The organism is Psychrobacter sp. NPDC078409 (assembly GCF_050268505.1).
Lineage (GTDB): Bacteria > Pseudomonadota > Gammaproteobacteria > Pseudomonadales > Moraxellaceae > Psychrobacter.
Map to the genome: position 1 here is coordinate 115,343 of NZ_JBNNGW010000005.1, position 55,440 is coordinate 170,782.

Sequence of the window (55,440 nt, forward strand, 5' to 3'; positions counted from 1 at the left end):
GTGTAATGGTAGTTTAACGCATAGCTATATGTAATCAATAACTTTATTTCAGTCTGGATTAGACTAATAAGTGTTTTATTCTTTTTCTGTCGATACGAGAGTAGGACTGGGCTCTTCTTTGATTAGAATCTTCGCCAAAAACAAACCAAGCTCAAACAACAACCACATCGGAATCGCTAGCATGAGCATCGATACGCCATCTGGCGGCGTGACAACGGCAGCCACAGCAAAACAGCCTACAATGATATAACGACGTTTCTCTTCTAAGCTCTGAATGGAGACAATACCTGCCAATATCAATAGCAAAGTAACAACTGGAATCTCAAAGGTTAAGCCGAATACCATAAATAATTTCAAGGAAAAACTGAGATAGCTGTCGATATCCGTCATGGGTAGTACGTTTTGCGGGGCAAACATGATAAAGAATTTTAAGACCCCTTTGAGCACAATAAAATAGGAAAAAGCCACACCAGCATAAAACAGAAATATAGAAGATAGCAGCACTGGAATAGCGATTTTCTTTTCTTTCTTATACAGACCGGGCGCTACAAATGACCAAATTTGATAAAGGATGTAGGGCATTGCCAAAAATGCGGCTACAAATACGGTCAGACGTATCGGCGCCATAAAGTTTGACGTGATATCGGTGGCAATCATGGTTGAGTTGGCGGGTAACTGCGCAACTAATGGATCAGATAACAAGTTGTATAGCTCGCGCGAATAGCCGACCAAACCTAAAAATATTATCAGTACCGCCACACATATTTTGATCAAATGCCGACGCAGCTCAATCAAATGCTCGGTAATAGGCATATCAGCCAAAGGGCTTAAAACATCATCTGATTTTTTATCTTGAGTGGTATTGGTCGTTGCTGCAGCACCTTGATTAAGGGTGTTTTGATCGATAGCTTCTTGATCAATAACATCTTGGTCAGTAATGGCAGAAACAGCGATTTTCTCTTGACGACTTTTTTTGCGCTTGAATAATGGCATCAATCAGTCTCCTGCTTATGGTCAGAAGTCTGCATGTTGGCAGGACTGTTGAGTAGGGCGTCCGCTTTATAGTTTGGCACATATGGCGGCATTGGGAGCCGACGTGCTTTGTCATAAGCACCCAGTCGAAACCACATGTTTTCCCATGGACGGGTAGTGATGGTCTGAACAACTGGCGCTGCCTTGGCGTTGTCACCTATATTTGCATCGCCCACATTTGCATTATCTACATCGTCACCGCTGTGACCACGCTTAGATAATTGTCCATTTTCTAATGTATCTGGCTGCTCGTCAGAGGCATAAGCATAGTCGAATGCTTTTGGCGTAGCTGATTGCTGCTTTTGTGTGCGGTTATTTTCATCAGCTTCGTTGCCTTTGCTATTTTCAGCATTCATAGCGGTTTCAGAAGCTATCGAAGCAGGACTATGTGAGCTTTCAAAAGCTTTCATATTGCCGCGCATCTCAGCCATCTCACGCCTCATTTCAGCTTCAGTCTGACGAATTTTGGCAAGCTCTTTTTGCATTTGCTGGCGTGTCTCAGCCAAGTCAAGCTCAGCCTCTATTTCAGACTGCAATGTTGAGACTGTGCGGCGAATTTTGGCATACCATTGCCCAGCCGTGCGCGCTGCCTGTGGCAGTTTTTCTGGGCCCAGTACGATTAGGGCGATAACGCCAAAGAGAAGTAGTTCAGAAAACCCGATATCAAACATAATGGTCCGATGTCACTGTTTAGATGCTATACGTTATGCTTATCATCAACCTTTGTGGTTGAGCGCTCTTCAGTGTGTGCCGTCGCATCGTGGTCAAGAACCGCATGTTTTTTGGCATGCTCTGTATTTTCATCTTTGACAGCTTCTTTAAAGCCTTTCACAGCACCGCCCAAATCTTTACCAGCATTTCTGAGTTTTGAGGTGCCAAACACGACAACGACAACGACCAATAGTATCAGCCAATGTGTAATAGAAAAACTACCCATAATGGTATCCTTGTGACCTGGTTTTGTGACCTAGTTTTGCGACTTAGTTTTCAGTCTTTATACGCCTGCTTTGAGTTTGCAAAAAGGTCTATCTAGCAAACAAAAAGCATCGACATATAATGCGAGATAAAACAGAGCTATATTATAACCTGCACTTATTACAAATAGGTGAAAGCAACAATAATCAAATAAAATAGACGTTTATTTTTTATTTAGGCTTATCTAGCGGCTTTTTCATCGATACCGGATAACCCAAAACGTCTGCCTAGCTCGTTTAACACAGCATCCGACTCTATATCAAACCATGCCAGTCCAACCAAGGTATGGAACCAGACATCGGCGACTTCATAGATCAGCTCATGACGAGCTTCATCATAGCTTGCTTTGTCTGCAGTCTCATCACAGTTAGCAAAATCTTTGGCAGCGATAATGCTCTCTGTGCTCTCTTCACCGACTTTTTCTAATATTTTATTTAATCCTTTAGCATACAGACTGGCCACATAAGAGCTGTCGGCATCGGCTTGTTTGCGCTCTGCTAATACGCTATCAAGCTGCTGTAGTACAGAGGCTTTATCGACTTGTGCTTGAGCAGTATCAGATTGTGCTTGGGTAGTATCAGAATCAGTATTCGCACCAGTATTCGCACCAGTGTTTTCAGTTTCATGAGTATCGCTAGTAGATTCATGAGAATGATAAATATCCGCAGGCTCTTTTAATACTTTATCGACGGTTTGCCATTCAGGCGTTTGGCCTGATAAATCCAAACGCTGATAAAAGCAAGACTCACGTCCTGTATGGCAAGCAATGCCGCCAGCCTGAGTGACACTAAGCACAATCACATCTGCATCACAGTCTAGACGAATATCATGTACGGTTTGCGTATGACCTGATGACTCACCTTTGTGCCACAGTTTGGCACGTGAGCGCGAAAAATAAACCGCTGTCTGTGTTTGTGCGGTGAGCTGTAATGCTTCTGCATTCATCCACGCCATCATCAAAATACGACCTGTTTGATGATCTTGAGCAATTGCAGGAATCAAACCATCATCATTAAAAGTTACGGCAGTCAGCCAAGCAGGTAAAGTCATAATGTATTTGTCGTCTTATAGGTGGAAAGTGAAAAAAAGTGATAAGCAATTATACTACTTATGATTAAAGCGGGGAGATTATCTGGAATGCTCTGCAATATGCTGACAGCTAGCAACATCATGTCAACTAAATGCGCTATAAAGTGCAATTATGCTAAATGACAGCATATTATTTATGACAAGCGATTCTACAGTCTAAATAAATGCGGATATAGCGCTTCTTTGATCGAGTTATCAAGCTTGGTCACTTTATTGAGGTTAAAGTCGTAACCTCGAAAATGCTGGCGCGCTTTTGCTACTATTTCGCCCATGTGCATCCGCGTGACTTTTAGGATTATATTACCGCCATTATCATATATTGGCTCAACACCCACTTCAAATAACAACTCTTCTCGTACGCGGATACGGCTCACAATATCTAGCTGCAATTTATCAATAATTAAGCCTTGATGGTCTGCATTGATTTCTTTGACACCTTTAGCATATAAAAATCTTAGCCGTGCTTCGGACAATAACGCTGTCAGAGATTCGACCGTCATGTGTTGTCCTGCGTCGGCTTCCGTATGACGCACACGCATCACTGTCTCAAAAACAAACAAGTCGTCGTCAAATACTAACTCTTGTTTTGACACACTATCTCCTAGAGTGATGGCCAAAGATTGTTCTACTTATCGCGCTATATGTTGGCAACATTGTTATCGTTATAGCTATACATTACAGCCTAAATATTCATGGTGAAAAAGCGGGTTTTAATAGTGTTTATATGAAGATATAGCTCAGTCTCTACTTAAGCACAGCTTAGGCTGACATTCAATCTATTTGGAGAAAAATTAGCCGTTTTATTGGCGTTTTTAGGAGAGCCGCTATCGCTTATTTGATGCTGATTACTTGTCTATATTGTCTACTAAAACCTCGCCAAAACTTTACTTGGCAAAACAAGGCACTATCTGCTAAAATAGCGCCTCCCACCTCGAGGCAAATAGAGGTTTAGTGGTTATCTATATAACGATTATTCAGTATGACTATTTGACGACCAGGTTCTAAAACAGAAAAAGAGGCAAATCATCATGAAAGTTAAGATGAAAACCAGAAGCGGCGCAGCTAAACGCTTCAAAAAAACAGCGAATGGCTTCAAGCGTAAGCAAGCATTCAAAAGCCATATTTTGACCAAGAAATCAGCTAAGCGTATTCGCCAATTGCGTGGTCTTAAGTTGGTGCACAAGTCTGACGAAGCAGCAGTTCGTCGTATGTGCCCATACATTTAATAGCCTACCGTCATCTATCTTTGATTGAAAATATTTGACTTTGCAATCTGACAATGATGTTTGTTATTTAACGGCATCATCACTCGCTTAACAGTGATTAAAAAATCTTGGAGTAAATTATGGCCCGTGTAAAACGTGGTGTACAGGCAAATCGCCGTCACAAAAAAATCTTAAAGCGCGCAAAAGGCTACTACGGTGCCCGTTCACGTGTTTACCGCGTAGCGGTACAGGCAGTGACCAAAGCTGGTCAATATGCTTATCGTGACCGTCGCAACAAGAAACGTACTTTCCGTCGTCTTTGGATCGCACGTATCAATGCTGGTGCACGCTTAAACGGCTTAAGCTATAGCCGCTTCATCAATGGCATGAAAAAAGCAAACATCGCAATCGATCGTCGCGTTCTAGCAGACATCGCTATGCATGATGCAGCGACTTTCACAGCATTGGTCGAAAAAGCAAAAGCGGAATTGGCCTAAATATTAACCGTTCTTTAGGTATGATGCTTTTAAATAATTATTTATCAGCAATTGTCTAAATGGATAGGACTAATATTGATTAATAGTATGATATTAATAAAAGCTACCGCTGGTCGGTGGCTTTTTTTATATTAAATTATTTTAAGTGTGCTCTATATTGAACATTGTTGAGCAAAAATACGCTTATTATCGTCTAAATATTCAAGCCATTCTTATAGCCAGCCTTTATATTAATCTTTTATATAAACATAACTGGATAAATGGTTTGCAATATTTGGTCAAATCCCTACAATTAATAGTCCGTTCAAATCAGGAATAATGCGTCTTATGACTAACCCTGCTGCCACCAACGACTTGTCGGCGCTACCGACCTTGTCTTCAGAGCTTAATGAGCTTAACGAAGCTCAGCTTACCGAATTTGCAAATGCTGCTGAAGCTCTAATCCTACAAGTAAATGATGCGCGTACACTGCAAGATTTGCGTGTGCAATTGACTGGTAAAAAGAGTCCGTTAACGGGCTGGTCAAAGCAGATGGGCAAACTCGATGCTGACGACAAAAAAACCTACGGTGGCTGGTTGCATGAGGTACGTAGCCGCATTCAGCAAGCATTGACCGATCAACAGCAGCAACTAGAAGTCGCCGCGCTCAATGCCAAGCTAGAAGCAGAGAGCATTGATATTACGTTGCCTGCTCGCGGTGGTCAAAAAGGTCATCTGCATCCAGTAACGATGATTACTCAGCGTATGCAGCAGTATTTTATTCAAGCGGGTTTCAATGTTGCAACTGGCCCTGAAGTTGAGAGCGATTACTATAATTTTGAAGCATTGAATATCCCGTCGCACCATCCTGCGCGCGCGATGCACGATACATTCTATTTCGATGCGCATTATCTACTGCGTACGCATACCAGTCCTGTCCAGATTCGTACCATGGAAAAGAACGAGCCACCGATTCGCATCATTTGCCCAGGCCGTGTTTATCGTAATGACTCAGACCAAACCCACTCACCGATGTTTCATCAGCTAGAAGGCCTTATGGTCACCGAGTCGAGCACTTTTGCTGAGCTAAAAGGTCTGATCAGTGAGTTTCTAGAAGCATTTTTTGCCAAAGAGCTGACCGTACGTTTCCGTCCGTCGTTTTTCCCATTCACTGAGCCGTCTGCAGAAGTGGATATCTTAGATGACAATGGCAAATGGCTTGAAGTGATGGGCTGCGGCATGGTACATCCACAAGTATTGACCAACTGCGGTATTGATAGCGATAAATACACAGGTTTTGCTTTTGGTATGGGTATCGAGCGCTTTGCAATGCTGTATTACGGTATTGATGATTTGCGTTTGTTTTTCCAAAATGACGTGCGCTTCTTAAAGCAATTTGGCTAGAGAGTTTTTGTTGATATAAAAGTGCTCCTTGTTAATACAACAAGTTAATTTGCCAAGCTTTACTCCAACATCTTTATTATAAAATTCTGATCCGAGATATTTATGAAAATTAGCGAACAGTGGCTACGTCAATGGGTAAATCCCCAAAATACCAGCGAACAGTTAGCTGAACAGCTGACCATGGCAGGGCTTGAAATTGATGATCGTTACGCAGTTGCCCGTGCATTTAGCGGTGTGGTCATCGGTGAAGTCATCAGCGTTGAGCAGCATCCAGATGCAGACAAACTGCGTGTCACGCAGGTAAATATTGGCGATGCTGAGCCGCTACAAATTGTCTGCGGCGCGCCCAATGTGACCGTCGGTATGAAAGCACCGGTTGCTACCGTTGGTGCGGTATTGCCAAGCGATGATAAGACAGGGTTTAAGATCAAAAAAAGCAAATTACGCGGTGTTGCCTCAAACGGCATGCTATGCGGCGCCTCTGAAATTGACTTGGTCGATGATATCGATGGCTTGCTTGAATTGCCTGAAGATGCACCAGTTGGTACCGATATCCGTGAATATTTATGTCTAGATAATCAAATATTGGATATCTCTATCACCCCAAACCGTGGTGATTGCTTTAGCGTTCGCGGTATCGCTCGCGAGATTTCAGTCATCAATGACTTGCCTGTACAGTTGCCAGAGATTCCTGACAATGTAGTCGCTTCTGATAATGGTGCAACGCCCGCTGTAACCGTTGATGCGGTAGAAGCGTGCCCTCGCTATTTGTTGCAATCTATTAGCAATATCGATCGTAGTATCGACACCCCAAAATGGATGCAAGATGCATTGGTACAGTCCGGACTACGTTCACACAACTTCTTGGTCGATGTGACCAACTATGTTTTGATGGAATTGGGTCAACCACTACACGCTTTTGATGCTGATACCATCGAAGGTGATATTGTTGTGCGTTTAGCACAGCCTGATGAAACCATCACTTTACTCAACGAGCAAACGGTTACGCTAACCGGTGATGAGCTTGTGATTGCTGATGACAAAGGTGCCTTGGCACTGGCTGGTATTATGGGTGGTCAGCGTAGCAGTGTCACCGATAGTACGACCAATATCGTTGTAGAAAGTGCTTTCTTTAATCAACTGGCTATCGCTGCACGCGCACGCCGTTTTGGATTGCACACCGATGCCTCGCAGCGTTTCGAACGCGGCGTCGATTTTGAATTGCCGAAACTTGCCTTGGCACGCGCTTGTGATTTGATCACTAGTATCACTGGCGGCGAAGCAGGTCAAATAGTCACGGCCGAAAACCTCGAGCATTTGCCAGCACGCGCACCGATTACATTGCCAATCGCGAAAGTACGTGATGTTATTGGTATTGATATCGATCCATCAGAGATGGTGCGTATTTTAACCCAGCTTGGTTTTGACGTAGAGCAGCAAAGCGACGCACTAATTTGTAAGCCGCCGTCTTATCGTTTTGATATGAGTATCCGCGAAGATCTCATCGAAGAAATTGCCCGTATCTATGGTTATGACAATATTCCAAGCGTCCTGCCACATTTGCAAGTCAGCATGGATTATGACGATACTGCAGATTTGACTCATGGGATGAAGCTAGCACTGGTCGATAACGGTTATATGGAAGCGATCAGCTTTAGCTTTAGTGATGCAAAATTAGAAGCATTGCTTGATGATGAAGCGTTAGGGGAGGTGTTGGCACTGGCAAACCCTATCTCTAGTGATTTGGCGGTGATGCGTCGTACCTTACTATCAAGCCTACTGCCTTGCGTGCAATATAACTTGAATCGTCAGCAGCCACGTGTACGTTTCTTTGAAACGGGTCTTAGCTTTGTGGGACAAAGTATCAGTGATTTGGTCCAAACTCCAAGCATTGCCTTGGTCGCAGTGGGCGATGTCTGGAGCGAGCAGGCTTATCAAAATCGTGCGCTAGACTTTTATGATCTAAAACATGACATTGAACAGTTGTTACCAGCACAGATCGATAGTGCCCGTATTCGCTATGAGCGTAGTGCGCTAAGCTTCCTCCATCCAGGACAAAGCGCTGAGTTATATATCGATGATGTATATGTTGGTTGGTTGGGTCAGCTACATCCAAATACTGCTAAGCAGTTAGATCTGCCGACGACATGGGTCGCCCAATTGTCACTGGCACCGCTATTGACGCTTGCTCGTGAGCAGCATGCGATTACGACGCCTAGCAAGTTCCCACAAGTGCGCCGTGATATTGCCATCTTAGTAGACAGTGATATCAGTTTGCAGACTTTAGAATCGACAATACGAGCTGCGGCAGGTGATCTGTTGACGGATCTGTGGCTATTTGATGTTTATCAAGGCGATAAAGTACCAGCAGGCCAACGTTCATTGGCGTTTGCACTCGTATGGCAAGACAGTACGCAAACGTTGTCTGACGAAGCCGTCAAGACTGCCACAGATAAAGTGGTACAAGCGCTAACTGACCAGCATTCTGTACAGCTGCGCGACAGCTAACATTTAGTAAGTATTATACCCAATGCTCTGTAGTCTTTTTACCATGAGGCTACGGAGCATTGCTATTCATAGAATAAGTTAAGTGGTTATTAATAAAGGATTTTAATGAAGACTTTGTTAAAAAACGGTCAAAAAACCTTTATAATAGCTAGCCTTAACCCTCATACCGCTAAACCATGATATTCGACATCACGACATAGCATAGGAGTCGTACTGTGAGCACCTTAACCAAATCTGACATGATTGAGCATTTGATGAGTCACCTAAACCTAACACGCCAAGAAGGCCGCTGTCTGGTGGAGAACTTTTTTGATGAGCTGTCAGAAAGTTTGATTGATGGCAAAGAGGTCAAGCTTTCAGGCTTTGGCAACTTTGAGCTTAAAGATAAAAACAGCCGTCCAGGCCGTAACCCGAAAACAGGGGAGCCTGTTGCAGTATCCGCGCGCCGTGTGGTTACTTTCAAGACAGGGCAAAAATTTCGTCAGAAGGTTGACGAGCGTTTGTTTGATAGCTAATACTTAGTTTGGCACTGCGCTGAACGATAGTGTGTCTGTTTTATCGTGAGTTTATAAGAATGCTAGTGCGTATTTGCACTTAGTTATTTTTGCGTACATCTATATATTTCGATATTGCAGCATGCATCGTATATTAGGGTTATCTATAAAGTAGAGTCCTACTAAGATCATAAATCATAGACATAAAAAAAGAGAGCATAGGCTCTCTTTTTTTTACTACAGTTTATCTATTGTATGAACAATAAATTACTGAGCTTCTTCAACTACTACTTCGTCAGAAGCTTCAACAGCAGCAGTATCAGTTTCGCTAGCTACGTCCATGCTAGTGGTGTCGCCGTCTACAGGAACTTCAGCGTCCATTTCGTCAGTAGCAGTTGCAGCTTGTGCATCAGCGATGTCAGCTTCAGCGCCAGCAACAGCAGCGTCAGCATCAGCAGTCATTTCGCCTTCAGCAGCAGCTTCGTTTAGCTCTTCAGAAGCGTCTTGCACTTCTTCTTGCGCGTCAGATAAATCTTCAGCAGCATTTTCTTTGCTGCTATCACAGGCAGTAAGGCCCATAGTTGCAGTCATGATACCAGCTAGAGCAAGTAATTTAAGTTTCATATGGTTTTCTCCGGAAAAATGAAATGAGCAGTAGCAGCAACAAAGGTCGAAATCCGAGGTTTCTCAGAATTCAACTAGTCTTAGTCACAGCTACTCAGCTTCCACGCATTCTATAGGTTTTCTAAGTAAATAGAAATAGCCTGTACAATTAAGTAACAATAAAATTTAAAATAATATTTTACTTTCTCTATCCGATATACTTTTTAATACAAGAAGTCAGATTAATCGACGTATAATCAATGACATCAGAGGGATTGAGCGCTTTTTCGGTTCTTGTTTTTTAACTCAAATTGTCTATATTAATCCCGTTTGTATGAGTAAAAATGAAGTTAAATAGTCCGATTATCATCCTATATTACATAAACACTAGTGAAGTTAGCAGTTTTATAGGTTTCTCCTTGCTTTTAGGATAGTAGACTAGGTCATAGCGCAAATTGACTGGCCAAATAATATATAACATAAGTAATGAGTAATAGAAGTAGTGGCTAATAGAGATAGTGATTAATAGAAATAATGAATCAATCTATATTTGAGGAATAGAATTATGAAATGGCAAGGTAGACGAGGTAGCTCAAATGTGCGCTCTAGCACAGGTGGCGGTAAGATGATCGGTGGTGGTATTGGTGGTATTATCATCGCAGGTATCTTGTGGTTGGTATTTGGGGTAAACCCAATGACCGCATTACAGACAGGTCAAGCGGTTACAGGTGGTGGTAGTGAGTCATCTACCGAGCTGGCAACCAGCACAGACCGAGACACGCAGTTTGTGAAAGTTGTACTAGCAGATACAGAAGAAGTCTGGCATCAAATCTTTAATGAAGCTGGTAGCACTTATCAAGAGCCGTCATTGATTTTGTTTAATGGTCAGGTTAGTTCGGCATGTGGTAGTGCTAGCTCTGCAACAGGTCCATTTTATTGTCCAGGGGATCAGACTGTTTATTTGGATACGTCATTCTTTGTAGAGATGCGACAGAATCTTGGTATTTCAGGCGATCAGCAAGGCTCTGGTGGTGAAGAGAACCAAGGCAAGGCTGGCGATTTCGCACAGGCCTACGTGATAGCGCATGAGGTAGGTCACCATGTTCAGACGTTATTGGGCATTAGCCAACAGGTCAATGAAGCTCGTCAGCAAGTGACACAAGCACAGTCCAATAAGCTATCAGTATTACAAGAGTTGCAAGCGGATTGTTTTGCTGGTGTATGGGCACAGCGCAATCAAGAGCGTGTACAGTTTTTAGAAGCTGGTGATCTTGATGAAGCGGTAAATGCAGCTAGTCAAATCGGAGATGATCGTCTAGCGAAAGCGAGTGGTGGTGCAGTAGTGCCTGATAACTTTACTCATGGTACCAGTCAACAACGCGTCGAATGGTTCACCCGTGGTCTACAAAGCGGTAATGTACAATCTTGCGATACGTTCAGCGGTGCACTTTAATGGCCATATATATTAATAATCGTGTATTTGACTAACGATGTTTTGTAATACTGATGTTTTTGACTATAAGTCTAGTGCATGGACTTATAAACAAAATTAAGACACAAAAAGCCTGCAACGAATTGCAGGCTTTTTGTCATCTTTTATCTGATACTACTCAATCAATTTTCAAATAATATCAGCGTAGAAAGATTTAGTTGTTATCAAGAACATAACCACCAGCACCGCCAATCGCTGCACCAGCCAATGCGCCACGAGCGATATCTTTGCTGTCGCCTTTGCTTTTAATAAGAGCACCAGCTGCTGCGCCAGCAGTAGCACCTTTAGCAGTGTTGCTCATACCGCTATAAGAGTTACAACCAGTCATGATTAGTGCTGAGCTAGTAATGGCAGTCATTGCGATCGTTTTAGCAAATTTCATATTATCACCTATTAAGTCATCAAGTTTAAAATACAATACCTTCAAAATACTGTGTCCATGATATTTTCAAGTATATTCCTACTGTCTGTCATAATAATCGGTTACTAATAATATAGTCGTAGTAAAAACGCTAAACTTTGCAAACGAGATGTAAGCGATGTTGCCGTACTGTATCATCGGCAATGCCTGTGAACGACAGAGCAGCATAGTTTAATTGGCTTAACTGTTAATACTTCGATACTGCTATAAAAAAGACTACCCATAGGTAGTCTTAATATTGAATCAAAGCTGAATATGTCTAGCAAACTAATCAATAATTAGTTTTGTGATTTACGCTTCATTTGCTCGAAGAATTCATCATTGGTTTTCGCTTCTTTTAGGCGATCCAATAAGAACTCAGTAGCTTGTACGCCATCCATCGGTTGAAGTAGTTTGCGTAAAATCCATACTTTACGCAGTTTGTCTTCGTCCAATAGACGCTCTTCGCGGCGTGTACCAGATTTTTTGATATTAATCGCAGGGAATACACGTTTTTCAGCCAAGTCACGCTCAAGCGTAATCTCTTGGTTACCCGTTCCCTTAAATTCTTCAAAAATAACGCTATCCATCTTACTACCAGTATCAATCAATGCACTGGCAATAATGGTCAAACTACCACCTTCTTCCACGTTACGCGCAGCACCAAAGAAACGTTTTGGACGTTCCAGGGCATTGGCATCTAGACCACCCGTCAACACTTTACCTGACGATGGAATGACCGTGTTATAAGCACGTGCTAAACGCGTAATTGAATCAAGTAAAATCACCACGTCTTGCTTATGCTCGACCAGACGTTTGGCTTTTTCGATGACCATTTCAGCGACTTGTACGTGACGCTGTGGCGGCTCATCAAAGGTAGAAGCAACCACTTCACCGCGTACCGTACGTACCATCTCGGTGACTTCTTCTGGACGCTCATCAATCAATAGTACGATCAAATAACATTCAGGGTTATTACGAGTGATTGATTGCGCGATGGTCTGTAGCAACATCGTTTTACCCGCTTTTGGCGGTGCGACGATAATAGAACGCTGACCTTTACCAATCGGAGCGATTAGATCGATGATACGACCAGTCAAATCTTCAGTGGTTCCGTTACCAAGCTCAAGCTTTAGATGCTCAGTTGGGAATAGGGGCGTGAGGTTCTCAAAGATAAGCTTATGACGTGAGCGATCTGGCGTATCAAAGTTGATTTCGCCAACTTTTAATAATGCAAAATAACGCTCAGAATCTTTTGGTGGACGAATCGTACCAGCGATACTGTCACCAGTTTTGAGGCTAAAGCGGCGAATCTGGCTAGGGCTGACATAAATATCATCAGGACCGGCTAAATATGAGCCTTCTGATGAGCGCAAGAATCCAAAACCATCAGGAAGAACCTCAAGTACGCCGTCACCATAAATGGCTTCACCGTTACGCGCATGGGTTTTTAGAATAGCAAAGATAATGTCCTGTTTACGGCTGCGCGCCATATTATCAAGACCCATTTCTTTGGCGATAGCCAATAGCTCAGCGATTGATTTTTTCTTTAATTCAGTAAGATTCATAGATAGGTCATTAGCAATTGATCAGATGAGAGATGCCATTAGCAGCACAAGTCACGACAGTGATTAAAATAACGGTAATATGATGATATGGGTGTGTGCACAGCGCTGTAGTTTATGTAGTTTTGGTTTTATATGTCTGCTTATGTATGCATTGCCATCATTGGAGGCAAGGTAATAAGAAATAAGGATAAAAAAGGCTACATAAGAGTCTGCGTCAAAAACTCAATATCAGTAATTGCGTTTAGTCATTTTGTTCAGCAATGGTGTTTATAATGACGATTGTGTTTTTGTTGATAAACACGAGGAGAATAGCGACAAGATACTTAGGAAAACAGTTGGTTTTCTCTTGTCAGCAGACTATACGGTCTTCACAATAGCGTTGTCAATAAATTTTGCCAAAAAAGTCACATTATCGAGTTTTTTGCACAAAAAACAAGCAAAAAAGCCACTATCTTAGTCAGATAATGGCTTTCTCGGTTATTCTATTTTGCCCACTCAAGGTAATCTAGAGCGAGAAAATTTAACTTATAAATGCTTGTCTAGTACTTTAGCCAATTCAGCTTTTGGCTGAAGGCCCATTACTGAGTCAACTTTTTCGCCATCTTTAAATACAAATAGCGTTGGGATGTTGCGAATACCGAAACGGCTAGCCGCTTGTGGGTTGTTGTCTACGTCTACTTTGACGATTTTAACTTTACCTTGGTACTCAGTCGCTAGATCTTCTAAAATAGGAGCGATGGCTTTACAAGGACCACACCATGGTGCCCAGAAGTCTACTAGTACAGGTACGTCTGATTGTAGAACGTCTTGATCAAAGTCTGTGTCGGTAGTATGTACAATAAGGTCTGACATAATTTTATCTCTCTTGTTTTATTACTTCTATCACCACTCATCAACATATATATTGGTTTAATAATAAATCGGTTGGTGGTCAAAGAATTGTTTAGAAGGGGTGAAAATGTGCCATTATATTAACATGTTTGCCCTAATTTGACAGATACAGGCTGGTTAAATTGTTTAACAACTAGTATTAGCACAATAAATCGAAACGGTGCAGCACAAGAGTATCTAATCTGTTATTTGATACGATTATACTTATCAAAGTATGTATCTCAGTGCGATATAAGTCGTATTTTATACCTCGTTTGTATAGTAGCCAGTGATTAGTAGCTAGCGATATGAATAACGTTAAAAATCAGTCAAAGTCTTGACCTTTTGTCCAAATAATCATTGTTCATAAAATGGCTATCGTGCCAAATATAGCTATCATGTCTAAAAGACTAGCCACCAAAAATCCTTATCTTAAAACCAATTTACATAAGTAGTTAATTTTATGCCTTTTACCGATGAAGAAGTTAATGCCCTCAATGCCCAAGAAAGCGCTTATCCGCTTGAGTTTTTTAAAAATTTTGCACAAGAAATTACGGTTTACGAAGACGATGATATTTGGGTGGTTGATAAACCTGCAGGCCTATTAAGCGTCGATGGTAAAACACTCAAAGTCAGTCTGCTTGCTCGTCTTGAGCGTGCCAATCCAGCCGTAAAATTGATTCATCGTTTAGATATGGACACCTCGGGACTGCTTATTTTTGCAAAAAATGCAGCAGCGCAAACCAATATCAGTAAGCAATTCATCGAACGTCTACCGCAAAAAAAATACCAAGCACGTGTCTTTGGTGAGTGGAAGCAGGTCGGCGCAACTGGTGAGATATCAGTGCCAGTGCGCTATGAGCCAAGTACCAAACCGCGCCATATCGTCGATCACGACTGGTCAAAGCATGCGCTAACCTTATATGAAGTTGTGGCTCATGAAACCTGTAATGGCGAGGCAGTCACGCGGGTCATGTTAAAGCCAGTTACAGGCCGCAGTCATCAGCTACGCGTACATATGGTGCATGTCGATCATGTGATGATTGGCGATCCGATTTATGCTGAAGGTACGGCATTAGAGATAGCCCCTAGGCTCAACTTACATGCACAGCAATTGCGTTTAAAGCATCCAGTACTGGGTGCTTGGATGGACTGGGAAAGTCCTTGCCCATTTTAAATCGTTAGATTTTGCCGCTTGCTGTTAATAGATGCGATAAACGGCTCTAAAGCCAGCTATAAAATACCAGTCATGCAAATACAAGGATGAAAGTATGCTTGATATCACCACTACCAAACAGGCCATTAAAAACCGCCTTAAAGGTAAAAAGTCAAAGACGGATAAAGTAGCCGACTATGAAGTATTGATTATCGGTGCGGGTATCGCAGGTATTGGTATGGCTTGCCGTTTACAGCAACAGCAGCATAAAGGTCTATTCGGTCATAAAGTTCCCAAAAAGCAAAAGCAGGCAAAACCGACTAATAAGCAAAAACCTCCACAGCGCTTTGCTATCTTAGAAAAGCGTGCTGATTTGGGTGGAACATGGGATTTATTTACCTATCCGGGGATTCGCTCTGACTCTGACGCCCTGACCTTTGGCTATAACTTTAGGCCGTGGCTTGATTATAGAATGCTTGCAGCAGGCGATGATATCAAATGCTATATCGCCGATACGGCACGCGAGTTTGGGGTGACCGAACATATCCACTATCAGCATGAAGTTCAGGAGATATCATGGTCTAGTGATGATCAACAGTGGTCAGCAACCATCAAAAACCATGCAAGCGGTGAGATGTTTGTTAAGACTGCCAATTTTATCGTAGGTGCCACTGGCTATTATGATTATGAGCAAGGCTATCGCCCTCATTTTGATGGAGAGGAGGATTTTCACGGTCAAATCATTCATCCACAGCATTGGAATAATCTAGATTATAATGATAAAAAAGTTGTCGTTATTGGTAGTGGTGCCACGGCGATGACGTTGCTACCTGCACTAGTAGATAAAGACAGTGCTCAGTGTGCGCGTCATGTCACGATGCTGCAGCGTACGCCGACCTATGTGGCAAGCGTGCCGGGTGATGACCATGCTATTGACTGGTTATCAGGCAAGTTTTCACCATTATCAAAAGAGCAGGCCTATACGGTATTACGCGCGCGCAACGTGTTACGGCAACAAGGCCTGTACAAAGTTGCGACTCACGCACCCAAGGTGATGAAGGCAGTCTTAAAAAATGGGGTGAAAAAAGAGTTAAAAGGTAGCGGCGTTGATAGCAAGCATTTTATGCCTGACTATAATCCATGGGATCAACGAGTATGTGCGGTACCTGACGGTGATTTATTCAAAACTTTACAGGATAAACGTGCAACAGTGGTGACCGATCAAATTAGTCACTTTACTGAAACAGGGATTATGCTGCAATCTGGTCAGCACCTCGACGCTGATATTATCGTTACCGCGACTGGCTTAAAGCTACAGATGCTAGGCGGGGCTGCGGTATATATCGACGGTCAAGCTGTCGATATTGGCACGCGTATGACCTATAAGGCAGTCATGATAGAAGGCATACCTAATCTGGCTGCACTGTTTGGCTATACCAATGCCTCGTGGACACTAAAAATCGATTTAGCTTGTCAGTATGTAGTGAGGCTACTGGGGTGTATGCATAAAAACCGCTATCAGGTCGCATTACCACAAGCACAGACTGCGGATATGACAGCCTGCGCTCAAGCAGATACCGTGATGGGTTCGCTATCGTCTGGTTATGTCAGACGCGGCAAAGACGAGCTACCTAAGCAAGGCGATCGCTATCCTTGGTTCGTGACCAACAACTATTTAAGCGATCGAATCATGCTTAAGTATCGTAAGATAAAAGACGACTGGTTACGATTTAGTCGTTAGTATCTTGGTAATTATTGATGATGGTTGTCGATAAAGTCAGTAACTTGTTTGCTTAACATCTGCCACAAGGTCTCTTGGGCGCTTTTGCTGCCCCATGCATTGTGCGGACTAAAGATAACACGCGGATGGTCGCTGATACTGAGCAAAGGGTCATCGTCAGCGATCGGTTCTTGTTCAAACACATCGCTAGCATAACCGATGATCTGCTCACTATTAATCGCGTCAGTTAATGCTTGGCTATCAACGATGCCGCCACGTGCGACATTGACGATGAGCGGTTGTTTGGCCATTTTCGCCAGAGTATCTTTGTTAATAAGATGCTCAGTGTGTTCATTCAATGGACAGTGTAGACTGATCACATCCGCACGCGCTAGTACTTCATCAAACGCGGTATAGTCGTCGCTGCGTGGTTCACGTCCTTGGTGCTCTGCCCACAGTACGGTCATACCAAAGGCGCGGGCAATCTCGGTTACGCGCTTGCCGATGGTGCCAATACCGATAATACCTAACGTCTTATTTTCCAAATCTATCAACGGAATATCCAGCAGGCAAAAATTACCGTTTGCCAGCCACGTGCTATCAGCGACTTTTTGATGGTAATGGATACCTGCGCGCATCGCTGTCAGCATCAACATAAAAGTATGTTCGGGCACGCTTTTGACCGCATAACCAGCGACATTAAAAAGCGCAACACCTTGCTTATCGCAAGCGGCTTGATCGACGTTGTTCATACCAGTAGCAGTCAGTTGGATCAGCTTAAGTTTCGGCAATTGCTCTATCACCTCAGCACCGATTTGCACTTTATTAGTGATAATAATGTCGGCGTCTTTGCAGCGTTCAATGATGACAGCCGTGTCTTTTGGCGTGTCGTTATAAGTGATGTAATCGCTCACACCCATTGGCGCTGGCAGGTCAATACCTTCAGAAAACGTTCCTTTATCTAAAAAAACGGCTTGCATGGCTAGTCCTTACTTATTGTTGTCTTATAGATAGTTAGCGAATAAATTACTATCGCATGATTTCTTATCGGCTTAATGTAGCACGTTGGTATTTTTAGTCAAAAAGAAGCAAGCAGTAAAAAGGCATTTTCACTGTATTTTTAGCGTAAAAGCAGTATCTATAAAATGGATGTTATTTTAAACAAAGAAAAGACCTCTATTTCAATATTGAGATAGAGGTCTTTCAGTTAGACAATGCACTTTTTCGTTGATGCAGCTTGTATTACAAATGCTATCAAGCCAACTTCGCAAAAACTGTTAATAATAGGTGCTAAAAAGAAAAACGCTTGCGCAATTTGCCAATGAAACTGCGTACGCGATTACTCAAATCAATACGCACATCATTGTCAGGGTCGTGCTCGACTTCATAACGTTTTACTAAGTCAGGACTCGCTTTGAGTTTAGTATGATGTTGGAAAGCACGATTAACACTAATCTCTAGCAAACTCGCGCGCATCGGCTTCGGTAAGCATCGATAGACTTGACCCTTGTTAATTAAATCAATCAACAAACCTGCATCTTGGAATTCAGTTTGCACCAAAACGACTAAATGCGGTGCATCTTGCTTTAAAGTGAAGATTATTGGTGCGATGTTTTCGCCACTAACATTGATGTCAGTAATACACACACCAATGTCGTAGTTTGCCAGATAGTCATAAGCCTCCTCTAAACCTTCAGCATGCAGTACCTTATAATTATTGGAGAACTGTTTGCGGATTTGTTCGATTAGCTCATTTGTTTCATCGATAACCAACAGGGTTTGCTTATTGTCTGAGCTATCAATCTGATCGGCGTCTTCATCTGGATTGTAAGTCAACGCGATTTCAGTGGCACGCCCAACCACAGCGATGAGTTCCTCAGACTTGCAGGGCTTGGTTAAATAACGATAAATCTCTCCATCGTTAATAGAACCAATAATGGCATTCAAGTCGGCATAGCCTGTTAATAAAATACGCATGGTAGACGGTGATATGTCTTTTACTTCGCGTAAGATATCGACACCGACACGCTCAGGCATACGTTGGTCACTGACTGCTACGTATACATGGTTGTTTTTAATATAGTCGATATACTCAGTGGGGTCGGTCGTGATAAAAACATCATGAGTTTTACGAAAGAGGAGTTTCATAGAACGTAAAATGCGTTGTTCATCGTCAATAAACGCGATTTTCGGTTTAGGTTCAGTACTTAGAGCAGAGGGTTGTATGTTATCTTTAACTTCATTCATGATCGTATCCTTACGATGAATAATAGAGGCTAGATTGTAAGTATTATGTCTGTTGTCAGCACAGCGCATAACTGAGCTGCGCCGACAATATAATAAGCGTGTTGCTTATGCCGACATACTTTGTTCCGTTAAATTATTGTTGATGGGTAGGGTTAAGGTAAACACCGTGCCAACACCTTCAGTAGATGTGGCGGTAATCGCACCATTGTGTTGTTCCATGATTTGCTGACTGATTGCCATGCCGAGGCCAGTGCCTTCACCTGCCGCTTTCGTAGTAAAGAAGGGCTCAAATATCTGATCCAATACCGCTTGGCTCATGCCTTTACCATTATCAGTTACTTCAATGTAGACGTTGGTTTCATCAGCGTAGGTACGCACCTCAATCTTGTCATCAGGATTGCCCTCCATTGCTTGCGAAGCATTGTTTAATAGGTTGACTAATACCTGATTGATTTGCGATGGTGAGCATTTGATTTCAGGCGTTGGGCCAAAATTGGTGACAATATCTTGATGTCTGATAGAGTTTCCAGCGATTTTGAGAGAAGATTCTATACATTCGCGTACATCAATGGTCTTCACTTTTGACTCATCAAGGCGTGCAAAGTTACGTAAGTTGAGTACCATCTCGGTAATCTGTTCCACCCCAAACAAAGAGTCTTTAATCAGCTCTTTTAGCTCAGAAGATAAGTCATCTTCTTCGATTTCATCCGAAGCACGGACAATATCTGCTAACAGTTTATCTATTTTGTCATCGGCAGCCGTTTCAGATTGAACGCCTTTTAACCCTTGTACCAACTCAATCAGCTCTTCGTATTGCTCAGTCAATTGACCGATGATTTCGAGGTTGTTTTGTACGTAAGATAGTGGTGTATTTACTTCATGAGCAACGCCTGCAACCATCTGACCAAGTGTGGCCATTTTTTCAGAACGGATCAGCTGTAGCTGAGAGTTTTTCAGCTCTTTTAGTGTGTCTTGTAGTTCAGCGGTGCGTTCTTCGACTTTAACTTCTAGCTGTTGATTAATATTGGCAAGCTTACCTTCATTAGATTGGATACGATGGAGTAGCTCACTGATAGAGTGGTTTACTAGGCCAATTTCATTACGTCCGCCTGAAAATTTAACGTCACTAAGCTTGTTATATTGCTTATCATCGATTAGTTTTTCTGCGAGAGAGATTTTGTCTGTGGTCTTTTTCAATGGTTTGAATGCTAAGAATGTCAGCATGAAATAGATCAGTGCAGCGGTTATAAATAGCGCTAGCATGATTAAGTTAATTAGGTTTTTGCTTAAATTGTCTGCGATAGCATTAACGGCAGCATCTGGTTGTACTACGATTAGTTTCCAGTAGGTCTCAGGAATCTGGAAAACATATGCCTGACTACCATTGTAGTAGCTGTCATTGGTTAGATCGAAACTTTGTAGCAAGCGACTGTCCATCGTGCTTGTATTGCTTTCATTAGCATTCAAATAGGCGGCGTAGTTGATAAGCTCAGAACTACTAACAGCAGTGGCCTCATTTTTATCAAGTGTTGCAATGACTTGTTGTACTTCCGGAGGCATTTTTGCGGCAATTTGTTTGATGATCTCACTATGCTGAGCATCTAAAAAATCTAAGATAGGTTGCCACGCAGGGTCTGAATCAATGACTTGTTTGATATCCAGTGGGACACCAGTTTCTTCGTCAATATATTTTAAGCGTTCAGGGTTAGATGAGGCGATAACCTTATTACTGTTGTCAATCAATAAAATATAACCTGAGCCAGAGCTTTCACTCAGCTTAACGATGTTTTCTTGTAGCTGGTTGAGCGTAAAGTTAACGGTACTTGCACCCCAAAACTGATTGTCACGTTCAATAGCGACACCGCAGCTCATTGCCAATTCACCTTTGGTTTGAGTGGGGCTTACGTCAGCCCATATACAGCCATTAGGTCTGAGTACTTTTACTTTGTTAAACCAGTTTTCATTGTAATAAGGATTAGCAGGGTTTGGATCCGTTAATATTGCTCGGTAATCGCCATCTTGGCGCACCATCAAAAAGGGATGAGTCGCCGTACTGTCTCCGAGTGCACCATTATCAGGCCAAATACCACCACTACCTAATAAGCTATAATCCCGCTTATCAAAAGCGTTAGCCGTGCTGGTCTGCAAAATATTTTCTTCGATTGGCAGTGTTTGAGCGCTTTGCTGTAGTTGCAACGCGCTACGCATGACGCGATTGACATCAGCCGAGATGCTGTTGACGGCGGTATTCCCTCGTTGAGCCACTAGTTTTCCTGACTCAAGTCTGATTTTTTCATAGCCTTCTTTTTCGACAATGTAAACCACAACGGCAACAACAACGGCAAAAGCAAGAAACAAAATAATGGTAACTTGGGTGCTGACTTGGTTAAATAAGCCAACTTTTTTGGAGGCACTCATAAATGTATTCATCCTTGAATTATATAAAGTACAAAAAATACGATTAGCAGTATTTTTAGTATAAAAAGAGCTGCGATTATTAATGCTGAATAATTTGTTGACTAAATATCTGAATAAATAGCATAACGATGTGAAGCCGTTACTTCTAACGAAGGGCGCAATCCATAAACCCATCCGCTTGTCTACAAACTAAGTCCCTATAACAAGTATTAAAATTCGTCTACTTGTGAATATTGATACCTGTCGATAAGTAGAAGGAAAGCGCTAAATACTATTTTTTAATCATAAATATGAACAATTGAAGTAACGAAAAACACATCTATTTTCATAAAGTAACAGTATAGAAACAATTTTATGATGTAAATGTTTTTTCTATACTTGCGAGTCGTTATCTTATTGTTTTATATGACCAACTTATGCTTAGCATTCGCGTCATCTTGTATGAATCTGCTCTTGAAAAGTCAACTTAACGCACTCATCTACCCGCTAACGTTATATAATGGTTGGGCTGGACGATTGGCTTGATTGGTGTTGTGGCACTTCTTCTATGTCTTTTTGACATTTTATGGTGTGAACAACCTTATTTAGCTATTGTTAGCCGCCATTGCTGTTTTTCTAAGCTATCTATCTAAATTTCATTATCTGAGTACAAAAGACATCGCCTTATGACTATCTCTATTGCTTCATTGCACAGTACTGAATTCGCCGTTGGTCAACGTTATTTATCTGATACGGAGTCTGAGCTTGGCTTAGGTGTGGTCATCGATGTTGACGACCGATGTGTGCATATTTTATTTCCGCAAAGTGAAGAGACACGCGTCTACGCAAAAAACTCTGCGCCATTATCGCGCGTGGTGTTTAAAGTGGGCGATAGCATCTACGATCAAGATGGCAAAAGCTATACGGTCAATGCCGTTGATGAAGTGATGGGTGTACTTAAATATGGCGTCGATGAGCACGAGCGCGGCATCATGGAAACCCGCCTTGCTGCCAATATCACATTGGCCAAGCCGCTTGAGCGTTTGCTTGCTGGCCGTATTGAGCGCGGTGACTGGTATGAGCTGCGCCAAGATATCTTGCGCATGCAGTCAGCGCTAGCAGGTCATCCATTAAAAGGTCTAATGGGTGCACGTGTCGATATCATCGAGCATCAGCTATATATTGCACATGAAGTCGGCAAACGTATCGCGCCGCGTGTACTACTGGCTGATGAAGTTGGCCTTGGTAAAACCATCGAAGCGGGCATGATTATTCATCAGCAGTTGCTAACAGGCAAAGCTGAACGTGTGTTGATTTTAGTACCAGATAGCTTGCAGTATCAATGGATGATTGAGCTGCGTCGCCGCTTTAACCTAAACTTTGCCTTGTTTGATCTAGTGCGTACTGCGGCTATTAAAGAACACGATCCTGAACAAAACGTCTTTGCTACTGAGCAATGTATCATTGGTGGCATGGATCTATTGCTCGATCACCCAGACTTATACGATCAAGCGATGGATGCAGGGTTTGATTTATTGGTTGTTGATGAGGCGCATCATCTGCATTGGGATGAAGCACAGGGCGGCAATGATAAGTATGACCTGATTGCAGATTTCGCCGAAGAAACGCCAGGCGTGATGCTATTAACAGCAACGCCAGAGCAGCTTGGTGCGCAGAGTCACTTTGCCCGTCTGCGTTTGCTGGATCCAGATCGCTTTGATGATTTGGATGAGTTTATCGATGGTCAAGAAGCTTTTGCAGAGACAGCAGCAGTTGCTGGCGTCTTGATAGAAGAAAAGCCATTAAATGAAGGTCAAATCGCTGCTTTAAGTAGTTTATTAGACATTAGTATTGAAGAACTATCTTCAATCAATGAAGATGAAAAACTGCGTACACATGCGTTAAACGAGCTATTAGATCGTCATGGTACAGGTCGTATTTTGTTCCGTAATACTCGTGAGAGTGTCAAAGGTTTCTATGGCCGTAGTAGCCAACCATATCCATTGCCACTTCCTGAGGCATGGAAAGATAGCTATCAAACCAATGGCAAGTTGCGTGAGCAGCTATGGGGCGAAGAAAACCAACCAGACGGTGGCTGGCTAGAAGATGATCCACGCGTTTCTTGGTTGATTGATATCTTACGCGGTGAGCTTAAGCATCAAAAAGTCCTATTAATCGCTCGTAGTGGTGCGACGGTAGAGAGTTTAGAAGCGGTATTGCGTCTGCATGCCGGTATCAAAACAGCTATCTTTACTGAGCAGATGACTTTGCTTGAGCGTGACCAAGCGGCCGCATTCTTTGCAGATAGTGAAGGCGCGCAGATACTACTGTGTTCAGAAATTGGTTCAGAAGGTCGTAACTTCCAGTTTGCAAGCCAGTTGATACTATGGGATCTACCTGCTAATCCAGATACCTTAGAGCAGCGTATCGGCCGTCTAGATCGTATCGGTCAGACGCAGCAAATCATGCTACATGTGCCTTATGTACAGGGTACAGCGCAAGAGCGTCTGTATCAGTGGTATAACGATGCGCTGAACATGTTCAATCAGATATCGCCAACTGCCCAAAGTGTACAAGAGCAATATATCCAAGAGCTTAAGCCAATGCTTGAGGGTGCTGATACCGCTGAAAATAATGTCATCTTGCAAGACATCATTGACGAGGCGCTACAGACACGTTTGGGACTAGAAGCACAGCTACAAGCTGGTCGTGATCGCCTGTTAGAGTACAACTCATGCCGTCCGCGTGTCGCTGGTCGTATCGCTGATGCTATGCGTGACTTTGATGGTAATAATTTGCTGCCGCACTTCATTGAGCGTTTCTTTGCATCTGCTAATATTGATCACAATATCCAGCGTGATGGCTCGTGGGTTATCGCGCCTATCGATAGCACAGAGATCAGTGACTATATTGATGGCTTGCCACTTGGTGATGAAGACGGTATGACGTTGACCTTTGAGCGTGAGCAAGCGCTTCAGCGTGAAGACATCGAGTTTATCACTCACGAGCATCCATTGATGCGTGCGATTTATGAGCTAGCGAGCACTAGTACCTTTGGTAACACGACAGTTGCCATGCTAAAAAGTGCCGCTGTTCCGCAAGGTATGGTACTGCTAGAGGTGAACTTCCGTGTTGAAGCAATCGCGCCAAAAGTGCTTAATCTGCCAGCGACTTTGTCCACGCAAAATATCCGTGTCTTTATCAGTGAGCAAGGCAGTGATTTATCGGCTCGTATCAGTGCTGAGATGATTATGCCGCACGTTGAGCGATTGGATAAAAACCGTGCTCGCCAAGTGATTAAAGTGCGCGGCGATGTGATTGAGCAGCGTTATTACGAAGCTGAAGACATCGCTCGTCAGCAGATCGCTGAGATTGGTGAGCAAGCAAGTAGCCGCTTTAGCCAGCAGTGGTCACGCGAAATTAAGCGTCTAAAACATCTACAGACGATTAATCCAAACGTACGTCCTGAAGAGATTGAGCGTTTAGAGCAGCTTAAAGCTCAAGGTGAGCAAGCGCTTGGTAACTTGTCATTAGTACCGGATTCTATTCGCGTACTCGTAGCAGTTAAGCCATAAATATCGGCGTATTTGTCAAAAACGAGGTGTTGTTATACATCTCGTTTTTTTATGGTTGAGATTGCTTGCTTTGCTCTTTAGTTGCGATTTTTCTGGCAAAAACAGATAAGCAATACTTATGAGTAAGCCGACAGTAACTAGTCAAAGCCACCAATATTGGGTAAGATGTTTACCTTTTCTATAGAAAATAAATATTCGGTGATAACATCGCTAACGATGTCTGTATGTTTATTTTAAGGTCTCCTTCGACAGATCTTAACAAGTGATCTCGCATTATTTTACATTCAAATATGATGGCTATATGGCATCAATATCATCAGATGCTGAGCGTTTTTGATAAAAATAAGGAAACATATCGTCATGTCCGATAATCTACAACTGATTGATGAGCTGCTGGCTACTATTGCGCTTATTGAAGTTACCCCTGATGTGTTTGAGGGTAAAAGCCATGACTATGTGGGCAGTCGTATATTTGGTGGGCAAGTGCTCGCCCAAGCGATTATGGCAGCGGCGCATACATTAGATAAAGACAAACCTTGTCACTCACTGCATGGATATTTTTTGCGTGGTGGCGATATCAACCAACCAGTGATATACCAAGTCCGTCGTTTGCGTGATGGTCGTAGCTTGTCTGCACGTGAAGTCACCGCTATTCAGTATAAAGAAGTACGTGGTAAGCCGCCTGTTGAGCAAGTGATATTTTCAATGATTGCCTCGTTTTCGCCGATGGAAGATGGGCTTGAGTATCAAGAAGACATGCCTGTCTATCCACCGCCAGAAGACTTGCTGACAGAGCAAGATTTAAAAGAAGAAAATGTCGGAAAAGTGCCAGAAGCGCTAAAAGCAAGATTTATGCGCCGCCGTCATGTCGAGATTAAGCCAGTTAAGCCGCGTAATCCGATTAGCCCAGAACCAATGAAACCTAAGCAAGCAAACTGGCTACGCATTCGTGAATTGGGCAATCAGCCAGTGGCTATTCAGCAAGCGCTATTGGCATTTTCGTCGGACTTTTATTTGGTTGGCACAGGGCTGATGTCACATGGTGTTAGCTTTATGACCAGTGGTCTACAAGCTGCCAGTATCGATCACTCGATGCATTTCCACCGTGATTTTGATTTGAATAAATGGATGCTTTATGACATGTGGAGTGATACCACGTCTAATGCGAAAGGGTTGAACCATGGTCAGTTTTGGCAAGATGGTAAACTGGTCGCCACTGTGCAACAAGAAGGCCTCATGCGTTTACGTGTGCCAAAGTCTTAGGGTGCTTTAGACCCAGTTATCTTTATATTGTATTATAAAAAAGCGACTCGTTATTAATAATGAGTCGCTTTTTTTGTTCCAATTTCTTACTCTAAGATCTTAACCATCGCGCGAGGTAGTCCTAGGCTGTCCTGCGCTTTTTGTTCGGTTAGCCACTTAAAGTCGATTTCAGCCGCTGCTAATTTCTTATTTAGCTCAGTTATCTGCGTCGCATCAATCATCAATTTACGCGGGGTCAAATACCAGTGAAAATGCGTCAGCGAATGCTTGATAGGGGCGTCATCGAGTAAAGTATTGCTGACTGATTTTGCGACCAGTTTATTTTTTATGAGCCATTCATTTATGATTTGCTCAGCAGTAGTAAACTCTGCTTCGTATACTTTTTCATTACTGCGGACATCGTTTGCTACGTTTGATGGCTTATCAGCGCTAGCTAGCGTCTTTTTAACAGTAGCCTTAGTGTTTTCTTTACCATTAATTTTCTCCATAAACTGCAATGGCAAACTCCATAATCCACCCCAGATACCATTGTCAGGGCGTTGTAGCCATAGTATGTCACCATTTACACTTTCGATGAGCAGTGCATCACTGAATTTACTAGGTTTGGGCTGCTTTTTTGCTTTGACGGGATAATCAGTCTCGCGCCCTTGCGCATGGGCTATGCAGTCTTCTTTCAGTGGGCATAATAGACAGGCAGGCTTGCTACGGGTACATAATGTCGCGCCCATATCCATCATGGCTTGCGCAAACAATCCTGAGTTCTCTGTCGGTGTCAGTCGCTCTGCCAATGCCCATAAATCTTTGGTGGTAGCAGATTTAGTGATATCGCCGTCAATTGCCGCCCAACGTGTCAGCACTCGTTTGACGTTACCATCGCAGATAACGCCATAATGATGTAATCCCATCGCCATAATCGCGCCAGCAGTCGATGGCCCAACGCCCGAAATCGCCTCCCATCCTGCTAGCGTCTGTGGAAACTCGCCCGTTTCATCGATTACCTCAACCAACTGCTTAGCACCTTTATGCAAATTACGTGCGCGTGCATAGTAGCCAAGCCCTGCCCAATGCTCGGCAACCAAATCCCACTCCGCTGCAGCCAAATCCTGCACGGTCGGAAACGATGCCATAAATCGTGCAAAGTAGGGCAGTACAGTGGTCACTTGCGTTTGCTGCAGCATCACTTCTGATAACCAAACGATATAGGGATTGGGCGTATCAGTTTGGTGCTGTTGCCAAGGTAAGTCATGGCGACCGTTTTCGGCAAACCAATCGAGTAGGCGCGGGGCAAAGGAGTTTAGAGCAGTAGATGACTGAGAAAATTGAGTAGGCAAGAGTATTCCTTGTAAGTTGAACAGGGATATATAGGATTTGGATTTATAGTTGGCAAGCGAGAAGGTAAATAGATAAAATTGTTTACCAATATATGAGGCTTAATTGTTTATAAATAAAGGGGATAGATAGTATCACTATAGAGAAGTACGAGTTTATCGATAAACACTGTCTAAAGTTTCGCCCGATTCATTTTTCCACTCAATCCATCCGTTGGTCGAACGTCCTGATACTAGAGCACTGGCTCCACTGGGTGTCTTAAATAAATGGTTTTCAGTGAGTTTATAGCTTGTATTGTTTACGGCTACGAGTTTGCCGCTACTGAGCAGACTCTCTTTTAATTTAGTCACGAATGGCGGAGCTGATGACGTTTGTGTTTGCCGTATGAGAGAACCTGCTAATATTACAAAGCCATCGTCGTCATAGTATCCTTTAGCATCACCATCTTTTACCTTATAGTAAAACAGAGATGGAATAGGTTTCGATGGAGCTTCATCGATTATTTGAGCAACTTTAGCAATGGTGGAGTCAGGCGATTTACTTTTATAAGTCTCGTTGCTATAAAGACTATCATGAATAGCCAAGGACTCGAAAATAGGCTGTCCTAAGGTAGATAGTAAAACGTCAAGGGTGTGGAATAATTCCTCGCAATCAGCCTTTAATGGGTCAGGTGTATGCGGTTTATTTCCATTATTTCCATTTTTTAGTTCGTAACGTCCCACCTCAATGGCAGTTGTGATAGCCTTATGTTCCATATACAGCGCATGGGTTTGCGTCATAGAGTTATTAGTTGAGAGCATGACAAAAGCCCGTGTCCAGAACTCTTTGTCATCGTGTTGGTTAAGACGTCTTTTAAGATCGCCAGTTTGTCCAACATAAAGTAACGGCTTCTCTACACTATCGGTATCACCAATCAAAAAATACAAACCAACTTGATTGGCATCGGGCATCGCGAAAAAGTCGTTAATGTGGATACGCGGGATTTCAATTAATCTTACTGTACGCGTAGTCATCTCTGCCAAACGCAACCCACGAGGGTTACCTTTTGGCAGATAAATTTGAATGGTTTTAGCCGATGGTATTAAAGGATTCATAGTAACTTAGATTATTGGTGAATCTACTTCCGATTCTTTCGCGTTTTTAGACGACGTAAGCGCTTTTCTTCCTCTTTCGCTTTTTTCTTCTCTTCAGCAGCGAGTCGTTGTTCTGCGACGACGATTTCTTCTGCTTCTATCATCGCTGGTGTTTCTAGCGTGATACGACCAATCTTTGCGCTACGTAGCTCGTTAATCAGAATCTCAGACATACGGTACGTATCGACTTGATTGCCCGAACGTACACAGCCGCGATTACGTCCAGCCACTTCAAAAAACTCCCAGTCAGTCTTGGGCAGTTCTTCAATTTTATATCGAGTTTTTAGCAGCTCAGGATAGGCTTGCATTAGGTACTCAGCGGTATAGCTTGCCACATCAGCGAAATCAAACGCCGTATCACGGATGCCGCCCGTTGCGGCTAGACGATAGCCAGAGTTTTCGTTTTCGACCTTTGGCCATAGCATACCAGGCGTGTCATAGAGCATGATGTCATCGTCGAGCTTAATCAACTGCTGCGACTTGGTCACAGCTGGCTCGTCGCCTGTCTTTGCCACAGCGCGTCCTGCTAGCGTATTAATCAGCGTTGATTTGCCAACGTTTGGAATACCCATAATCATCGCTTTGATTTGACGACCAGTCCCGACTTTATTGGGTACGAGATGCTTACAGATGGCGATGATGCGTTTGACATCGTTGGCTTTTTCAGTATCGCAAGCAATGGCTTTGACCCCATCTTGCTGCTCGAGATAATCCATCCAAGCTTGCGTCAACTCAGGATCGGCAAGGTCAGCTTTGTTCAGGATTTTGATAACAGGTTTTTCGCCGCGTAGTGCTGCGACCATTGGGTTTTCACTACTATAAGGAATACGCGCATCGATGACCTCGATGACCAAATCCATCTGCGGCATGACTTCTTTGATTTCGTTACGGGCTTTGTTCATATGCCCAGGGAACCACTGAATACTTGCTCTCTTATCCATCTGCTTTCATAACCTTTTATAAAAAATGCTAAAAGTAAAACAATCAACGTTTACTTTCTAATGGTGTCCAGTTTACTACAGAACCACCTTGCTCACGGCACAATTTCACCCAACCAGCTTTGTCATTACGCTTGATTTTGGTTTTCTGTTTCCTCATGCGCGGGTGGTAATGGGGCGAGATAGCCAATTAATAGTATTAAACTGCCTGCGCCAATGAAGGATATCACTCGCCAAATCGCTTCGGTCTGTGACAAATCTACCAAGACCAGCTTGAGAACGACGATACCTAACAATCCAATACCCATAAACCAAAGCGCGCGCTGCCAGTAGCGACTCGCCATGATGGTGGCGACCAATGCCAAGAGCGTCCATAAGATCGTCAGTCCAGTTTGTACCTGCTCGCTCTGCCATGCGCCGCCTTGATAGTCATTCCAAAGCGGTGTGCCAATAAAGGCATGTAGCGTTCTGACCAACATGCTGGAAATCAACCAAAAGCTGATCAGCCCCAATATAATTAGTAAACTCTCAGCGGTGAATACGCGCTTAGATTTGGCAGCAGCGCTCGAATCGATAACGGCTTCATTGTGGCGGCGTTGGCTGATGTAATACAGACTAAAGCCAACTGATAGCGTCAGCCAAGATGTGATGTCATATAGGTTGAACAATGGAAAATAAGACAGTCCCCAAATCACACCGTCATAAGACCAATTGGTAAGAATAACCCACAGTAAAGCAATAGGAGCAAAGATGGCAGCGCATCCTAATAGTGCCTGTTGCCAATCAAACCAGTACAGCAGACCTTGTTCTGAAGCTCTATTGGTCGATGTATTTTCTTCATTTTGACTAAGATAACGATAATTTAACCATAACCCAATTAATATGAGTGTCGCTGAAAACAAGAAAGCCATTACGCCATCAGAGTCTGGTAGGCCATAATACGCAGCGGCAGCGACAAGTGAGATACCCGTACCTAGCCAACTTGCAGCAGTATAGCGTGAGGTATTGTTGTTATCGGACCATGTATCAGTCCATGTATCAAACCATGTTTTTAGCCATAACTGCCCCATGATTAACCATCCGACTATCAACCCTGCAAACACCAACCATTCTGCTGTTGCCCATGTTAAATTTCGATCAAATTTTTGTGGCAGTTGCAGTATTAGCATGAAGTAGAACAGGGCCAATAATCCATGACTAAGCTGTCTAATTTCCGCCCATGGACGATAACGATTGATGACCCAATAAGCGATCAAGCTGATGAGTGCTGCCAATGCAATTACCGTCGTGCTTGATTGCCAGATATCAAACCAATGATGCAAATCAAGCATTAGTACTTGTAGCATCCAAGCCATCGCGGTCAGTGTCAAAAATTTGGTTAATCTAGGGCTGTGCCAAACGAATTTAAATACGCGGCTCTGACTATCGATCGAGGTCAGCCATTGCTGTGCTGCTTGCGTACTGACGCCCAGCGCATGGGAATAGCTGGTTAATGGATCTGATGTGCTGTCCAATGTTTGTGTTTTTATTACTGAGGATTGTGATTGTATGACCGAGGATATTGTAGCGCTTTTATTGTTAAGGCTATTAAGGCTATTAAGGCTATTACTACTATCTAAGCTATTAATTAGCGCGGTAGGGGAGTTGCTAGCGCGTAATATAAAGACGGTCGCTAGATAACTGAGCGCTGAAATACTAAAGGCCAAAACGGGATAGTCTTTGATAGAGAATATCGCTGTCGTCACTAGCATACCAATACTGACGAGCTGTAATAGTAAGCCGAATAATACCGACCACGACCGCAGCGAGCGTCGTCCAAACCATACTAGCGCCAATCCTTGTACGGACCAGCCAAAAGCAATCCATTCAGCATCTAGTGCCAACGGAATAACGAGCGCAAAAAATCCTAATCCTAACGCCAGCATGCCTTCAGTAATTAAGGCATAGCGTCTACTGCGCTGGATGAACAGCCAGCCCATCCCAAGGTAAACCGTAGCCAAAATGGCACTGGTAATCGTGAGGGCGTTAGAGATGTCGTTTAGTAAGGCAGAAAATAAACCAAAAGCCAGTAGCGGTACTGAAAACAGTAAACCCGTATCAATGGGGAATACATAGGAGCTGCCTACATGGGCTTTGTCCAAGTGTTTTGTATCATCTACATTATCAGCATGACTGAGGTCTTTTTCGTTTAGCGCATTATAGGTAATGATTTGCTGCGCATAACGAATGACGACAAATAAGTAAAGCAGCCAGTGTAAGGCTACTAATGCCACCAATGCCCAGCGCTGCGTTTCAATGACGGCGCTCAGGTTTTCGCTGATACCCCAATAGTATGCCAAGCCAAATGTCACAGTCACACCGAATAGATTTAATATTTTCCACGGTCGATAATGAGCAATGACGGCAATCGTGACGTTTAGCAGTAGATAGTAGCTGAATAACGTGACCAAGCTACCAGTATCTTCACTGGTCAAAATTGGTGCAAAAAATCCACCCGATAATGCCAGTAATGCTAATGGAAATGCGTTTTGACGTACGGCAAGGGCAATGGTAATGGCAGACAATAACCCAAGCCCGATAAAGCTTGGGGCACTAGGAATGATTTCATAAACACTGTAAGCAAAAAAGGTGCTTAGATAAGCAATCGCTAAGCCTGCGCCCTGTAGCGTAATCCCATATGAGAAGCGTTTTGCCGTCAACTTTAACCCAAGCGCTGCCAATGCTAATCCTATAACGCCAACTGCTATCAGCTTTGTGGCAATCGAAATTTCGATATATTCGCTTAATAAGCGAAGCAGGAGCACCACACCTACCAATAGCACTAATACGCCGACTCGCACGACTAAATTGCCACCGAAAAACCAGTTTTTGATTGAGTGAATCAGTGATGTCACCATAGGCAATGAGCGTTCATCTGGCTCAATCGGCGCCGTATTTTTCGTATTTATCGAGGCGTTATCGTCTACAGGTTTATCGTCATAGACGTTTGATGCTGCATGTATGATTGAGTTTGAAGCAACGGTAGGAAGCGGTGGTGGTGATACAGGCAGCCGATTATCTGAAGAAGAGTGCTGTGAGTCAAAAGCTATTTCTTTAGCATCATGGTCTTTAGCGTCACTGTCTTTAGGAATATTGTCTTTAAGATCATTATCGTTAGTAGTAGTGTTGCGTGCGTAATTGCTTTTATCGATCAAAGGTGCAGATGGAGGCGACATAATACGATGTCTTTGCTGCTCAAGCTCAGCTTGCAGCGTCGTTACATCACGGCGTAGATGCTCGATTTTTCGAGCTATCCTAGTATATAACGCGACCACTACGATCAATAAAATCGTAAAAGCCAGCCAGCCCAACTGGGTCACCAGTAGATACAACATCTTCGTCACTCAATCCAGTTTATAGTAAAGTGATAATGACGTGATTTGATAAGAAGCACAAGACTACTCTGATTACTGGGCTAAAAGACAAATGCTAGAATGACACTCAAAATAAAAGGGCAGCTTAATAATTAAGCTACCCTTTTTAATGGTCTTTATACCAAATCGTTTCTTATGCTAGATTGGCTTTCATAAACTCAAGCATATTTTCCCAGCTTTGTTTAGCAGCGGCTTCATTGTAGCCAAGATCTACTTCATTTTTGGCTGCGCGCTCATCAGCATGCGGATTGGTAAAGCCATGTTTGGCGTTGTCATAAACGTCGATAGTGTAATCAACATCGGCTGCATCTAGCTCTGATTTTAGACCTTCGATAGCATCCATTGATACCATTGAGTCATCACGGCCATGAGCGACCAACACTTTTGCTGCAAAGTTTTTGTCTGCTGGCTGCTTTGGCGTTGGGTTACCATGGAACGTAGCAACCGCTTTTAGCGGCATGCCTTCGCGAGCCATATCTAGTACAACTTTACCACCGAAGCAGTAACCGATTGCGCCTAGGTTGTCACCATCGACTGATAACTGATCGCTGAAGTCATTAAGGATTAAGCGGCAGCGTGCCATTAGCATGTCTTGATCAGCCAGTACTTGCTCCATCCACATGTTTGCCATTGCTGCATCGGTGGTTAGTTTGCCTTCGCCGTAGACGTCCATAGCGACTGCTGCATAGCCCGCCTCTGCCAAACGCTCAACCACTGATTTTGGATGATCGACCACGCCCCACCATTCTGGTGCAACCAAGATACCTGCTGCTGGATTTTCATCTGAAGCATTCTCTGGTAGTGCTACATAACTGATAAGTTCTACACCGTTTTCGGTAGTACTGATTAATTCAAAAGTCTTAATTGACATATTATTGTCCTTTTTTATGTTGTGAGTTTTAATTGTTCGTCATTGTGATGGTTCGTTTTTCTAACTCGTACTACCTTAACGCCCATGTCTAGCAAAAACAGCTATAATACTGTAACGCTCTTTATCAAAATGCTACTGCGACTTTATGACTATAAATTTGTTAAACAAAAATAATGACCAATCTGACTTGAACTTAGGTCTCGATGTAGCGGCCAAGCCTGCTCAATCGGTGAGTTTGTTCCCTGATAGTGCCGATGTCGATTCTAATGCTGATACTGACTCTAAGTATGAGTCTGAGCCACTACGTCCGCAGTTTTGGTCGCGATTTGCGTTGACAGAATTAAACCATAGCGAGTGGGAGGCGTTGTGTGATGGTTGCGGCAGTTGCTGCTTGATTAAGTACATCGATGAAGATGAAAGCGGCAATGTGGATGAGGAGCTGGTCGAGTATACCGATGTCACCTGCCAGTTGATGGACTGCGCGACAGGATATTGCAGTCACTATGCAACACGTCAGGAGCACGTGCCAGACTGTATTCAGCTGACTATGGACAACTTGCCCAAGATGATGTGGCTACCATCGCACTGCGCTTATAAGCGTTTGTATAAAGGGCAGGGCTTACCAAGTTGGCATTTACTATTGGCTGGCGATGCGGTGGTGACACAACAACAAATGCGAGCGGCCAACGTGGGCGTCGCTGGTCGCTGTGTCACGGAAATCGGTATGTCTGATGAAGAAATGGAGACACGGGTGGTTAACTGGGTTAAGCCTTAATCTACAGTTAGTTAGATGCCTGAGCAGTGGATTTGGCCTTTGCTTCAGCACTGGCTTGCGAGTTAGCCAATGCTGGTATCGGAATATCTTGACGAATCTGCTGTGAGAATTTACGGCTGTTTTTATCTCTATCGATATTAGACTGTGAGTTGACTTGATTATCGAAACCCTTTGCTTTTGGGTTGATATGAGTGCGCTCGTACCACGTGTTCATCGACCAAGGCTGGTTGTTCTTTTCTGGCGCCGCATCCAACATGCCTACATCATATAGATAATTCGGTAACCAACCAGAAACCCAAATTCGATAATCCCACGGCAAGCGATCGCCACTGACGATACGCGCCATATAAAAGATAATATTGGTACAGTTGCTGATCAATGTATTGTACCAAGCAGGTTTAGCGTTCAAATCATCAGCCGCCGTTAGATAAGACTTAAACAGCGACCTCACTTCATGCTGCTGCAAATTGCTAATAGGAAACAAATAAACCTGTTCGCCGCGCGCATTGCTGCGAGTGTAAATAATATCGCGCTCTTCTGCGGCAATCAGGCTCAGCTCATAACGTCGAAAAAACCCAGCAAGCGCTGAAAAAGACTCGCCGTCTTCTTTACGTATCTCAAATGAGAAGGCAAGTGGTCTATCATCTGCAAATCGAAAGCTAACTAAGGTATGAGCGATTAACGGCCCCATCCAATAAGAATTGGTCACATCAACGCCAGAGAGTTTAGATAAATTAATCGTACGGGTGTCCCAATGCTCGGTAGCGTCTTCTTCAGTCCGCCAATCAAAGTTACGAACATTGGTTAAAGTAATCAAGTCAGGGTTAGTCGCATCGCGCTCATAGGAGACTCGTTGGTCGACCTCAGCCATCCATTCTCGATCTTGTTTCGGTTCGATAGAAAAAAACCAACCTAGACCTACCAGCCAAACAGCGCTATATATGCCGATAAGTAGCTTGGTTGCTATATTTTTGCTAATTGACTTTTTATTAGACAATGAGTCACTGTGCAATATTTTTGTGACAGTATCCCAATAACGAGTACTTAGCAGCGCCGCTAATATACCTACAATCGCTATTGTCGCAAGCCAAGTCAATACTGAGCTGACGCCATACTGATACCAAATCGCGAGTAACAACCATAGCGCCGATAACAATAACGTAACGGCAATTAAAAAAGTCACAAGACGCTGGCGCCATGTAGGCTTTGGCTGATTGCTATCTGATGGGCTGTTTTTTGATGTTTCGCGTTTTAAGTCAAGACTCTCTAAGCCACGACTGTCTGACTGTCGACTGCGTGAACGCGACGAGAGTAAGCGAGAAAAAACGGAACGTAGCGACATAGGGTTTGCTTTGATAAATAAAGGCTTTGACCATAGCAAAGTTTATAACACGCTGACAATACAATTTGAGTGAATTTGTCGTTGAATGTCGGTGAGCCTTGCGATAAAGTGAAGCTAATTTGTACTAGCAAATTTGTTATTCATGCAGTAATTAATAACAAATCAGCTGTTTTATTTGCTACTTTTATCCCCATCTAGGCTCTACTTGTTTTTTTATTGAGTATTGTTCGTTTTTCTATTGAATACTATTCTAATTTTTATTAACTAAAGAGGTTAAATCACACCACCATGTCTGACGACACTCCCAGCCCGAGTAGTTGGTCGATGCGCGGCTTAAAACGCTGGCTATCGACCGCCCCCGAAACCCGTGATGAATTGATTCGTCTGGTACAAGACTCGCGCCAGTTTTTAGAGCCTGATACTGTCGATATGTTAGAAGGCGTGCTAGATTTGCCTGCGACACAAGTCCGCGAAATCATGACACCGCGTCCGCAAGTGATTGGTCTGCACGAGAGCACCAGCCTTGCTGAAGTGATGGACATCATTCTTGAGACTACTCACTCGCGCTATCCTGTTTTTGACAGTCAAGATGATGATGCCGTCATCGGTATCTTATTGGCAAAAGACTTGATTCCAATTTTGGTACATATGGTTCGCAATCAAGAAGACAAAATTGACAGTAAGCGTCTCAGAGACTTGGTGCGCCAGCCGTTATATATTAGTGAAACGGCTCGTTCTGATACCTTGTTGCGCTCATTGCAGCGCACCCAAGTACATATGGCGATTGTCGTTGATGAGTTTGGTAACTTCGGTGGTGTGGTCACCATGGAAGACTTGTTGGAAGAGATCGTTGGCGACATCGTTGATGAGCATGATGACTTTGATGAAGACAGCGATATCAATAACATTGTCCCTGACCCAGAAAAACCAAACACATGGCGTGTCCAAGCATCTACAGTAATTGAAGACTGTAATGATGAGCTTGGTAGCCGTTTTGACGATACCGATGTCGATACGATGGGTGGTCTGGTCATGCAAGCACTTGGCTTCGTTGGTGATTTAGAAGGCGAGAGCGTCGTGATAGATGATTGGAAAATTACCATTACCGATGTAGAAGGGCGATTTATCCAAAATCTAGAGCTGACCAAAACCAATGCTGAGCAACAGATATTGATAGGCAGCCACTAGCTTGCTTATAGTGTCACGATAATTGGTCAATGAATAAAACTTGTTAGCAAATTCCATAAAAAACACGATGAAAAATCGTGTTTTTTGCTTTCTGCCTTTTGGTCTTTAGAATGAGGTTTTAGCTACGCAAATTTACCCACTTGTAGGTTTTGACTGGTATCATGGGTGGGTTTTATTTGTGGCCCTGCATAAAGCATTGTGCAGTCAGGTTTTGCGTGAGTGTTATCTCATCGCTTAGCTGAGAAATTTTAGAAAATATGGTTTTGGATAACTGCTATGCGTCTGTCTACTGTGGATTTGCAAAAACGTCTGAACCCTGATAAGCCAAAAGGTTTGCATATGGGTCTGACGGTACTAATAGCTTGGCTGGCAGGGGCAGCTTTCATACTCGCGCTCGCGCCTTATGGTATTTGGCCAGTTGCCTTAGTATCACCTGCCGTCTTATATGCGTTATTGGTACCAGCGATGACAGGTCGCCGCGCCTTTCTAATCGGTCAGGCCTACGGTACGGGACTGTGGTGTGTTGGCGCGTTTTGGCTATATACCTCGATACACGTTTATGGTGATACACCCGCATGGCTTGCGCTGATTATGATTGCGCTCATGGGTCTGGGCATGGGTTTGTTCCATGGTTTTTTAGCACTCATCTTTAATCGTGTGGTCGGCAAGCAGCCGTTATCTTTTGCTGCCTTATGGATACTTCAAGAGTGGATGAAAACTTGGTTGTTTACGGGTTTTCCTTGGCTATTCGTTGGTTATGCGTTTACTGAGCAGTACTGGTTGTCGTCGCTCGCGCCTGTGGCTGGTGTCTTTGCGGTTTCTTTCGTAGCGGTATTATTGGCTGCCAGTATCGTTGAGCTATTGCGTCGCCGCGGTGGCTATATGATTCCATCGATAGCATTGCTAATCATTAGTAGCGCGCTATGGTTAATCAATCCGCAATGGACCAAACCAAAAGGCACTCCTGATTTATCGGTATCTTTGATTCAAGGTAATATCCCGCAAGACCTAAAATGGCTCACTGAGTATCAGATTGAGACGCTAAAAATCTATGCAACGTTGACCCGAGATGAATGGGGACGTGACATCGTGCTGTGGCCTGAATCGTCGATTCCTATGTTTCAGACAGAAGCTGTTGGGTTTATCAGTGAAATGGTCGCGATGGCCAAAGAGACTGACACGACATGGGTGACAGGTATTCCTTATAAGGATGAAGCAGCGTTTGATGCCAGTACAGATAAATATCCGCCATTTTATAATAGCGTGGTTGCGCTAGGGGCACAGGCAGAGGGGCTGTATAAAAAGCAACGTCTGGTGCCATTTGGGGAATATATTCCATTCCAAGGCGTGCTCGATATTCTACCTAATCTAGCAGGCAGCCAAGACATTATGAGCTATAGTCGTGGTAGTGATCAGCAGTCACCGCTACGTGTGCGAGGGCATAATTTAGGTGCAGCCATCTGTTACGAAGTGGCGTATCCAGATACCACGCGCAAAAATGCCATTGGCACGGACTTCTTATTGACCATCTCAAACGACGCTTGGTTTGGTACGTCAGCAGGCCCACTACAGCATCTACAAATGGTACAGATGCGCGCACTAGAAAACGGCCGCTGGTTTATGCGTGCGACCAACACAGGTGTGACAGCTATTATCGACCATAAAGGTCGTATCGTAGAGCGTGCACCGCAGTTTGAACGTACTGTATTGCGTGGTGATATTCAGGCGCGAGTTGGTAATACGCCATTTATGCGCTTTGGTCAATATCCTATTTTGTTTATCATGGCACTGTTGCTGATACTCAGCTATTTGGGTAAACGTCCGAAAACTCCAGTACGTTTGGTTAAGTAGTATTATTAAGTAAGATGTGTTGATAGTGAATAAGAGATAACTGATTAAGTAGTTAGCTGTCACAAGTGTCAAAAATGAATATTTAAATTGTGGATAATAAACCCTTTAAATACTTAAGGGTTTTCACAAATCAGTATAAATTGCGATATAATAGGTCAATATTTCAAATATTTTGTGCAAGGTGGATAAGGTATGTCAGAAGGTATCGTTAATAACAATCCAAAAAAAGAGCTGTTATTCGCTTTAGGTGGCATTGCCATGTTCTTAGGTATTGTCTTACTTATTGGTGTTTCTGCATTTTTGCGTCCAGCAGGCGAGCATATCACTGCTGAGACAACTGAAGCATCAGCCGCGGCAGATGAAGCAGAAGCCACTGCTACTGAAGAAGCGGCTCCAGCTGATGCAGAAGCTGCAGCAACAGAAGAAGCGTCAGATGCTACAGCGCCTGATACTGCAGCAGATGCAACCGTAACACCAGCGGCAGATGCAGATAGTGCAGTTGTCACTGCAGAAGCTGGTACCGCAACTGCTTCTGGTACTGTAAGCCAAGCCGCTGTTGCTGATGCTGATTTGACAGCTGAGCAAGCGGATGGTGATGTAGATGCTGGGAATGCTGGCGACGCTACTGATGAGACCGCAGCACAGTAAGCTGTAGTATGACTATGTAACTGATCTAAAATAGTGTAAATGATCCAAAATGGTGCTACTCGATTGTCAAATGAGCTGCATTATGAAGTCTGTATCAACAGTGCTATAAGCATAATATTACTGTCCTAGATACCCATAAAAAGAGTCCGTTCTCAACCATTGAGAGCGGGCTTTTTTTATGAGTATTTGTGTAATTTTTGACCAATTCTTTCTTTACTTGATTATAGCCAAGTGAAACAATGTTCCGCCTATATGACCGTCCATCTGGATAATCAGGGGTTTGGTCATTACAAATATGATCTTTAAAGGAATAAAGTTATGGGCACAGAAACAAAATCGGGGGCTAGTGCAGCAGAGCTAGAAGCACTAGACAATGGCTTTATGGGACATCCTGCGCCCTTACGCTCATTGTTTTTTACCGAAATGTGGGAGCGATTCTCCTATTATAGTATCCGTCCACTATTAGTTCTATTTATGGTGGCAACAGTGAGCAGTGGCGGTTTTGGCTTCGATGAAGTCACCGCTTCTGCTATTTATGGTATTTTTGCGGGTTCGTTATACTTAGCAGCAGTACCAGGTGGTTGGCTGGCAGATAACTGGCTAGGTCAAGAGCGCGCGCTGTGGTGGGGCAGTATTATTATTGCCCTTGGTCACTTGTGTATCGCGCTTTCAGCGATGTTTGGCATGACGCTGTTCTTCGTTGGTTTAATCTGTATTGTCTTAGGTTCAGGGTTATTTAAGACCTGTATCTCAGTGATGGTTGGCGCCTTGTACCCCAAAGGCGACTCTCGCCGTGATGGTGGTTTTACCTTATTTTATATGGGTATTAACATCGGTGCGTTACTAGCGGCACTTATCGTCGGCGTATTCAAAGAAAAAGGCATGTGGCATGTCGGCTTTGGCGTTGGCGGATTGGGTATGCTGGTTTCATTACTGATTTATCGTTTTGTCGCGCAAAAGAACTTAACGCGTTATGCACGCGCCAAAGGTATTTCTGCTGAGTGGGAAAAATCTAACGACCATTACAAAAACATCGGTCGCTGGGTTGGTGGTTTTGTCGCCTTGCTAGTAGCCGCAGTGCTATTAGTGTCTACCGGTATAATATCGTTCAATCCTGAGATGGTTGCAGAGTATATGACGTATATCATTGCTGCGGTCGTCATCTTGTATTTCGCTATTATGTTTATCTCTCCGCGATTGGATAAGACGGACAAACTACGCTTGTTAATTTGCTTTGTCTTAATCATTGGCTCGACGCTGTTTTGGTCAAGCTTTGAGCAGCAGCCAACGTCTTTTAACTTGTTTGCTGATCGTTATACCGATCTGAATGTTTTAGGATTTGAGATACCAAGTATTTGGTTCCAGTCATTGAACCCACTATTTATTTTAATATTGGCACCTATCGTTAGTATTATTTGGGTCAAGCTTGGTAACCGAGGTCTTGAGCCTAGCAGTATGGCTAAGTTTGCACTCGGTATGCTGCTGGCAGCCGCAGGTTTCGCCTTGATGATTTTTGCTTCAAAAAGCATTTTAGCGCCTGGTGCTGGCTTGGCATCACCACTATGGTTGGTTGGTAGTTTATTATTATTGACGCTAGGTGAGTTAGCATTAAGCCCAGTTGGGTTATCTGCCATGACTAAGCTGGCGCCAGAGGGTATGCAAGGCCAAATGATGGGGCTGTTCTTTGCTTCTATCGCTATGGGTAACTTGGTTGCCGCCTTCTTTGGTGGGCATGTATCTGCTGACAAAATCGAAGGGTTACCAGGTCTGTTCACAACCATGACCATCTTCTTGGTAGTTACCGCTGTACTATTATTGATACTAGCAAAACCTATCAATAAAATGCTTAAAGAAAGCGAGCGTGAGAAACAACTGGCCAAGCAATAAGATAGTCTGATGTACATTTGTGAATAATAACAGCACAAGTGACATATGATGAGACGTGTTACCATTACTGGTAGCACGTTTTATTGTTTTAGTTAGTGAGATATTTGGCACAAGCCATTGAAAGCTTGCTATCTGCCCAAACATCTAATGATAGCTCACTATAAACAGCAGTACAGCGTTTTATAAGCCTATATTAGTTCAATTTTTTATTCTGAATAAGTAGAAGCAACTACCCAAACAAATACAGTCAAATAAGTAGACTGTTTGCTTGAATAATTGCTATCAATGATAAATATCTTATTAAAACTAAAGCGGTATCAACAACTCAAATAAGACGACTATTAGAACAAGACGATTGTAAATAATCGCTCCATCATCAAATTTTATAACCTCTATAAGGACACATTCAATGAATAAACAAGCCATTCACGAACGTATTGCTAACTTACGTAGTGCCTTAGCCGCGCAAGATCTCACCGCAATTATCGTACCGTCTGCTGATCCACATTTATCTGAATACCTACCAGAGTACTGGCAAGCACGCTTATGGCTGTCAGGGTTTACCGGTTCTGTCGGTACGCTTGTTGTGACTGCTGATTTTGCAGGTCTATGGACGGATAGCCGTTATTGGGTACATGCTACCGATCAGTTAGAAGGCACAGGTATTACTTTAGAAAAGCTTGCGCCAGGTCAGCCAAATCATATCGATTGGCTAGCCGAGCATTTGCAAGAAGGGGATAGCGTATCAGTAGACGGTAATGTGTTATCTATCGCTGAGCAAGATCGCCTGTTAAATGCTTTTGATGCCAATGACATTACTTTGATCACTGAGCGTGATGTGCTGACAGAGATTTGGACAGATCGTCCAGCACTACCAGCGGCCAAGTTATACGCTCATGATGAGCAGTTCCTTGCTCAGTCTGCCACCTCAAAGCTGGCTGCAGTACGCGAAGGCATGGCAGAAGCAGGTGCGACCCATCATTTACTTTCCAGCTTAGACGATATTGCTTGGTTGACGAACTTGCGCGGTGCCGATGTTGATTATAATCCGGTATTCTTGTCACATATGTTGATTGACGCAGACAAAGCAACGTTGTTTGTTGATATTAATAAAGTAAGCGAAGATATTGCACAGAGTTTAAAAGACAGCGGTATCACATTGGCTGACTATCCTGCTGTGCAAGAGGCATTGAGCGCATCAACGCCAGACGATTTACTACTGTTAGATCCGAGCAAAGTCGCAGTAGGCACACTCTCAAAAATGGCAGACGATGTTGGCTTCATTGAGCAAATGGCACCTAGTACATTACTCAAATCTGTAAAGTCAGATGCAGATATCGATCATGTCCGTGAAGCGATGCGTCAAGATGGTGCTGCTTTGGCTGAGTTTTTTGCCACATTTGAGCAGCGTCTAGCAAACGGTGAGCGTTTAAGTGAACTAGATGTTGATAGCATGCTGATAGACGTGCGCAGTCGTCAGCCGCATTATGTTTCGCCAAGCTTCCCAACCATCGCAGGCTTTAACGAAAATGGCGCATTGCCACATTACCGTGCAACGCCAGAAAAATTCAGCTACCTTGATGTAGCCGAGGGCGAAGGCGGATTGCTACTGATTGACTCAGGCGCACAATATCAGAATGGTACGACTGATATCACCCGCGTAGTTGGTATTGGACAAGTCACTGCTGAGCATAAACGCGACTTTACGATTGTGTTAAAAGCTCACATTGCGCTAGCTCGCGCTCACTTCCCTGATGGCATTGCCTCACCGTTGATTGATGCCATTTGCCGTGCGCCATTGTGGCAAGCACAGATGGACTATGGTCATGGTACGGGTCACGGCGTTGGTTATTTTTTAAACGTACACGAAGGCCCACAAGTCATCGCCTATAGCGCTAGCACGCCAAAAGAGCGCGCAATGAAAGTCGGTATGATTTCTAGTAATGAGCCAGGTCTATACCGCGAAGGTAAATGGGGTATCCGTATCGAGAACTTGGTAGTGAATACGCCAGTTGCTAAGCCTACTGAGACAGAGTTTGGTGATTTCTTGAACTTTGAGACCATCACTTATTGCCCAATCGACACGCGTCTGATTGAGCCGTCACTGTTGGATCAAACCGAGATTGATTGGCTAAATAACTATCATAGCCAAGTCTTCGCAGAGCTAAAAGATCGTGTCGAAGGTGCAGCGCTTGAATGGTTGACTGAACGTACCAAAGCCATTTAATACCAAGCTCAAAACATTAACTAAAATTATTAAAAAGCCCCGTAAATGATTTACGGGGCTTTTTAGTGTTCGTGATTTAGTACTTGCTACTGAGCGGATGTTGCTAACTGTGGGTTTAACACTGAAAAATAATCACTATTAGTGAATACTTTTCTTAGCAGCTTCATTATTAGTAGTTGAGTCATTTTGTTCGCTAAAGTGTTGAGTGACCTCAGCACGTAGCCAAGACTTTAGGTTTTCAGACATTAGCATCATTTGCTCACTTAGATAGTCATCGACCTGTGTTTCTAGCTCGCGGATTAGCTGTTGATGTGTTGCATCTAGCTTCGCATCTTTTAATGCCAAATTAATCGCTGCACTGGCTTTATTATTAATATCTTTAATGTTGTTATCACTAAGCGCATGTGCCTGTTCGCTAATGGTTTTGTTGTCAGCATTTTTATTATCGCTAGCATTGCCTTCAGTATTTACGACTTCTGATGCCGCTTTTTCAGTCTTTGCACTAGAATTATCAGTAACGAAATCCTCAGTAACAGCGCTATCTACCACGACTTTATCTGTGTTTACTTTAGCTACGTCGGTAGCAGCCAGTTCTTTGTCATTGTCTGTCTTTAACGCTGACTGCTCATTTTTTTCTTGTTCTTTTTGAGTCGCTTCTGCCTTGCGTGTGGCTTCTTCTGCTTCTTTTTGCTTCTGTTCGGCTTCTAGCTTTTGTTTTGCAGCTGCTGCGTCTTCTTGCTCTTGTTTGTCCGTGATTGCTTTCGCAATGGCCTGCTCAGCATTGTAGTTGTCATATAGCTCGTCTACATGAGCATCTAAATCATGAGTATTAAAAGTAAAGTCTTCAAATGAGGTGTCAGATTGCAGCAGGGTGGTGATGTCTTTTAGTTCTTGGGTAATCGCTGCGCGTACTGGCTCAGGTGCACACGTCCAGCGTTGATAAAACTGATGGGAAAATGAGTAGCTTGACATGGTATCTTCCATAAATGTTCCAAAAATTACCCCTTATCATACGCAAGTACGATAAGGGGCTGCAAGTGGACAAACGTAGCAAATCTGACACCAACGTTACAACGCATTCATTACCATGCGCTACAATGTAGATGGGCGGCTGTTATTGATTGATAGGCCAGCGAGCAAATACCAATGAGCCATTGGTACCACCAAAGCCAAAGCTGTTGGATACTGCATACTGCAAGTTATCAACTTTGCGTGATTGATTAGCCACATAATCAAGGTTACAGTTGTCCTCGACATCATCTAGATTAATCGTAGGCGGCACATGCTGATGCTGTAGCGCTAATACTGTAAAGATAGCTTCAACTCCGCCAGCAGCACCAAGTAAGTGACCGGTCATTGACTTGGTTGAGCTAACTAGGATGCTATCTTTCACAGGAGAGAACACAGTTTCGATAGCAATAGACTCAGCCACATCACCCGCAGGGGTACTAGTACCATGAGCGTTGACATAACCGACGCTTGATGACTCGATACCAGCATCGTTTAGTGCATTTTGCATCGCTCTTGCCGCACCGCTACCGTCTTCTGGTGGTGCAGTAATATGACTGGCATCGTCGCTCATACCAAAGCCGACTAATTCTGCCAATATCGTTGCACCGCGCGCTTTGGCATGGGCAAGGCTTTCTAATACGACCACACCAGCACCATCACCAAGGACAAACCCGTCACGACCTTTATCAAATGGACGTGAGGCTTTGGTTGGCTCATCGTTGCGCGTAGATAGTGCGTGCATCGCACTAAAGCCAGCTATACCAAGTGGGCTAGAGCCTTTTTCACTGCCGCCTGCCAACATAACATCGGCATCACCATAAGCGATCAAACGAGCAGCAAGACCCATAGCATGAGTCGCCGTGGTACAAGCCGTTGATGTCGCAAGGTTTGGGCCTTTTAACTTATGCTTAATCGCTACTAGTCCAGCGGCCATATTGACGATAGAGCCTGGAATGATAAAAGGTGAGACTTTGCCCGCGCCTTTTTCGTGTAGGGTATCACGACTGTTTTCAATCGTTTGGATACCGCCAATACCTGAACCTAAAATAATACCGAAGCGATCTTGGTCAACACCTTGTACAGGCGCATCAGCAGCACTGACTTCATCGATAAAACCAGCGTGTTTTAGTGCCATGGCAGAAGCGGCAACCCCATAATGCATGAACTCATCGTAGCGACGCGCATCTTTGGCATTCATATATTGCTTGGCATCAAAGTCTTTGATCACGCCTGCGATTTGCGCACGGTAGCCGGTGGCATCGAAATGCGTAATCGGTGAGATACCACTCTCGCCATTGAGCAATTTGGTCCATGAGCTATCGACGTCTAGACCGAGCGGCGTAATGGCGCCCATACCTGTGACTACCACACGCGTATCATCAGAACGCTCGTGGTGAGGTGGTTTTTGACGCGATTTATGTACAGGTGCTGCAGTCATATTATTTGTGTCATCAGTGGTGGCTTGGTCGATAGGTGAACTACTATTCTGGCTCATGCGATATATCCTATACTTACAGGTCCTAAGAGGATGGCGTTTCAAAAGTCATTATAAAACACATAGGTGCACGTATGTAAACTAAAATTTAACTGGTCAGGCAAAACATACTTGACCCAATACCACGCCTTTATTTGCACCAGTTACCGCTGGTAAATTACCAGTTTCACCCATCAATGTTTGTCTCGCCAACCATGCAAAAGCAACGGCCTCTACCCACGTTGGCGCAAGTCCTAAATGTTCAGTGGTTTTTACTGTGCAATGGGGTAGGTGTGCTTGCAGGCGTGTCATTAAATAGTCATTCAATGCGCCGCCACCGCAAACATAAACTGAGCTGTTTTTTGAGTGACTGATAAACATATTGATTTGCATACTGGCACTGATAGCCGTTAGCTCAGTCAAGGTTGCTTGCACATCGGCTGCTGAATAACTGATGTTAGCATTGGTTTGCTCAAAAGCCTGTAGCTCACCCTGCAACCAAGTTGAATTAAAGTCCTCACGGCCTGTGCTTTTTGGATGAGAGTGAGCAAAAAATGGATGTGCCAAAAGTTGCTGTAATAACGGTTCAATGAGGGTTCCAGACTGCGCCCAAGCGCCACCTGCATCATAAGCATTGTCGGTATGCAAAGATATCCACGCATCCAATAATAAGTTGGCAGGTCCAGTATCATAGCCAACAACTTGATCTTTTTCATTGGCTGGCAAGACCGTTATGTTCGCAATCCCCCCTAAATTTAATAGCACACGTGTGCTATCGGGATTGGCAAATAATGCCTGATGAAATGCAGGTACTAAAGGCGCGCCTTGACCACCAACTGCCATGTCACGACGTCGGAAATCACTGACCACGCTTATGCTTGTGCGCTCCGCGATGATATTGGCATCGACCAATTGCAACGTGAATCCCATCTGAGGGCGATGGCGTACGGTCTGTCCATGACAGCCAATCGCTAGCACTGACTCAGGGTCGGTATCTGATTGCTGCAATAGCGTATTGACCACTTCACTCGCGAATTCAGCATAAGTGCGACTTGCCCAGCCGAACCAATCCAGCTCACTGTTTGGTTCATCGGCCTCTGGTACGAGTTGATTCACACCATTCGGCTGACATAATGCCAATAATACTTCACGCAGACGTGACGGAAAGTCTTGGCTATAGGTCGCCAGTAGTTGCATCGGCGGTTGAGTGTTGTCTTCGTTGCTCATCGCAGGATTAAATTGACAAAGAACCGCATCCATACCGTCCAAACTGGTGCCAGACATCATGCCGATATATAAGCCATCATCGAAGCTTTCAAATACGGTTTGCTCAAGGGCATCCGTTAAGGTGGCATAGTTCGAATTATCAGAGGTCAAATCATCAATATCGTCTGAAGGGTTATCCAAACCATTATTCATAAGCAAGTCTGCGAGGGCATTATGGTCAGTATCAGCAATCGATGTGGGGTTGGTCATGGCAATTTACCTTAAAAAACGCTAGTATATCCGTCAAATTCTAGCATTTTTTCTGACCTTTTGAGGTTCTAAACTTCCTAAGGTGTTGAGCCAGTAACCGTCATTCATAAAAATCCCAATTAAAGTGATATATAGAGAGCATCATGACCAATCAAACTTACACCCTAGAAGAACAACTGGCCCTTATTCAGCGTGGTACGCAAGAGATATTGTCTGAAGATGACTTAGTGGCTAAGCTAAAGCTCAATCGTCCACTACGTATCAAGGCAGGCTTTGATCCTACCGCACCAGATCTGCATTTAGGTCATACAGTATTGATCAATAAGCTTAAACATTTTCAAGATTTGGGTCATGAGATTTATTTTCTAATCGGCGATTATACCGCCAAGATTGGTGACCCTTCTGGCAAAAACAGCACGCGTCCACCATTGACTGATGAGCAAATCAAAGCCAATGCCACGACCTACGCTGAGCAAGTATTTAAAATCTTGGACAAAGAAAAAACCCGCGTAGTCTTCAACTCTGAGTGGTTCAACGACATGAGCGCCGCTGATATGATTCAGTTAGCCAGTCAGCAAACCGTCTCGCGTATGCTTGAGCGTGATGACTTCTCAAAACGCTATGCATCACAAACGCCCATCTCTATCCATGAATTTCTTTATCCGTTAGTACAAGGCTACGACTCTATCGCTCTAAAAGCCGATGTTGAGCTTGGCGGTACCGATCAAACTTTTAACTTGCTAATGGGTCGCACGTTGCAAGGACGCTATGGCCAAGAGCCGCAAGTTTGTATCACTGTGCCAATTTTAGAAGGGCTAGATGGTGTCAATAAAATGTCCAAATCACTGGGTAACTATGTCGCTATCTATGATGCGCCGGGCACCATGTACCAAAAAATCCTGTCGATGCCGGACACACTGATCCATCGTTACTTTGAATTTTTAAGCTTTAAACCGATGGAAGAGGTTGAAAGCTTGATGGCAGACATGGAAGGTGGCCGTAACCCACAAGAAATCAAACGTATCTTAGCTGAAGAATTAATTGAGCGCTTCCATGATGCCGATGCCGCTGCTAATGCGCACAAATCAGCGGGTAACGTCTTAGCAGATGGTGAGCTACCAGTCGACTTGCCAGAAATTATGTTGGATCTAGAAGGGCAAGATGCGTTGTTTATCACTCAAATCCTGAACCAAGCTAAGCTCGCTAAAAACAACTCAGCTGCCAAAGACATGGTAAAACGTGGCGCGGTCAAAGTAGATGGCGAAGTCGTTGATGGTGGCTTTAGTCTAACCTCAGGTCAGACGGTCGTAATTCAAGCTGGCAAAAAAGCGTATGCAAAAGTGACGGTTGGTTAGATAATCTATAAAAATGATTAAAAGCGAGGTCGGCAGTCATTGTCGACCTTTTTTATGGAGCGATAATTAGCAGTCATTTTTTAATAGTAGGAGTTTGCTATGACTAAAACCATTCCCCAAGGCATTTACCGCCACTATAAAGGCAGTTTGTATCAAGTATTGCATACAGCGCAGCATTCAGAAACCGAAGAGTCGCTAGTAGTCTATCGCTGTCTGTACGGTGAGTATGGCGTGTGGGTACGCCCGCTTGCGATGTTTGCTGAGACGGTCACTGTTGAGGGTAAAGAGACTCCAAGGTTTGAATTGATTAAACCCTTAAACGATTAGTAATGAATCATGATCGAATATGAATTTTAGCAAATAAAAAACGACCCATTGAGGTCGTTTTTTTATTCTATATATAGCGAGTCAATTAACTATTTAAAAAGGCAATCAATGTTTTATTGAACTCTTCACTATGCGTTACGTTGATACCATGTGGGCCACCTTCAACGACATGCAGTTTACTGTCTGCAATCATATCGTGAGAGCGTTCACCGCTGGCTTCAAACGGGACGATTTGATCCGCATCACCATGTATGACTAAGGTTGGCACATCAAACGCTTTTAGATCATCGCGGAAGTCCGTGTAGCTAAAAGATTTCACGCAATCAAACGTTGCTTTGGCAGAAGCAAATGCTGCGATGTCACGGTTATATAGGCGCATGGGCTTACTGACCAGCGACTTACCGTCTTTTGGCGTAAAGAAATTCTTGGTAAAGTCATTCAAAAAGGCAATACGATCATCGCTGACACCGTCCAAAAATCCTTGAATGTCTGCTTCTTCAAGACCGCCATCAGGGTTATCATCTGCCTTAAATAGATATGGCGGAACAGCAGATGCCAGTACCGCTTTGCTCACACGCTCTGAGCCATATTTACCCAGATAGCGAGCCACCTCGCCGCCGCCCATAGAGAATCCAACGATGGTCGCGTCTTGTAGATCGAGTGCCTCTATCAAGCCTTTTAAATCTTGGGCTAGGGTATCATAGTCATAGCCATCCCATGGTTTAGACGATTGACCAAATCCACGTCTGTCATAGGTAATGACTTGGTAGCCAGCTTCGACTAGCGCAGGTAGCTGTGCCTCCCAAGCGCGTCCACTAAGTGGCCAGCCATGAATGAGTACGACAGGTTTGCCAGTACCTTGGGTTTCGTAATAGAGTTCGACCGGTTGATCGTCTTGAGTCGCAACGGTAGCGTAGGGCATGATCTTATCCTTTTGGTATTATTATATTCATATATTTTTATGTTGATGCTTATCAGTAACTACTATTCGCAGTGATTAGCATCAGCCTTTTAGTATAGAATCAGCCCAAATGAATTGCTATGACAGGTTGTAAATTTATAGTAGTGATTATAAAGTGGTTGTGTAAAATCCTAGTCAATCTTGTAGAAATTCTTTTAGTATCTTATGAAATCGCAATGGCTCATCTATTGGCACGGCATGTCCTGAGCGTGGCAGGATGACATCACGAGCATTGGGTAGCATGCGTGTGATTTCTTGCTGCCACTTGGGATCATAAAGTTTTGATTGTTCACCAATGAGACTGACCACTGGGATGGTGACGTTCTCTATACCTGCCCGAAAATCATAAGGTATGGCGAGATACGCTTGCAGGCAGCGCATTTTATGTTGCCATGTTTGGTGATTATAAAATGCCAGCTTATGATCGTTTTGATGAGTAAGTGTCTGAACGATGGCTTTTGAACGTGGACGACTAACAGACAGTAAAGAAAACAATCTTTCGACATCCGTCACATGGCGTTTGAGAGAAAACGGCAAGTGCGTAAAGTGTTCAACTTGCGCATAGGGTAGTGTCCTATCGACAATGTCCTGAAACACGGCAAACATCTCTTTTTGTCGATCCCCAAACAATCCGCCTTGCCAATTTGGTTGATTGTGAATCACAGGGCTTTGATCGATATTCAGATAGCGACTGACTCGTGATGAACTAAAACGTTCAAAATAAGACCACATCACCAATGCGCCCATAGAAATCGCCGCAACGGGCAATGACTCTATCTGCCGTTCAAGACAGACATGCTCAATTACTGTATCAATATCATCAGCATACTGATGTACGAAATCAAACTGCGTCAACTCAATATTTTTTGCCGCACCAAAACCTCGAAAATGTGGCAAGTAAAACTCATATTTACCTATCAGTGGCAGTATAAAAGGTAAAAATTCACGTGCATCCATGCCATAAGCATGCATCATCATGACGGGTTTACCATTCCCAATGACAGACATGGGTAGCGCCGTACCATCAACTGTCTTTATATTAATTGTTCGTAATCGATATGATGCGGGTAGAGAAAGAAGAGTTTTTTTCATAGAATGACATCACTTTTGGTTATCAAGCCATCTTGGTTGAGTGGTCAAGATGTATTTTAACAAACGTATTCATACCGCGAATAAAAGACTGTTATATTGAAGCAGTCATCTGACCATAGCATAGAATTTGGCTAACGGTAAAAGCAGTAGTGATAACTGATAAGGATAGAAGGGTATGAGCAAATCGATATTGTCGTCATTGGATAGTAGCTTGTATCCACAAGTCTGGGAGCAACAGACATTTACTAGCTCACAAGCGCTTTTATTATCGATGCTAAATAATGAGGTTACGATAGATGCCAATACTTTTACCAAGCGACTACTGGCGAACGATATTTATCAAGAATGGATTAATGCCACGGTATTTGGACGGTATTTGCATCGCAACTTTACCGCGTTTTATCAACAAACAGAAGACAGTTTTAATGTAGAAATGCCCGCCTTGTTTCGTCAAGAGCTGACCCGCCATGCGCAATATATGCCATTAGGTCAGGTACTATTCTTTGCAGGAGAGATGCCCAAAGTGGTACGACAAACAAAGCTGCTCACCACCACCGTAAATCCTGCCACGGCAATCATTAACGCGCAAAAAGTGGCGACACATCAGGTTTCTCATTCAAAGATGATTGTTAATCAAATCACCATCGTTGGTAAGCAAGTATTAGGGTTTCCCATACGCCACAATAAACGTACTAGTGAGCGCTTGCGTAATGAAGTATTGATTATGGACTTTCAGGATTTGCGCTTGGTCAATGAGATAACGATTGAAGACACAAAAAAAAGCAATATAGAGTCATCTATATTGCTTCGGTCTTACGAGTTACGTTGATTGTTAAATAGATGCGCTTTTAACTGTCTTTTTTAGCCACCGTCAGACCGTTATAGGTTTGTGCGACTGGCATCACTTCCAAACGATTGATATTGATATGCGCAGGCGATTCAATCAACCACAGTAATATATCGCCGATATCTTCACCTGTCATGGTCTTAAAGCCATCGTAGACTTTAGCTGCTTTATCGTCATCACCATGATAGCGCACGTTTGAAAACTCAGTACCCGCAACTACGCCCGGTTCAATATTGGTCACACGCACCTGCGTACCGATAAGATCAGCACGTAGATTTAGGCTAAATTGTTTGACAAACGCTTTAGTTGCGCCGTAAACGTTGCCACCGAAGTAAGGCCAGCTACCAGCAATCGAACCGACATTGATAATATAACCGCTATCGCGCGCGACCATCGCTGGCAAGACCGCATGGGTCAACGCCATCAAGCCTTTAATATTGGTATCAGTCATACGCATCCAGTCATCAAGACTGGCTTTGTGAGCAGGCTCTGTACCCAGTGCTAATCCTGCATTATTGACCAAGACATCGATTTGTTTAAAATCATCAGGCAAGTCAGCAATGATTTGCGGGATAGCAGCTGTATCACTCACATCCATAACCACGGGCAAAAAAGCCTCACCTAAAGTTTCTGCCAAAGCATTCAGTTTATCAAGGCGTCTGGCGCAACCAATCACGCGATGACCGTTAGCAACCAAACGCTCTGCCAATGCTTTACCAAAACCTGCGCTCGCTCCTGTAATCAATACGTTCATGATCTGTCCTTATTATTGATGCTGTCTGCTGTTGCCACAATTTTGATGATGGCTTTATTGACCCTAATGCGACTTATCTATTAGATAACTGCTTACCAAAAATCTTATCACCAGCATCACCTAGACCTGGGATGATGTAACCGTGCTCATCTAAATGGCTGTCTAGCGCAGCGGTATAGATAGTCACGTCAGGATGCGCTTCATTTACCAAGCGTACGCCTTCAGGTGCAGCTACCAATACCAATGCTTTAATATTAGTACAGCCATTTTTCTTTAGCATCTCGATGGTCGCAACCATTGAGCCGCCCGTGGCTAGCATTGGATCAATGATCAGCGCAGGACGTTTGTCCATGTGGCTCACGAATTTTTCGAAGAAAGGGACTGGCTGCAACGTTTCTTCATCACGTTGTAGTCCGACTACAGAAATCTTAGCAGTAGGGATCAAGTCGAGCACCCCATCAAGCATGCCAATACCTGCGCGTAAAATCGGTACGATCGTTGCCGTCTTGCCGATGATTTGCTCACCAGTAATTTCGCCACACCAGCCTTCCATTGGGAAAGTCTCGATTTCAAAATCACGGCTTGCTTCATAAGCCATCAAGCGCGCAAGCTCTTTGGTCAATGTACGAAATTTATAAGTACTACAGTCTTTTTCGCGCATAAGGCTGAGTTTATGACGGACTAGTGGATGATCGATTACCGTAATTTTTAAATCGCTGTTTAAGTCACTCATAAGTACTCTCTTGGTTTCTTGTCTGATGCTTGCGCAGTTACTGCGGTTGCTATTAGTATAAAAGATACAAACATTTACCGCACTTTAACCATATTCTTAGCTCATAAATAGTAAAGTGAAACCCTTTACAATCAAGCCAATTAACTACTTTACAACAGTGCTCATTTATCGCAATCACAATATTTGCGTTCACAGCTGCCATCAAAGCCTAAGCAATTCAGGCTAAGTAAAATGATATCGCGCTATTTAAGTCAACTGATTGAACCGACTAAGTTTGACTATATAACGTGATTATAAGTGAGGTAGTGTTTAGACTTGCTATGATACCAAAAAAACCGCTTTTCTGATGAAGAATATCATGACTATAAAAACATCAAGCACTCAAAAAACCACTGATACTGAATCAAAATCATTGGATGACAAAGCCACAGAGCTTGAAACCCATCCTTTTGAGCCTGTCTTACCGCCCAATGCAACAGTCATGATGATGGGTACGTTCCCACCGACTGCTGATAAATGGGCGATGAGCTTTCATTATCCTAATTTTTATAATGATATGTGGCGAATATATGGTCGAGTATTTTTTGATAATGCTGACTACTTTAGAATAGGCGATGAGAAGCGCTTTGACCCTGAGCGCATTCGAGATTTTATGTTTGAACGTGGCATTGCTTCTTGTCCGACAGTAAAGCAGGCCATCCGTGAGACGGGTAACGCTTCGGATAAAAATTTAACAGTAGTCACACCTGTTGATCTAGATGTTATCTTGCCGCAAGTGCCAAAGGTAAAATCATTGTTTACGACAGGAGGCAAGGCGACCGAAGTACTGCTCGGATTACTAGATGAGCCAATTGCTAAATCAAAGCATCCGAAAACCAATCAAAATATGGATTATCCTTATCAATGGCAGAGTACAGATAACCAGAAAGCTAATGTGAATAATCTAACCTTATATAGATTACCATCGACTTCACGTGCTTATCCGCTATCGTTGGATAAGAAAGTAGCGGCGTATAAAGCGTTTTTTGAAAAGATGGGTAAGTTATAAAGTGAAACTAGAGAAATGGTTGCGCTAATCGAAGATAAAGCTCAAAGATAGTAAAAGGTACTTATTTAGCAAAGCTAAACGTTTTTGATGTTAGAAAGTATAGTAAATAGCACATCTACAGCCAGTCTCTAAACCTATTGAAATTGATTAAATCATAACCCATTGAAAAAAATACAGATTTATTTCTCTCTTAAAATAAGTTTAAAAACATTAATAAAACGGGTTGACACAAAAGTTAAACCGTCTATAATACGCCCTCATCAAGACGAGCTGGAAGTAGCTAGTG

Annotated in this window: 45 protein-coding genes; 20 read left to right on the forward strand and 25 right to left on the reverse strand. The window is 43.4% G+C overall.

All coding sequences use genetic code 11. From position 1 onward, the window contains the following. Positions 1-75: 75 nt before the first annotated feature. The 5 genes from tatC to ACQKC9_RS11530 form a co-directional block, all read right to left on the reverse strand. Complete coding sequence (gene tatC, locus ACQKC9_RS11510; RefSeq protein ID WP_427621906.1) at positions 76-993, reverse strand: twin-arginine translocase subunit TatC; 918 nt, start codon at positions 991-993, stop codon at positions 76-78. Then, a complete protein-coding gene (tatB, locus tag ACQKC9_RS11515; protein WP_427621907.1) occupies positions 993-1,703 on the reverse strand; it encodes a Sec-independent protein translocase protein TatB in 711 nt (236 codons plus the stop codon). Before tatB ends, tatC begins: the two co-directional genes overlap by 1 nt. A 26-nt stretch (positions 1,704-1,729) precedes the next feature. Then, a complete protein-coding gene (gene tatA, locus ACQKC9_RS11520) occupies positions 1,730-1,969 on the reverse strand; it encodes a Sec-independent protein translocase subunit TatA (RefSeq protein ID WP_057761945.1) in 240 nt (79 codons plus the stop codon). A gap of 218 nt (positions 1,970-2,187) precedes the next feature. Continuing rightward, positions 2,188-3,057: a phosphoribosyl-AMP cyclohydrolase gene (gene hisI, locus ACQKC9_RS11525; protein ID WP_427621908.1), complete on the reverse strand. Its 870-nt coding sequence runs from the start codon at positions 3,055-3,057 to the stop codon at positions 2,188-2,190. 188 nt (positions 3,058-3,245) lie between these two features. Further along, positions 3,246-3,689 carry an acyl-CoA thioesterase gene (locus tag ACQKC9_RS11530; protein ID WP_427621909.1) on the reverse strand — a complete coding sequence of 148 codons (444 nt, stop codon included), beginning with the start codon at positions 3,687-3,689 and terminating at the stop codon, positions 3,246-3,248. 435 nt (positions 3,690-4,124) lie between these two features. On the opposite strand from ACQKC9_RS11530, the gene rpmI reads away from it, so the two are divergent. The 5 genes from rpmI to ACQKC9_RS11555 all read left to right on the forward strand — a co-directional run bounded on the left by rpmI (position 4,125) and on the right by ACQKC9_RS11555 (position 9,204). Beyond that, positions 4,125-4,322, forward strand: coding sequence for a 50S ribosomal protein L35 (gene rpmI, locus ACQKC9_RS11535; protein WP_057761939.1), 198 nt, complete (start codon positions 4,125-4,127; stop codon positions 4,320-4,322). 119 nt (positions 4,323-4,441) lie between these two features. Then, complete coding sequence (gene rplT, locus ACQKC9_RS11540) at positions 4,442-4,798, forward strand: 50S ribosomal protein L20 (RefSeq protein ID WP_011281252.1); 357 nt, start codon at positions 4,442-4,444, stop codon at positions 4,796-4,798. A gap of 327 nt (positions 4,799-5,125) precedes the next feature. Further along, on the forward strand, positions 5,126-6,181 hold the full coding sequence (gene pheS, locus ACQKC9_RS11545; protein ID WP_427621910.1) for a phenylalanine--tRNA ligase subunit alpha: 1,056 nt from the start codon (positions 5,126-5,128) through the stop codon (positions 6,179-6,181). Between the two features lie 102 nt (positions 6,182-6,283). Next, positions 6,284-8,689: a phenylalanine--tRNA ligase subunit beta gene (pheT, locus tag ACQKC9_RS11550; RefSeq protein ID WP_427621911.1), complete on the forward strand. Its 2,406-nt coding sequence runs from the start codon at positions 6,284-6,286 to the stop codon at positions 8,687-8,689. A 215-nt stretch (positions 8,690-8,904) separates the two neighbouring features. Then, positions 8,905-9,204: an integration host factor subunit alpha gene (locus ACQKC9_RS11555; protein WP_057761935.1), complete on the forward strand. Its 300-nt coding sequence runs from the start codon at positions 8,905-8,907 to the stop codon at positions 9,202-9,204. Positions 9,205-9,450: 246 nt separating this feature from the next. On the opposite strand, the gene ACQKC9_RS11560 is transcribed toward ACQKC9_RS11555, so the two are convergent. Next, positions 9,451-9,807, reverse strand: a complete 357-nt coding sequence (locus ACQKC9_RS11560) for a hypothetical protein (RefSeq protein ID WP_201549039.1) — start codon at positions 9,805-9,807, stop codon at positions 9,451-9,453. 544 nt (positions 9,808-10,351) lie between these two features. Between ACQKC9_RS11560 and ypfJ the strand changes: the two genes are divergently transcribed. After that, positions 10,352-11,239, forward strand: a complete 888-nt coding sequence (gene ypfJ, locus ACQKC9_RS11565) for a KPN_02809 family neutral zinc metallopeptidase (RefSeq protein ID WP_057761931.1) — start codon at positions 10,352-10,354, stop codon at positions 11,237-11,239. Between the two features lie 193 nt (positions 11,240-11,432). On the opposite strand, the gene ACQKC9_RS11570 is transcribed toward ypfJ, so the two are convergent. The 3 genes from ACQKC9_RS11570 to trxA all read right to left on the reverse strand — a co-directional run bounded on the left by ACQKC9_RS11570 (position 11,433) and on the right by trxA (position 14,098). Then, on the reverse strand, positions 11,433-11,660 hold the full coding sequence (locus ACQKC9_RS11570; RefSeq protein ID WP_057761930.1) for a hypothetical protein: 228 nt from the start codon (positions 11,658-11,660) through the stop codon (positions 11,433-11,435). A gap of 317 nt (positions 11,661-11,977) precedes the next feature. Beyond that, the gene (gene rho, locus ACQKC9_RS11575; protein ID WP_055125334.1) at positions 11,978-13,246 is read right to left on the reverse strand and encodes a transcription termination factor Rho; all 1,269 of its coding nucleotides are present in this window, start codon (positions 13,244-13,246) and stop codon (positions 11,978-11,980) included. 525 nt (positions 13,247-13,771) lie between these two features. After that, complete coding sequence (gene trxA / locus ACQKC9_RS11580) at positions 13,772-14,098, reverse strand: thioredoxin (protein WP_057761928.1); 327 nt, start codon at positions 14,096-14,098, stop codon at positions 13,772-13,774. A 481-nt stretch (positions 14,099-14,579) separates the two neighbouring features. Between trxA and ACQKC9_RS11585 the strand changes: the two genes are divergently transcribed. Further along, positions 14,580-15,293, forward strand: coding sequence for an RluA family pseudouridine synthase (locus ACQKC9_RS11585; RefSeq protein WP_427621912.1), 714 nt, complete (start codon positions 14,580-14,582; stop codon positions 15,291-15,293). Positions 15,294-15,387: 94 nt separating this feature from the next. Then, entirely contained in the window at positions 15,388-17,013 is a 1,626-nt protein-coding gene (locus tag ACQKC9_RS11590) for a flavin-containing monooxygenase (RefSeq protein WP_427621914.1), read from the forward strand. 11 nt (positions 17,014-17,024) lie between these two features. Here ACQKC9_RS11590 and ACQKC9_RS11595 read toward each other — a convergent pair whose 3' ends face one another. The 3 genes from ACQKC9_RS11595 to ACQKC9_RS11605 form a co-directional block, all read right to left on the reverse strand. Further along, positions 17,025-17,972, reverse strand: coding sequence for an NAD(P)-dependent oxidoreductase (locus ACQKC9_RS11595; RefSeq protein WP_427621915.1), 948 nt, complete (start codon positions 17,970-17,972; stop codon positions 17,025-17,027). Between the two features lie 310 nt (positions 17,973-18,282). Next, the gene (locus ACQKC9_RS11600) at positions 18,283-19,239 is read right to left on the reverse strand and encodes a response regulator (RefSeq protein WP_057761920.1); all 957 of its coding nucleotides are present in this window, start codon (positions 19,237-19,239) and stop codon (positions 18,283-18,285) included. Between the two features lie 105 nt (positions 19,240-19,344). Next, the gene (locus tag ACQKC9_RS11605) at positions 19,345-21,657 is read right to left on the reverse strand and encodes a sensor histidine kinase (protein WP_427621917.1); all 2,313 of its coding nucleotides are present in this window, start codon (positions 21,655-21,657) and stop codon (positions 19,345-19,347) included. A gap of 665 nt (positions 21,658-22,322) precedes the next feature. Between ACQKC9_RS11605 and rapA the strand changes: the two genes are divergently transcribed. Together rapA and ACQKC9_RS11615 are read left to right on the forward strand one after the other, a co-directional pair. After that, entirely contained in the window at positions 22,323-25,211 is a 2,889-nt protein-coding gene (gene rapA, locus ACQKC9_RS11610; RefSeq protein WP_185156624.1) for an RNA polymerase-associated protein RapA, read from the forward strand. A gap of 360 nt (positions 25,212-25,571) precedes the next feature. Continuing rightward, positions 25,572-26,474 carry an acyl-CoA thioesterase gene (locus ACQKC9_RS11615; protein ID WP_057761915.1) on the forward strand — a complete coding sequence of 301 codons (903 nt, stop codon included), beginning with the start codon at positions 25,572-25,574 and terminating at the stop codon, positions 26,472-26,474. Positions 26,475-26,560: 86 nt separating this feature from the next. Here ACQKC9_RS11615 and mutY read toward each other — a convergent pair whose 3' ends face one another. From mutY to ACQKC9_RS11640, 5 genes are all read right to left on the reverse strand, one after another. After that, the gene (mutY, locus tag ACQKC9_RS11620; protein WP_427621918.1) at positions 26,561-27,805 is read right to left on the reverse strand and encodes an A/G-specific adenine glycosylase; all 1,245 of its coding nucleotides are present in this window, start codon (positions 27,803-27,805) and stop codon (positions 26,561-26,563) included. 153 nt (positions 27,806-27,958) lie between these two features. Next, positions 27,959-28,897 carry a GIY-YIG nuclease family protein gene (locus ACQKC9_RS11625; RefSeq protein ID WP_427621920.1) on the reverse strand — a complete coding sequence of 313 codons (939 nt, stop codon included), beginning with the start codon at positions 28,895-28,897 and terminating at the stop codon, positions 27,959-27,961. A gap of 23 nt (positions 28,898-28,920) precedes the next feature. Continuing rightward, on the reverse strand, positions 28,921-29,877 hold the full coding sequence (ylqF, locus tag ACQKC9_RS11630) for a ribosome biogenesis GTPase YlqF (RefSeq protein ID WP_427621921.1): 957 nt from the start codon (positions 29,875-29,877) through the stop codon (positions 28,921-28,923). A gap of 125 nt (positions 29,878-30,002) precedes the next feature. Beyond that, complete coding sequence (locus ACQKC9_RS11635) at positions 30,003-33,248, reverse strand: DUF2339 domain-containing protein (protein WP_427621942.1); 3,246 nt, start codon at positions 33,246-33,248, stop codon at positions 30,003-30,005. Between the two features lie 172 nt (positions 33,249-33,420). Next, positions 33,421-34,158 (reverse strand): dienelactone hydrolase family protein, encoded by a 738-nt coding sequence (locus ACQKC9_RS11640; RefSeq protein ID WP_102092069.1) that lies wholly within the window; start codon positions 34,156-34,158, stop codon positions 33,421-33,423. A 235-nt stretch (positions 34,159-34,393) separates the two neighbouring features. On the opposite strand from ACQKC9_RS11640, the gene ACQKC9_RS11645 reads away from it, so the two are divergent. Further along, positions 34,394-34,933, forward strand: a complete 540-nt coding sequence (locus tag ACQKC9_RS11645) for a YcgN family cysteine cluster protein (RefSeq protein WP_427621943.1) — start codon at positions 34,394-34,396, stop codon at positions 34,931-34,933. Between the two features lie 7 nt (positions 34,934-34,940). Here ACQKC9_RS11645 and ACQKC9_RS11650 read toward each other — a convergent pair whose 3' ends face one another. Beyond that, the gene (locus tag ACQKC9_RS11650; protein WP_427621922.1) at positions 34,941-36,275 is read right to left on the reverse strand and encodes a DUF4105 domain-containing protein; all 1,335 of its coding nucleotides are present in this window, start codon (positions 36,273-36,275) and stop codon (positions 34,941-34,943) included. Positions 36,276-36,563: 288 nt separating this feature from the next. Between ACQKC9_RS11650 and ACQKC9_RS11655 the strand changes: the two genes are divergently transcribed. The 5 genes from ACQKC9_RS11655 to ACQKC9_RS11675 all read left to right on the forward strand — a co-directional run bounded on the left by ACQKC9_RS11655 (position 36,564) and on the right by ACQKC9_RS11675 (position 44,076). Beyond that, positions 36,564-37,463, forward strand: a complete 900-nt coding sequence (locus ACQKC9_RS11655) for a CBS domain-containing protein (protein ID WP_057761902.1) — start codon at positions 36,564-36,566, stop codon at positions 37,461-37,463. Between the two features lie 276 nt (positions 37,464-37,739). Further along, positions 37,740-39,314, forward strand: a complete 1,575-nt coding sequence (gene lnt, locus ACQKC9_RS11660) for an apolipoprotein N-acyltransferase (RefSeq protein ID WP_427621923.1) — start codon at positions 37,740-37,742, stop codon at positions 39,312-39,314. A 192-nt stretch (positions 39,315-39,506) separates the two neighbouring features. Then, complete coding sequence (locus ACQKC9_RS11665) at positions 39,507-39,962, forward strand: hypothetical protein (RefSeq protein ID WP_427621924.1); 456 nt, start codon at positions 39,507-39,509, stop codon at positions 39,960-39,962. A 318-nt stretch (positions 39,963-40,280) separates the two neighbouring features. After that, a complete protein-coding gene (locus ACQKC9_RS11670; RefSeq protein ID WP_427621925.1) occupies positions 40,281-41,849 on the forward strand; it encodes a peptide MFS transporter in 1,569 nt (522 codons plus the stop codon). Between the two features lie 409 nt (positions 41,850-42,258). Next, complete coding sequence (locus ACQKC9_RS11675; protein ID WP_427621927.1) at positions 42,259-44,076, forward strand: aminopeptidase P family protein; 1,818 nt, start codon at positions 42,259-42,261, stop codon at positions 44,074-44,076. A 138-nt stretch (positions 44,077-44,214) separates the two neighbouring features. Here ACQKC9_RS11675 and ACQKC9_RS11680 read toward each other — a convergent pair whose 3' ends face one another. The 3 genes from ACQKC9_RS11680 to ACQKC9_RS11690 form a co-directional block, all read right to left on the reverse strand. Then, positions 44,215-45,060: a hypothetical protein gene (locus ACQKC9_RS11680; RefSeq protein ID WP_427621928.1), complete on the reverse strand. Its 846-nt coding sequence runs from the start codon at positions 45,058-45,060 to the stop codon at positions 44,215-44,217. Between the two features lie 130 nt (positions 45,061-45,190). Further along, entirely contained in the window at positions 45,191-46,525 is a 1,335-nt protein-coding gene (fabF, locus tag ACQKC9_RS11685) for a beta-ketoacyl-ACP synthase II (RefSeq protein ID WP_427621944.1), read from the reverse strand. A 153-nt stretch (positions 46,526-46,678) separates the two neighbouring features. Then, the gene (locus tag ACQKC9_RS11690; RefSeq protein ID WP_427621930.1) at positions 46,679-48,037 is read right to left on the reverse strand and encodes an anhydro-N-acetylmuramic acid kinase; all 1,359 of its coding nucleotides are present in this window, start codon (positions 48,035-48,037) and stop codon (positions 46,679-46,681) included. A gap of 143 nt (positions 48,038-48,180) precedes the next feature. On the opposite strand from ACQKC9_RS11690, the gene tyrS reads away from it, so the two are divergent. Further along, the gene (gene tyrS / locus ACQKC9_RS11695) at positions 48,181-49,392 is read left to right on the forward strand and encodes a tyrosine--tRNA ligase (protein WP_191114329.1); all 1,212 of its coding nucleotides are present in this window, start codon (positions 48,181-48,183) and stop codon (positions 49,390-49,392) included. Between the two features lie 99 nt (positions 49,393-49,491). Next, complete coding sequence (locus ACQKC9_RS11700) at positions 49,492-49,719, forward strand: DUF1653 domain-containing protein (protein WP_427621931.1); 228 nt, start codon at positions 49,492-49,494, stop codon at positions 49,717-49,719. Between the two features lie 85 nt (positions 49,720-49,804). Here the strand turns inward: ACQKC9_RS11700 and ACQKC9_RS11705 are convergent, their stop codons facing one another. Both ACQKC9_RS11705 and ACQKC9_RS11710 read right to left on the reverse strand, forming a co-directional pair. Next, entirely contained in the window at positions 49,805-50,641 is an 837-nt protein-coding gene (locus tag ACQKC9_RS11705) for an alpha/beta fold hydrolase (RefSeq protein ID WP_427621932.1), read from the reverse strand. Positions 50,642-50,815: 174 nt separating this feature from the next. Continuing rightward, complete coding sequence (locus ACQKC9_RS11710) at positions 50,816-51,688, reverse strand: alpha/beta fold hydrolase (RefSeq protein WP_427621933.1); 873 nt, start codon at positions 51,686-51,688, stop codon at positions 50,816-50,818. Positions 51,689-51,947: 259 nt separating this feature from the next. Here ACQKC9_RS11710 and ACQKC9_RS11715 point away from each other — a divergent pair, with 259 nt between their 5' ends. After that, the gene (locus ACQKC9_RS11715; RefSeq protein ID WP_427621934.1) at positions 51,948-52,601 is read left to right on the forward strand and encodes a hypothetical protein; all 654 of its coding nucleotides are present in this window, start codon (positions 51,948-51,950) and stop codon (positions 52,599-52,601) included. A 19-nt stretch (positions 52,602-52,620) separates the two neighbouring features. On the opposite strand, the gene ACQKC9_RS11720 is transcribed toward ACQKC9_RS11715, so the two are convergent. Both ACQKC9_RS11720 and upp read right to left on the reverse strand, forming a co-directional pair. Further along, positions 52,621-53,373, reverse strand: coding sequence for an SDR family NAD(P)-dependent oxidoreductase (locus tag ACQKC9_RS11720; RefSeq protein WP_427621936.1), 753 nt, complete (start codon positions 53,371-53,373; stop codon positions 52,621-52,623). Between the two features lie 73 nt (positions 53,374-53,446). Then, positions 53,447-54,106 carry a uracil phosphoribosyltransferase gene (gene upp / locus ACQKC9_RS11725; RefSeq protein ID WP_057761878.1) on the reverse strand — a complete coding sequence of 220 codons (660 nt, stop codon included), beginning with the start codon at positions 54,104-54,106 and terminating at the stop codon, positions 53,447-53,449. A gap of 481 nt (positions 54,107-54,587) precedes the next feature. Between upp and ACQKC9_RS11730 the strand changes: the two genes are divergently transcribed. Beyond that, positions 54,588-55,154, forward strand: a complete 567-nt coding sequence (locus ACQKC9_RS11730; RefSeq protein ID WP_427621946.1) for a DNA glycosylase — start codon at positions 54,588-54,590, stop codon at positions 55,152-55,154. The last annotated feature ends 286 nt before the right edge of the window (positions 55,155-55,440 follow it).

Bases quoted from the DNA above. Each gene is read 5' to 3' on its own strand.
- tatC (WP_427621906.1), bottom strand. From the start codon at position 993: ATGCCATTATTCAAGCGCAAAAAAAGTCGTCAAGAGAAAATCGCTGTT.
- tatB (WP_427621907.1), bottom strand. From the start codon at position 1,703: ATGTTTGATATCGGGTTTTCTGAACTACTTCTCTTTGGCGTTATCGCC.
- tatA (WP_057761945.1), bottom strand. From the start codon at position 1,969: ATGGGTAGTTTTTCTATTACACATTGGCTGATACTATTGGTCGTTGTC.
- hisI (WP_427621908.1), bottom strand. From the start codon at position 3,057: ATGACTTTACCTGCTTGGCTGACTGCCGTAACTTTTAATGATGATGGT.
- rpmI (WP_057761939.1), top strand. From the start codon at position 4,125: ATGAAAGTTAAGATGAAAACCAGAAGCGGCGCAGCTAAACGCTTCAAA.
- rplT (WP_011281252.1), top strand. From the start codon at position 4,442: ATGGCCCGTGTAAAACGTGGTGTACAGGCAAATCGCCGTCACAAAAAA.
- pheS (WP_427621910.1), top strand. From the start codon at position 5,126: ATGACTAACCCTGCTGCCACCAACGACTTGTCGGCGCTACCGACCTTG.
- pheT (WP_427621911.1), top strand. From the start codon at position 6,284: ATGAAAATTAGCGAACAGTGGCTACGTCAATGGGTAAATCCCCAAAAT.
- ACQKC9_RS11560 (WP_201549039.1), bottom strand. From the start codon at position 9,807: ATGAAACTTAAATTACTTGCTCTAGCTGGTATCATGACTGCAACTATG.
- ypfJ (WP_057761931.1), top strand. From the start codon at position 10,352: ATGAAATGGCAAGGTAGACGAGGTAGCTCAAATGTGCGCTCTAGCACA.
- ACQKC9_RS11570 (WP_057761930.1), bottom strand. From the start codon at position 11,660: ATGAAATTTGCTAAAACGATCGCAATGACTGCCATTACTAGCTCAGCA.
- rho (WP_055125334.1), bottom strand. From the start codon at position 13,246: ATGAATCTTACTGAATTAAAGAAAAAATCAATCGCTGAGCTATTGGCT.
- trxA (WP_057761928.1), bottom strand. From the start codon at position 14,098: ATGTCAGACCTTATTGTACATACTACCGACACAGACTTTGATCAAGAC.
- ACQKC9_RS11585 (WP_427621912.1), top strand. From the start codon at position 14,580: ATGCCTTTTACCGATGAAGAAGTTAATGCCCTCAATGCCCAAGAAAGC.
- ACQKC9_RS11590 (WP_427621914.1), top strand. From the start codon at position 15,388: ATGCTTGATATCACCACTACCAAACAGGCCATTAAAAACCGCCTTAAA.
- ACQKC9_RS11595 (WP_427621915.1), bottom strand. From the start codon at position 17,972: ATGCAAGCCGTTTTTTTAGATAAAGGAACGTTTTCTGAAGGTATTGAC.
- ACQKC9_RS11600 (WP_057761920.1), bottom strand. From the start codon at position 19,239: ATGAATGAAGTTAAAGATAACATACAACCCTCTGCTCTAAGTACTGAA.
- ACQKC9_RS11605 (WP_427621917.1), bottom strand. From the start codon at position 21,657: ATGAGTGCCTCCAAAAAAGTTGGCTTATTTAACCAAGTCAGCACCCAA.
- rapA (WP_185156624.1), top strand. From the start codon at position 22,323: ATGACTATCTCTATTGCTTCATTGCACAGTACTGAATTCGCCGTTGGT.
- ACQKC9_RS11615 (WP_057761915.1), top strand. From the start codon at position 25,572: ATGTCCGATAATCTACAACTGATTGATGAGCTGCTGGCTACTATTGCG.
- ACQKC9_RS11625 (WP_427621920.1), bottom strand. From the start codon at position 28,897: ATGAATCCTTTAATACCATCGGCTAAAACCATTCAAATTTATCTGCCA.
- ylqF (WP_427621921.1), bottom strand. From the start codon at position 29,877: ATGGATAAGAGAGCAAGTATTCAGTGGTTCCCTGGGCATATGAACAAA.
- ACQKC9_RS11635 (WP_427621942.1), bottom strand. From the start codon at position 33,248: ATGTTGTATCTACTGGTGACCCAGTTGGGCTGGCTGGCTTTTACGATT.
- ACQKC9_RS11640 (WP_102092069.1), bottom strand. From the start codon at position 34,158: ATGTCAATTAAGACTTTTGAATTAATCAGTACTACCGAAAACGGTGTA.
- ACQKC9_RS11650 (WP_427621922.1), bottom strand. From the start codon at position 36,275: ATGTCGCTACGTTCCGTTTTTTCTCGCTTACTCTCGTCGCGTTCACGC.
- ACQKC9_RS11655 (WP_057761902.1), top strand. From the start codon at position 36,564: ATGTCTGACGACACTCCCAGCCCGAGTAGTTGGTCGATGCGCGGCTTA.
- lnt (WP_427621923.1), top strand. From the start codon at position 37,740: ATGCGTCTGTCTACTGTGGATTTGCAAAAACGTCTGAACCCTGATAAG.
- ACQKC9_RS11665 (WP_427621924.1), top strand. From the start codon at position 39,507: ATGTCAGAAGGTATCGTTAATAACAATCCAAAAAAAGAGCTGTTATTC.
- ACQKC9_RS11670 (WP_427621925.1), top strand. From the start codon at position 40,281: ATGGGCACAGAAACAAAATCGGGGGCTAGTGCAGCAGAGCTAGAAGCA.
- ACQKC9_RS11675 (WP_427621927.1), top strand. From the start codon at position 42,259: ATGAATAAACAAGCCATTCACGAACGTATTGCTAACTTACGTAGTGCC.
- ACQKC9_RS11680 (WP_427621928.1), bottom strand. From the start codon at position 45,060: ATGGAAGATACCATGTCAAGCTACTCATTTTCCCATCAGTTTTATCAA.
- fabF (WP_427621944.1), bottom strand. From the start codon at position 46,525: ATGACTGCAGCACCTGTACATAAATCGCGTCAAAAACCACCTCACCAC.
- ACQKC9_RS11690 (WP_427621930.1), bottom strand. From the start codon at position 48,037: ATGACCAACCCCACATCGATTGCTGATACTGACCATAATGCCCTCGCA.
- tyrS (WP_191114329.1), top strand. From the start codon at position 48,181: ATGACCAATCAAACTTACACCCTAGAAGAACAACTGGCCCTTATTCAG.
- ACQKC9_RS11700 (WP_427621931.1), top strand. From the start codon at position 49,492: ATGACTAAAACCATTCCCCAAGGCATTTACCGCCACTATAAAGGCAGT.
- ACQKC9_RS11705 (WP_427621932.1), bottom strand. From the start codon at position 50,641: ATGCCCTACGCTACCGTTGCGACTCAAGACGATCAACCGGTCGAACTC.
- ACQKC9_RS11710 (WP_427621933.1), bottom strand. From the start codon at position 51,688: ATGTCTGTCATTGGGAATGGTAAACCCGTCATGATGATGCATGCTTAT.
- ACQKC9_RS11715 (WP_427621934.1), top strand. From the start codon at position 51,948: ATGAGCAAATCGATATTGTCGTCATTGGATAGTAGCTTGTATCCACAA.
- ACQKC9_RS11720 (WP_427621936.1), bottom strand. From the start codon at position 53,373: ATGAACGTATTGATTACAGGAGCGAGCGCAGGTTTTGGTAAAGCATTG.
- upp (WP_057761878.1), bottom strand. From the start codon at position 54,106: ATGAGTGACTTAAACAGCGATTTAAAAATTACGGTAATCGATCATCCA.
- ACQKC9_RS11730 (WP_427621946.1), top strand. From the start codon at position 54,588: ATGATGATGGGTACGTTCCCACCGACTGCTGATAAATGGGCGATGAGC.